The following is a 55,509-nucleotide window of genomic DNA, read 5'->3' on the forward strand; positions in this document are numbered from 1 at the left end:
CCGGCAGCGGCTCCGGCCGTGGTCCCCGGGTCTGGGTTCCCGGTAGCCGCTGGGTCCCCGGACCCGGCGACGGCGGACGCACCGACCTCGGCGACACCCTCCCCCTCGAAGCCATCGACCGCATCGCCTGCGACGCCGCGATCAACCGCATCATCCTCGGACCCGACGACGTCCCCATCGCCGTCGGACGCCGCACCCGCCTCGTCCCACCCACCATGCGCCGCGGCCTGGTCGTAAGGGACCAGGGCTGCCGATTCCACTACTGCACCCGCCCACCCCACTGGACCCAAGCCCACCACATCATCCCCTGGACCCACGGCGGACCAACCGACATGAACAACCTCATCCTCCTATGCGGTTTCCATCACCACCGCGTCCACGACGAAGGCTGGACCCTCCAACTCGACGGACAAGAACTCACCATCCGCCGACCCGACGGCACCATCCTCGACCCACCCGACTAGCAACCCCAACAGCCAAAACAGCCGGGCGCCACCCGGCACGCAGGCATGCCGGGACGCCGGCATGCCCACGAGCCTCCGGCGCGCCGAGCCCTCGCCGACCCACACTGGGGCCCCTCGAACCGGCCGAGCCACACTGGGGCCCCTCGAACCGGCCGAGCCACGCTGGGCAAGTCGGCGTGCCCGCTGCGCGTATTCAGAGGTCGTCGAGGATGGCCTCCACCCACACGGAGTCGAGATCGCGATCGTCCAGCGTGGGGTCGAGCGACGTCATTCTGGCGAGGAACGTCGCGCACGATCGTTCCACTTCGGCGTGGTGCTGTTCGTGGGCCTCGAACGGCTCCGTGTAATCGGGTGCGGGATTCGCCCTGAGCAGTTCGACGGCCGCGTACCAGCGCCAGGCGACCTCTACGAACGCCGCCACCGACGCGTTGAAATAGCAGACCGCCGGGCGGTAGAGATCCGGATGGTGAGGGCGCAGCTGTTCGTGGACGTCATCGGTGGTCAACGGGCGCGCGCGGATCCCCATGACCCGTCCGGTGCCGGCGATCGCCCCGACTCGAATCGTGAGGTCCGGATTGAAGTCGGCGCCGTAGACGCCCAACAAGTACAGCTGTGCGTCTGCCGAGATCAGCCGGCGTTCTGGCTCACCGGCAACAGTGGGTTTCAGCGTAGGACGCGAGGCGGGTTGGAGCGTGGGGCGCAGTAGTGGCCCGTCGGGCAGTCCCCACTGCCGCAGCGCCGAACGGTCCGGTTCGGGCAGGTGCCAGTGCTCGACGACCGCATCGAACTGAACCTGCGCCTGCGGCACGATCACCGAAGACAGCGGCGCGCCGAGGAGGGCCAGCATCTCGTCGTAGAGCCTTCGCACTCTCGCCTCCGGGAGCGACGACCGCCGTGGACCGTTCCGGCGTCACCGCCCGACCGGCAGCGACGGCACCGCGCTGGAGTATGCCCACCCGCTGAACGTGATCCCGATCGGACCTCACTCGGTAGCTGCGGCGGCCCTGCTCCGCGCTGCGGCAGCGCCGATCAGATGCACCGCTGGCGTCGTCGGCCAGCCAGGCTCCCTAAATCCGACCCGAAGCGTGAATGAAACGTCGACCCGAAGCGCGTCGTCGGCTGCTCGTTAGAACGGCTGAAACTGTTCGAAGGGCGGCTCGAACGACGGATCGGGCAGTCTCATGGCCCGGCAGCGGGGCACGGTCTCACCAGCCGGGTCGTCACCGATGAACCGGTGGGTGCCGCTGTCGAAGGCGCCGGGGACCTCCGCCCAGCCGAGATTCCGCTCGTAGTAGCGCACCGCGGCCCGCACCGACGGCGTCCAATCATCGTCCAGAACGATCAGGCCACCCGGCCGGACGATCTTCCGGAGGAAGTAGAGGTCGACGACCACCTCGTGGAATCGGTGACTGCCGTCGACGAACGCGGCGTCGGCCAGAACGCCGTCGGTGAGTAGTTGCGGCAGGGCGACCGAGGAAGGGACCGTCAGCAGGCTGGTGATCGAGTCTGCTCCGGCCGAGCGCAGCAGGTTCCATCCGACGTCGGAGAACGCCTGTTGTTGGAACGGATCGATGACGATGTGCCGGGGCTGCGGGGACGCGACGACCAGGAGGGCTTCGGCAATCGCGAGAGCGGAACTGCCGTAGGCGAGCCCAACCTCAACGACCGTCTGTGCCCGGTCGGCGATCAGAAGGTCGCGGAGCAGGTCACAGTCTCGCTCAGGCAGCGTGACGATCTCAAAATCTCGTTCCGGGCCCCGCGTCCACGCCGGACCCTCACGCACGAGCCGGCCACGCGCCTCCCGGACTCGTCCCAGTCGATCGTCGATTCTCACCCACCCCCGTCGGCCATCGGGCCGTTGGCCCTTCAGCGACCGGTCACTTGGTCTCCTCGGCCAGCGCGACGAGGATGCCTGCGGGGCCGCGGAGGTAGCAGAGCCGGTAGCTGTTCTCGTACTGCACCAGCTCGCCGAGGAGTTCGGCGCCGTGTGGCCGCAAGCGATCGACGATGTCGTCGATGTCTTTGACGGCGAACATGACGCGATGGTTGCCCAGCGTGTTCGCCGGAGCGAGCGGGTCAGCGACTCGGCTCGTCGGCGAGTGGTACTTGGTCAGCTCGAGCCGCCCGTGGCCGTCCGGGGTGCGCATCATCGCGATGTCCGATCGGACTCCCTCGAGACCGACCAGGCGATCTACCGCGGCGCCCTCGACCGTCGCCTCGCCTTCCAGCTCCAGCCCGAGTTCGACGAAGAAGGCTTTCGCGGCCGCGAGGTCGTCGACGACGATCGCGATGTTGTCCAACCGCTGGATCGTCCCGCGCCTCGGGTGGGCGTTCGGCTGGCCGGTGTCATCCATGACGATCTCCATTCGGATCTCGTGACCGAGGTTCCGGGGCCGGATGCTCGGTGCCCGCCCACGACGCACCAGGCTATGCGGTCATAGATCCGGCTGGATTGCCCGGGGCGCTGGACCCCACGTCGGGTCAGGCGTAGCGGCTGGAGGGCTCCGGGAGGCCGAGGTTCTCGCGGTGGGTGGCGCCCCGGTACTCACCGGTGTAGACGCCACGTTTCCGCAGCTCCGGTACGACCAGCTCGACGAACTGCTCGACGCCGACCGGGATCGACGAGAACGCGAGCATGAACCCGTCGGCGGCACCGCCGGTGAACCGCTCGGTCATCCAGTCGGCGATCCGGTCCGGGGTGCCCGCGAGGAACCGCCGCCGCAGCATCGCCCGGTTGACCTCGCGCAGCGTGAACGTGCCCTCCCCCACGACCCGCCGGATCTGCTCGTACACCGACTTGACCTGGTTGGTCGGCACCGAGAGGTCCGGCTGGAACTTCTCGTCCATCGGATGGCTGCTCACGTCGAAGTGCAGGTAGTGCGAGAGCCAGTCCAGCGACAACCGGTCCGGGGTCAGCGACTCGATGAGATCGAGGTACTCGTCCGCCTCGCGTTGCGTCTCACCGACGATCGGGGAGAGCGCGGGCAGGACCTTGAGGTGATCGGGGTTGCGGCCGTTGGCCGCGGCCCGGCGTTTGTAGTCGTCGTAGAGCGCCTGCGCGCCGCGGATCCCGCCGCCGTCGAGCGTGAAGACCGCCTCCGCGGTCGCTCCCGCCAACGCCCGACCCGCCTCGGACGCCCCGGCCTGGAACAACACCGGACGCCCCTGCGGTGGGCGGGCGATGTTCAGCGGACCGCGGACGGTGAAGAACTCGCCGCGGTGGTCGAGGCGGTGCAGCTTGCTGGCGTCGGCGAAGTAGCCCGACTCTTTGTCGTAGCGGAACGCGTCGTCGTCCCAGCTGTCCCACAGCCCGTTGACGACGTCGATGAACTCCGCCGCCCGCCGGTACCGGACCGCGTGGTCGAGGTTCGCGTCCCGGCCGAAGTTCCAGGCTTCCTCGTCGCTCGCGCTGGTGACGACGTTCCAGCCCGCGCGACCGCTGCTCAGGAAGTCCAGCGACGCGAGCTTGCGGGCGACGTGGTAGGGCTCGTTGTACGTGGTCGAGACCGTGGCCGCGAGGCCGATCTGCTCGGAGACCTGGGACAACGCGCCGAGGAGCGTGAACGGCTCGGTGCGGATGTTGACGACGTGGTCGATGCCGGAGGCAAACCGGTCCCAGACGTACAGCTCGTCGGCGATGAACAGCGTCGCGAAGCCGCCGCGCTCGGCGGTCCGGGCGAAGTCCCGGTAGTAGCCGACGTCGAGGTACCGCTCGGGCTGCGCGCCGGGTAACCGCCAGCTGGCGAGGTGCTCGCCGCCCGGATAGAAGATCATCGCGCCAAGGATCATCGACGGCTCGCTCATGACGTACCCGACACTCCCCGATCGTCTGGTATTCCCAGTTCTTCACTCGGAAAGATAGCCCTTGCCGGGCGGAATATCTGTCGTCGGCTGGCCTTGTACGAAATTAGAGGTTCCGTACGACGAGAAGGAGAAAGTGGCATGGCCGAGAGACTGGTACTCAAGCCCGGCCCCGATCACCCGATCACGGTCACCCCGAGCACCGACCGGGTCGTCGTCACGGTGGCCGGAAAGGTCGTCGCGGACAGCCGGAACGCGCTGGCGCTGCAGGAGGCGTCCTACCCGCCGGTGCTCTACGTCCCGCTGGCCGACGTCGACCAGTCCCTGCTCGAGCGCAGCGCGACCGAGAGCTACTGCCCGTACAAGGGCGACGCGTCGTACTACTCGATCCCGGCCGGCGGTGACAAGGCCGTCGACGCGATCTGGGAGTACCGCGCGCCGCACCAGCCGGTCGCCGAGATCAAGGACCACGTCGCGTTCTATCCCGACCGGGTCGACTCGATCTCGGTCGACGCCTAGAAGCCGGCCCCTAGAACAGGGCCCCTAGAACAGGGCCCCCTAGAACAGGGTCAGCGGTTCGACCGGGGCGGGGTCCGGGAGCGGGTCCAGCGCAGGCACGCGAGCCCGGACCTCGTCGTGGAAGCGGCGGGCGAGCGCCGGGGCGTCCGCGTTGTCGGGCGTGTGGACGAAGACCGTCGGCGAGCGGCCCTCGCGGAGCCACTCGACGACGGTCTCGACCCACGGCTGCCAGCCCTCGACGGTCCGCGCGACCTCGTCGCGTCCGAGGTACCGGACGATCGGCCGGTCGGTGAGCGCGACCGCGCGCCGGGCCACCCGCGGCTTCTTCGTCCACGCGTCGCGCTCGGCGTCGCTCGTCGGTGCGGACCGGAAGAACGCCGTGGTGTCGAACGGCACCCATTCGGCGCCGGCGCGCGTCAGCACGTCCTCCAGCTCCGCGGTCGCACGGGCGTCGTCGAAAAACGCCGGGTGCCGCACCTCGACCGCGTACCGGAAGGATCCGGGCAGCCGCCGGAGGAAGTTCGCGAGCAGCGGCACGTCGGCGGGGCCGAACGACCCCGGCAACTGCACCCACAGCGCGTCGGCGCGCGGGCCGAGCGGCTCGACCGCGTCGAGGAACGCCCGAACCTCCTGCTCGACGCCGGTGAAACGACGCTCGTGCGTCACGGCCTTCGGGAACTTCACGACGAACCGGAAGTCGGGGCCGGTCTGCGCGGCCCAGGTGGCCACCGTCTCACGGGTCGGCGTCGCGTAGAACGTCGTGTTGCCCTCGACCGCGTCGCACCACCCCGCGTAGGCCCGCAGACGCTCCCCGGCCGGCAGCGGATGCGGCAGGAACCGTCCCTGCCAGGCCTTGTGCGTCCACATCGCGCAGCCCACGGCAAGACGCACGTCCCCGACCTACTCCCTCTCGACGATCGACCGCTCCAGCCTAGGTCGCCAGGAGCGCCGACGGCGTCGCGCGGCCGGGCTCGGGTTCCTCGTCGCCGCGCCGCGGCTCCGGAGCACCGGATTCGGTGCCGGGCTCGTCGTCGGTGACCGGGTCGTCGGTCAGGCGGCTGCCGCGGACGTCGCGCAGCAGCTCGTAGCCGGCGATCACCAGCGCGACGAGCATCAGCGCGGACAGCACCTTCCGGTCGACGTACGTCCCCGGCGGCCCACCCCGCAGCATGAACGGCAAATACGACAAGAACGACGCCACTTGGACGAGAAGCGGCAGGTACCAGCGGCGCGGCACGTAGAACGCGAGGATCAGCGTCAGCACGTCGGCGAGGTAGAAGTAACGCTCGTGCATCCGGGGCTGGAGGAACGGCACCAGGATCCCGAAACAGGCAGCCGCGGTGACGATCCGCGTCCGGTCCAGTTCGGTGCGCGTCGCGGTGAGCACCCAGCAGATGCCGAGCACCGCCGCGGCGGCGAGCAGCGTCCCGATCGCGGCCATCTCCACGGCGCCGACCCGCACGTCGAAGAACTGGTAGATCGTGGGTCCGCCGCGGACCAGGCGCTTCGGGTCGTCGAGCTGGTGGAAGTAGAGCGTCAGCACCTCGATCGGGTCCCGCCCGATCAGCATGATCGGGACGTCGACCGCCACGTAGACGACCGGCGCGATGAGCAACGTCCGCCAGCGCACCAGGCCGCCCAGCAGCAGCAGCGCCAGCACCGGGAAGATGAAGATGCCCAGCGGCTTGAACGCGTAGGCCAGCGCGCAGAACGAGACCGCGAGCCACGGCCGGTCACGCAAGAAGAAGTAGAGCGCGCCGACGCAGAACGAGGCCCAGATCGAGTCGCACTGGCCGTACATCGACGCGTTCACGACCACGGTCGGCAGGAACACCGTGATCAGCGCGGCCGCCGCCGGGATCCGCCAGCCGGTGTACTTGAGCGCCACGATCCGGTAGACGAACCAGGCGAGCACCACGTCGAACACGACGAAGATCGCCTTGAGGTTGAACAGCAGCTCACCGGGCAGCCAACCGGCCAGCATGAGCAGGTAGAGGAACGGCGCGTTGTAGTTGCCGACCGCCGAGTCCCAGCCGTGTTCTTGTAAGTGGGCGTACCAGTCGAAGAAGACCTGCATGTCGGCGGTGACGTAGTTCCGCCCGACGAATCGGGCCGCTACCGCGAGGACCACCAGCGCGGCGAGCACCGCCCACTCCGCGGGGGGCACCGAACGCAGGCGTTGAAGTGTCATGCGAGGAGAACTCCGTCGACCGGTGGGCGTGAGTGACGATCGTAAACGCCGCGTCACCCGCCGAGTACTTGCCGGTGCCAACCTCTGGACCGGAGGTTAAGGGTGAATCAATTCGGCGGGTGCGGATGAACCGGATGGAGTCGCCCTACTAGTCTGAGAGTTCTCTCAGGAACCACCTGCGTCCGCCTGGTCGGCAGGCGTCACCGATCGCTTGGAGTCCCCATCCGATGACCGCTGCCGTCGGTACTCGCGCGTCCGTACGCCCTCGCGAGCTGTACCTGGACGCGCTGAGAACCGCGGCGATCGTGCGAGTGGTCGTGTACCACTCGTTCGGCGGGGCGTGGCTGAGCTGGGCTTTCCCCGCGATGGGCGTCATGTTCGCGCTCGCCGGCGGGCTGATGGTGAAGTCGCTGGACCGGCAGCCGGCCGCGACCGTGATCCGGAACCGGGTGCGCCGATTACTGCCCGCACTCTGGCTGTTCGGTGCCGTGATGATCCCGGTGATGATCTGGCAGGGCGGGGCGCTGAGCACCTGGTCCGATTCGGACACCGGTGACCCGATCCCCCTCTGGCACCTGGTGTTCTGGCTGGTGCCGATCTTCGACCCGCCCGGCAACGAGTGGGGCGAGAACGTCACGGTCGTGCTCTGGTACCTGCGGACCTACCTCTGGCTGGTGGCGCTCAGCCCGCTGCTGCTCCGGGCGTTCCGCCGGTGGCCGATCCCGACGCTCCTGCTCCCGCTCAGCATTCTGTTCATGCAGGCGCTCGACGTCGTCCCGAACGCGGACGACGGCATGGTCTGGGCGCTCCTGTCCGACCTGGGGATCTTCGCGCCGTGCTGGATGCTGGGATTCGCGCACCGCACCGGAGGCCTCGCCAAGGTGCCGATCCCGGCGCTGGCGACGTTCGTCGTGGGCGCGGCTGCAGGTGGCATCGTCTGGGCGCTGTCGCACCCGCTGGAGACCGACGACGGCAACTCCTACGACCTCAACGGGATCCCGGTCGCGCAGGCGCTCTGGTCGCTCGCGGTGATCGTCCCGCTGCTGCGGTTCGCCCCGGACGCGAGCTGGATCGGCCGGACGCCGGTCCTCGGGCGGTTCGTGGCGTTGGTCAACGCGCGGGCGGTGACGATCTACCTCTGGCACAACGTGCTGATCGACGTGTCGTACGTGCTCAGCGAGAAGCTGGAGGAAGTCGGCGGGGTCTGGGAGTCCGGCATCACGTACCACCCGGCCTGGATCTTCGGTTCGACCTGGATCCTGATCGTGGGCGCGGTCGTCCTGTTCGGATGGGTGGAGGATCTGGCCGCCCGGCGGCGTCCACGGCTGTTCCCGGTGGGGCCGTCCGCGGCTGCGCAACGCGCGGCCCGCGACGCCGAGGCGACCGGGCCGCCCGACGGGGAACCGGCCGGTCCGCCGGTATTCAGCGCCGCCGAGCCGCCAGGCCGATACGGGGCTGAACCGCCTGGCCGGTATGGGGCTGAGCCAGCGGCCGTGTACGGCGCAGAGACGCCGGGCGTGTACGGGGCTGAGTCGCCGGGCGTCTACGGGGCCGAGCAACCGGGGCACGCTCGGGCCGGAGCACGCGCACCCGGCCAGTACGGCGAGCGGGACCGGGGCTACCCCGCGCAGGGTCCGCCGGTGCACCAGGGCGTGGGGGTACCGGTACCGGGGCATCCCGGCGCGGGAGGCCCCGGGTACCCCGACGCGGCGGCGCCGGGGTACCGCGGGCACGTCCCGGCGACGGGCGGGGCGGCTGCGCCCGCGCGCCACCCGGACGGCCGTCGCGGTCCACTACCGCCTCGCGGCGCCGACCCGATGCGCGGCGCCCAGCCGCCCCGCGGCGGGCAAGCGCCCCACGACGGGCAGCGCCTCTACGGTGGGTCGTCCGACGGTCAGGCCCCGTACGACGGCCGGCCTTCGTACGATGGCCAGCCCCCGCGCGGCGGTCAGCCCTCGCGCGACGGTCAGCCCTCGCACGGCGGGCGCTCCACGTACGGCGGTGAGCCTCCCTACGCCGCCAGACCCACGTACGGCGGTGAGCCTCCCCACGGCGGTGGCCCTTCGTACGGTGGTGAGCGCACGTACGGTGAGCCCTCGATCGGGGAGCCCTCGATCGGGGAGCCCTCGTACCGTGACCCCTCGTTCGGTGAAGCCCCCTACGGGGAGCCCCCGTACGGTGGTGAACCCCAGTACGGCGGCCGGGCCCCCAACGGTGGTGCGGCTTCGTACGGTGGCGACGCGCACGGCGGATTCGTCCCGCCCCGGGAACGGCCAGGGCCCCCGCCGCAACGGCCGGAGCCGGATCCCGGAACATCCGGACGCCACGGAGGCAGACATCGTGCCGACTGACGAGCAGCGCGACCGGCCCGCCCCGCCGACCACCTCGTGGTACGAGCTCAAGGCCAGGGAACTCGTCGTTCTCGCGGCCTCGATGACGCTGCTGTGGCTGGTCGTCAGCCGCGACGGCGTGGCGCCCGAGCGCCCGGCCGACCAGCCCGCGCAGTCGGAGCGGGCCGTGGTGCAGCGGGTCGAGTGGAAGGCGTCCGACGGTCAGTGGGTGGTCTGGGACCGCAGCGTCGCCACCGAACTGCAGCGCGCCAGGGTGGCCCAGACCCACAAACGCCACTGCCTGCGGCGGTCACCCACGCACCGCTGCCGCGTGGTCGTCGAGGCGGTTTTCGACACCGTCTCGGCCGCCCACGCCTACCGGCGTTCCCGGTGCCAGACCCACGACGAGGACGAGAGCACCTGCTAACGGCTCGCGGGCTGGAACAGCTCGACGAGGTTGCCCGCCGGGTCGCCGACCAGGATCTGGCGGCCGCCCGGCCCGGACACCGGTTCGCTGCGGAACGGCACACCGGCCCCCTTCAGCCGGTCGATCTCGGCGTCCAGATCGTCGACGATCAGGTGGATCCGGTTCCGGCCGGGCTCCGCGGCCTCGGGCGGGGTGGCCCGCGCGCCGGAACTGGCCGGTCCGGACAGCAACAACCGCAGCGGGCCGCGGACGACGTCGGCGAACGCGGCGGGCGCGGGGCTGGTGTGCAGCGTGAACCCGAGGTGCCGGGTGTAGAACTCGACGGCCGCCGGGACGTCGTCCACGACGTACCGAACGCTGGCGTACTGGGTCATGACACAGCCCTCCTTCAGGCCTATCCAGTAGGGACGGGACGGGCGAGGACGGGAAGCAGGTACCTCACCCGGGTATCGATGTCGGCCGCGGTCCGGGCGAACACCGCGTCGTCGCCGCCGGACGGATCGGCGACGCTCCAGTGCACCCGGCGTGACTCCCCGCCGAACTCCGGGCAGATTTCCCGGACCCGGTCGCACAGGGTGACGACGTAGTCGAAGCGTTGGCCGGCCAGCGTGTCCAGGTGCCGCGGACGTTGCTCGGCGACGTCGACGCCGTAGCGGTCCCGCAGCACCCGCACCGCGGCGGGGTGCAGCGCCGGACGCGGCGCGCTCCCGGCGCTGGTGACCACCGCCCGGCCGGCCGCGTGGACGCCGAGCAGCGCCTCCGCGATCGGTGAGCGCGCGCTGTTCCCCGTGCACACGAACAGCACCGAGGAGCGCCGGTCCCCCGACGGCGGCGTCAGCCCCAGCGCCGGGTGCAGCGACGCACCGGCGCTGCTCAGTCCGTCCGCGCAGCGCGAGAGGTCGAGGTGGTAGTAGCTGTCGCGGCCGTCGAAGCTGCTGCGCACCGCGGTGACCAGGCCCCCCTCGCGCAACAGCCGCAGGTGGTAGGAGACCAGGTTCTGTGGCTGGCCGACCAGCGCGACGAGCTCGCGCACCCGCAGGTCGCTGCGGGCCAGCTCGGTCAGCAGCTGCCAGCGCAGCTCATGCCCGGCGAGGCGGACGAACGCCGGGACGGCTCGGCTCGGTGGCGAGACCATGCCCCGAGAATACATCAAACTCGTTTGATAGGTTCGCGGCTGGCGCCAGGTGGGCACTCTCCCGTTGTCCGACCAGGAAAGACGGGGAGACCGACATGCCGCTGCCGATCGAGAACTACGCCGTCATCGGGGACACCCACACCGCCGCGCTGGTCGGCAACGACGGGTCGATCGACTGGCTGTGCGTCCCCCGCTTCGACTCCGGCGCGATCTTCGCCGCGCTGCACGGCACCGAACAGCACGGGCGCTGGCTGATCGCCCCGGCCGGTGAGGTGCGGGCGGTGCGGCGGCGCTACCGCGGCGACACGCTGGTGCTGGAGACCGAGTTCGACACCGACGACGGCACGGTGCGCGTCATCGATTTCATGCCGCCCCGCGGTGAGGCGCCGGACGTCGTCCGCATCGTGGAAGGCGTACGCGGACGCGTACCGATGCAGATGCACCTTCGGCTGCGCTTCGACTACGGCCGGGTCGTTCCCTGGGTGTACCGGGAGGAGGGGGACCTGGTCGCGGTCGCCGGACCGGACGCGGTCTGGCTCCGCACGCCGATCGAGACGTACGGCGAGGACCTCGCCACCCACGCCGACTTCTCGGTCGGGCCCGGTGACCGCGCACCGTTCGTGCTGACCTGGCGCGCCTCGCATCTGCCGCCGCCCGAGCCGCTCGACCCGATCGTGGAACTCGGCGCGACCGAGGGCTATTGGCAGGGCTGGATGTCGGCGTGCACCTACGAGGGCGAGTGGCGGGAGGCCGTCGTCCGATCGTTGTTGACGTTGAAGGCGCTGACCTACGCGCCGACCGGCGGGATCGTCGCGGCAGCGACGACCTCCCTGCCGGAAGCGCTCGGCGGGGTCCGGAACTGGGACTACCGGTTCTGCTGGCTGCGGGACGCGACGATCACGCTGCAGTCGCTGCTCTACTCCGGATTCCAGGCCGAGGCGCAGGCGTGGCGGAAGTGGCTGCTGCGGGCGATCGCCGGTGATCCCGCGGAGATGCAGATCATGTACGGCGTCGCGGGTGAGCGCCGGCTGACCGAGTACGTCGCGGACTGGCTTCCCGGCTACGACGGGCTCCCGGTGCGGATCGGCAACGCCGCCGCCGAACAGTTCCAGCTCGACGTCTACGGCGAAGTGATGGATGCGCTGCACCAGGGGCGTCGCTCGGCGTTGAAGGTGCACGATCCGGCCTGGGGCCTGCAGGCCCAGCTGATGGCGTTCGTCGAGGACCACTGGCGGGATCCGGACGAAGGGATCTGGGAGGTGCGGGGAGGCTCGCTGCAGTTCACGCACTCGAAGCTGATGGCGTGGGTCGCGGCCGACCGCGCGGTCAAGGGCGTCGAGGAGTTCGGCCTGCCCGGCCCCGTGGAGCGGTGGCGCGCGCTGCGGGACGACATCCGCTCGGACATCCTGACGCACGGGTACGACGAGAAGCGCAAGACGTTCACCCAGTCCTACGGATCGGTCGAACTCGACGCGGCGCTGCTGATGGTGCCGCTGGTCGGGTTCCTGCCCGCTGACGATCCGCGGGTGCGCGGCACGGTGGCCGCGATCGAGAAGGAACTGCTCGTCGACGGTTTTGTCCAGCGGTACTCCCAGCCCCCGGAGCCGGGGGTGGACGGGCTGCCCGGTGGCGAAGGCGCGTTCCTGGCCTGCTCGTTCTGGCTGGCCGACAACTACGCGCTGGCCGGCCGCCCGGACGAGGCGCGGGAGCTGTTCGAACGCCTGCTCGCGCTGCGCAACGACGTCGGGCTGCTCTCCGAGGAGTACGACCCGAAGGCCGGGCGCCTGGTCGGTAACTTCCCGCAGGCGTTCAGCCACGTGCCGCTGATCGACACCGCTCGAAACCTGTCCACCGCTCGCGGGCCGTCCGAAGCGCGGCACGAGGAGCACTCGCGGTAAAACTGTTGTTCACCTGATGCCCATGAGAACGTGGTGACGACGCCCCCTTGACGCCCGAAGGTCTCGGTCGTGAGGGAGCCCCAGGTCAGTGTCGTCATACCCACCCGCAGGCGGCCGGAGCTCGTGCTGCGAGCGGTCCGCACTGCGCTGGCGCAGACACTGCACGAGATCGAGGTCATCGTCGTCATCGACGGTCCGGACCCGTCGACCCGGGAGGCTCTGGCGACGAACGCGGATCCGCGGCTGCGGGTGGTGGAGCTGGCGGAGTCGGGCGGCGCGCCTGCGGCGCGCAACGTCGGGGTCGCGCACGCGACGGCCCGCTGGACCGCGTTTTTAGATGACGACGACGAGTGGCTCCCCGAGAAGCTCGCGACCCAGCTCGCGCTCGCCGAGCAGTCGCCGTACGCGTCACCGGTAGTGGCCAGCAGGCTGTTCATGCGCACGCCGCGGGCCGACACCGTGCTCCCGCGTCGCCTGCCGGAGGCCGACGAACAGCTGAGCGAGTACCTCACGGTCCGGCGCGGGCTGTTCCACGGCGAGGGGTTCATCCAGACCTCGACGATCCTGGCGCCGACCGAGTTACTGGTCCGGGTGCCGTTCACCGTGGGCGTGCGGCGGGCGCAGGAACTCGACTGGTGCTTACGGTGCCTGGAGCACTCCGATGTCGGGCTGGAGTACGCCGACGAGCCGCTGGTGATCTGGCACGCGGACGAGAACCGTCAGCGGGTGAGTTCGGACGCTCCGTGGCGCGAGTCGATCGAGTGGCTGAAGGAGACCCGGCCTCGGGTCACGCCGCGCGCGTATGCGGCGCTCGCGATGAGCGTCGTCGCGTCGATGGCCGCGACCAGCAAGAGCCCGCGCGTGTTCGGCAGCCTGCTCGGTGAAGCGGTTCGGCACGGACGCCCCGGCGTCATCGACTACGTGACGTACGTCCAGGTGTGGTTGGTCCCGGCCGGGTTACGACGGGTCGTCCGGGACCGTGCGCGCGGTCGCCGCCAGGCGGCCGCGTGAGGGCCGTTGCCGTCCTCGTGGTGGCGGTGGCTGCCGCCGTCGTCGAGTTTCTCCGCACGGACCACCTCGGAGAGGCGGGAGAGGCAGCGGTTGCCGCGGCGATCGCGGTCGGCGTGGCGTGGCTCGCCCTGACGCTGCCGGGCACCACGCGAGCCGGCGCGCTGATCGGCGGGTCGTTCGTGGTGGCCGGGATCCTGACCTGGACCTCCACTGACCGGCCGATCCTGATCTGGGCGGTGCTGGGGATCGCGGGGATCGGGTTCGCGATCTGGAGCAGGCCGTGGATCGCCAACCTTCGCGCGCTGCCGCGGGCGGGCGCCGCCTGGACGGGTCTGGCCTACTGGCCGCTGGGCGTCGTCGGTGCGCTGCTCGTGGGACATTGGACGGTCGGTGCGCAGAGGGCCGCCTACGCGGGTGTGTTCACGCTGGCCGCGCTCGCGCTGATCGCGGTCGTCGCGGTGACGAGTCGTGACCCCAGCATCGGGGTGGCCACGGCGGTGCTGCTCGGGATCGCGGCGCTGCTGCTGGCCGGCTCCGGAAGCGTGTTCGACGCCGTGCGCGAGGTACCCGACGGGAGCGCCTCGGCGGCGGCGATGCGGGATCGGTTCTGGGGCGGACACGGGCTGTTCTACCAACCGAACGCGCTGGCGGGCGTGGCCGTGATCGCGGCGATCCGGATCGCACCCGACCGCGCGTTCGCCCTGTGGCAGCGGTTGGCGGTCACCGGTCTGGCCGGGATGCTGCTGGTGCTGAGCAACTCCCGGACCGGGCTCGTCCTCGCCGCCGGCGCCGCGCTCGTGCACGCGGTGCTGGTGCTCTGGCGGCGCTGGCCCGGCCTTCCCGACTACCGGCGCCGGTGGGTGGCGATCGGGGCCCCGTTCCTGGTGCTGGCGCTCGTCGTCGTGCTCTCCGGGGGTGCCGACTACCTGACGCGGAATCGGTTCAGCGGCGCCGCCAACCCGCCGAGCGGCACGGCGGCCGCGACGACCAGCGGACGGACCGACACCTGGCGTCAGGTCGGCATCGACTGGCAGAACGCGGGGATCGCGGAGAAGCTGTTCGGCGACGCCACGACCTCTCGTGCGGTGGTGACGCGCCTCAACGACGGCGCGCCACCGGAGGGCCCGCGGCGCCAGCTGAACACCGACAACGCGGCCGTCGGCGCGTTCCGGCGTGCGGGTGTGTTCGGTGCGCTGGCGTTCCTGGTCGGGATCGTGCTGCTGGTGGCGCACGCGCTGCGGCGGCGGGCGGCCTGGTTCACGATCGCCGTTTTCGCGTTGCTGCCCACGATCGCCACCGAGGACTGGCTGCTGGGCGGCACGAACGGGGTGATCTGGATCCTGCTCCTGGCCGGTGAGGTCTACCTGCTGCGCCGCATGCCGACGCCGCCGGCCGTCACAACCGAGCCGGCCGTCACAGCCCAGCCGGCAGTCGCAGCCCAGCCGGTGGAGGATGCGGAAGCGGTCGCGCTCCCTCCGGCCGGAGACCGTCGAGGATAAAGCGGCGAGGCGCCGGCGATCGCCCCACCGGCAGTTCGTCGCACAAATATGGCGGGGAGAGTGACTCTCCCCGCCATATTCAACATATAGCGCACCCGGGGGCTTGCGGCAAGCCCCCGGTCATGCCGCACAATTCACCGCCGCAGCGCCTTCTCCGAATGAGCCTTCTCAGAAAAGGGCGATTCATGTTCGACGTTATTGTTGTCGGAGGCGGTCCGACCGGCATGATGCTGGCCAGTGAATTGCGGCTGCACGGTGTGCCCGTGCTCGTCGTCGAAAAGGAGGCGGAGCCGACCAAGCAGGTCCGCTCGCTCGGTCTACACGTCCGCAGTATCGAAGTAATGGATCAGCGCGGGCTGCTGGAACGATTTCTCGAACACGGTAAGAAATTCCGGTACGGCGGCTACTTCGCCGGCATCGACAAGCCGTGGCCCGATCGGTTGGACACCGCGCATTCCTACATCCTCGGCATCCCGCAGCCGATCACCGATCGCCTGCTGACTGAGCGCGCTGTCGAACTCGGTGCGGAGATCCGGCGTGGAGTCGAGCTGGTCGGGCTGAGCCAGGACGAGGACGGCGTGACCGCCGAGCTGGCCGACGGCACGCAGGTGCACTCCCGGTACCTCGTCGGGTGCGACGGCGGCCGCAGCACGGTGCGCAAGCTGCTCGGCGTCGGCTTTCCCGGCGACGCCGCCACGGTCGAGACGCTGCTCGGCGAGATGGAGGTCGGCGTGCCCGCGGAGACCGTGACCGCGGTCGTGACCGAGATCCGCAAGACCCACAAGGGATTCGGGCTGGGGCCCTCCGGAGAGGGGCTGTGGCGCGTCGTCGTGCCCGCGGCGCAGGTAGCCGAGGACCGATCGGTCCCGCCGACCCTCGACGAGTTCAAGCAGCAGCTGCGGGTATACGCCGACACTGACTTCGGCGTGCACTCCCCGCGCTGGACGTCCCGCTTCACCGACGCGAAACGGCTGGCCGACCGCTACCGGGTCGGCCGCGTCCTGCTGGCGGGCGACGCCGCGCACATCCATCCGCCGCTCGGTGGGCGGGGCCTCAACCTGGGCATCCAGGACGCGTTCAACCTCGGCTGGAAACTGGCAGGCACCGTCGCCGGCTGGGCGCCGGACACCCTTCTCGACAGCTTCGAGACCGAGCGGCGCCCGGTGGCCGCCGATGTCCTGGACAGCATCCGGGCGCAGGCAGAGCTGCTGAAACTCGAGCCGGGTCCCCAGGCGGCACGCCGGCTGCTGTCCAGGCTGATGGACTTCGAAGAGGTGAACCGGTACCTGATCGGAACGGTCACCGGGATCGAGGACCACTACGACTTCGGAGCGGGGCACGCGCTGCTCGGCCGGCGGCTGCGGGACATCGGGCTGAAGCGGGGGCGCCTCTACGGGCTGATGCACGACGGCCGCGGGCTGCTGCTCGACCAGACCGGCCAGCTCTCGGTCGCCGGATGGGACGACCGGGTCGACCACGTGGTCGACGTCAGCGAGGAACTGGACGTGCCGGCCGTGCTGCTGCGGCCGGACGGTCACGTGGCATGGGCCGGCGGCGAGGGTCTCTCCGTCGCCCTCGAGCGCTGGTTCGGCGCCGCCACCGGCTGAGCGATAGCGTGCGCGCCATGTCGCTCCTCGTCGAGATCCATGTGCCGCTGATCGAACCGGAGGACCCGCCGGACGGACCCGCCTTTCCCTGGATCGACGTGGTCGACGAGTTTCTGTGGGAGCTGGAGGAGTCCGGCGAACTGGAGGTGTACGACGACGGCGAGCAGGACGGCGACGTCTACGTCTTCTTCGTCGCCGGTGCCGGGGAGGACGCTCTGCTCGCCGCGGCGTCCCGGGTCGTCGCCTTGGACGGCGTACCCGCGGGAGCCGTCGCGTTCGTCACCGACGACCGGGCCGAAGAATTCGGCCTCGGACGTCGCGTCGAACTGCCGGTGCCCTAGTCCGGCGGTGCGGCCGGCGACGTCTGACGCAGGGTGTAGATGTACGCGGCCACGGGGCGGCCGTCGTCGCGTCGGGTGGCGGCGAGCACGCGGCGGTATCCGTCACCCTCGAACGCGTCGAGACGGTCCCAGTGCTCGCTGAGCACCGGCGACGAGAAGAGCATCCCCGGCACGTCGGGGCCGGAGTCGTCCAGGAGGATGCCGGGGTAGCCGAGATCGGCTCCCCAACCCTCCTCCCGGAGATGCCCCCGGACCGTCGCGGGCTCCCACATGCCGGGGACGTCCGCCAGAACGTGCTGGTTGGGCCGGCCCGGAGCCAGACTCCCGTAGACAAAAAGCCGGTCAGTCATCCCGAGAGCTCCACGGCCGCCATGTTAGGACGGCGTGATGTTCAGGCGCGGCCAGGTGCTCAGGTCAGTCAGCAACTGACGGTCGTGGGTGGCAACAACAACCGCGGCGGACGTCGTCCGGAGCGCCGCCGTGAGCTCGTCGACCAGCGTCGCCGACAGGTGGTTCGTCGGCTCGTCAAAGAGCAACAGGTCGGGCCGCCCCGCTAGGTGCACGGCCAGGTCCAGGCGCCGTTGCTGGCCCTGCGACATCCGCTCCACCGGCGTCCGCAGAGCCTCGCGGTCGAGCAGGCCGGTGGCGCTCAGCGGCACTAGGTCTGCCTCCCCGATTCGACCCTCGGCGAGCAGACGGCCGACGTGCTGCTCGTAGACCTGCCGTGCGGTGGTGCCGTTCGGCCAGTGCGGCACCTCCTGGGTCACCAGCGCGATGCGGGCGGCCGGGGCACGGTGGACCGTGCCGCTGGAGGGCCGCACGGTCCCGGCGAGCACCGACAGCAGCGTGGACTTGCCCGCCCCGTTCGGGCCGGTGATCAGGAGCCGGTCCCCGCCCTGAAGGCTCAACGTCAACGGTAGGGTCAGACGATCTGCGACCCGCACGTCTTCAGCCCGCACCACCGCAGTGCCCTTGCGCGTGGCCAGGTCGGGCCACCGTAGCGACAGCGGCGGCTCCGGAACCGTGATCCGGTGCGCCTCCAGCGCGTCCCGTTCGCGGTTCAGTGCCTGCACCACACCCGGTGCCCGGGACTGGCGCTGGTGCTTACCGGTGCCCTTGTCCGGACGCCAGCCGGTGCTGAGCCGGTCGCGGGCCTCCGCCACCGCCGTGGTGAGACGGCGGTGCTCAGCCTGCTGGGCCTCGAAGTCCTGAATCCACCGCTGGCGGTCGCGGCGACGTCCGTCCTGCCAGGCGTCGTAACCGCCGGCGTACAGGTGCGCCGCGCCGTCCTCGCTGGGATCCAGGTCGAGGAACGCGGTCGCGACGTCGCGCAGCAGCGCCCGGTCGTGGCTGACCAGCGCGAGCCCGCCCGGATGCGCACGGAGCCGCTCGGTGAGGAACGCCAGGCCGTCGGCGTCCAGGTGGTTGGTCGGCTCGTCCAGCAGCAGGACGTCGTGCGGCGCGCCGAGCAGGCACGCCAGGCGCACCCGGTAGCGCTGCCCGACCGAGAGCGTGCTCAGCTCCCGCGAGCGGTCCGTGCAGGCGTTCAACGCCTCCAACGCGACGTCGACGCGGCGGTCGGCGTCCCAGGCGTCCAGCCGGGTCGCGGCCTCCAGCGCCGCGGCGTAGCGCTCGTCCGCGCCGTCCGCCCCTTCGGCGAGGCCGGCGGTCGCACGGTCGAACGCGTCCAGCGCGGCGCGCACGCTGAGCAGCGCCTGGTCGGTGAGCGTGCCCACGGTCAGGCCCGCACCGGCGGGCAGGGCTTGCTCGGCCAGGCCGACCGTGCCGACCCGGTGCACCGAACCGGCGTCTGCGGCCACGAGACCGGCCAGGACGTGCAGCAACGTCGTTTTACCGCGCCCGTTCTCCCCGACGATCGCCAGGCGGGACCGCGGGGAGACCGTGACGGAGACGCGGTCGAGGACCTGTCGGGCGCCGCGGACGACGCTGACGCCCTCGGCGCGCAGGTGCGCGTGTTCGCCGGCGGGGAGTTCGAAACGGGCAGGCAGAGGAAGAACAGACACAGAGGTGCTCCGCAGCTCAGGGTTGAGCCGGGCAGCAGCAGAAAGCCGCCCGGCAGGACGCCGAGACGGCGGGCAGAAGGGGAAAGACCGCTCGTTGCGCCGCCGTCAGCGGCGGGTGCGGAGCCTCATCGACGCCATGCCTCTGTACATGGCCACGACGGTACCTCAGCCGCACCGGCAGCGACCACTGGTTTACAGGCGCGCGCGGCTCTGTCACCATGACCGACCGATGGCTACTTCCTTCGCACCGGGAACGGAGGTTGCTCCGCTGGTCCGCGCATGAGCGCACCCAGCGCGGAGCACTCCGCGACCCTCTCCCCGGAACACGCCCACGCGCTGGCGATCGGCCTGCGGTACGGCGTCCCGGAGTCCCTCGTCACTGCCGTACGGTCCGCCCGCGACGGGCGCGGCGCGTGCCGCGCCGCGGCGGTCGACGTCCGGTTCGACCTTCGAACGGTTCGACACGCATTCGGGCGCGAGATCCGCGACCACCTGTGCGACGACCTGCATCATCTCGCTCCGGACGCGCTGCGTCGTCACCTCCCCCGCCAGGTCCACGGGGCCGGGTGTCTGCGGGCCGGGCTCGTCGTCGCGCTCGCCGACTACGGTCCGACGACGCTCGTCGCGCTCACACCGCCGGAAGCGCTGGCGGCCGGCGAACGCATCCAGCTGGCGCTGCGCCCGCACGCCGATCCGCGCTACCGCCTGGACCGGCACCGACACCACTGGGACACCCGGGGTGCGGCACCTGCCGCGCGGCACGACCCGGACGACATCACTCGCCTCCAGGACGCCGGTGACGTACGGGCCGCGTGGACCGCGGCCGGCATCGCGATCGACGGACCGGAGGCGGCGCTCGACCGGCTCGCCGCCGTGCCGGTGAACCTGCCGGCCCTCCGCTCCGAGGCCCGGCGCTGCCACCCCGGCGCCGACACGGTCGTGTTCCTGCCCGGCCGCCGCCTCGCGGTTGTGCTGTCCGGCCTGGACGGCCCGACGGTCACCGCGATCGTCCTGCCCACGGGGCGCGCGGCTGGGCTGCCGGTGTTGCCGGAGGCGGCGTGGGCGCGGCCGGTCGCGGACGAGTTGGTGCGGCTCGGGTACCTGCGGCGCGACGCCGAAACGGCCGTCCCGACGCGACTCCGCGTGTCCTGCGGTGGCCGCGCTCATAGCGTCCGCCTGGAAAACGGTCAGTGGCAGGCGGCGGATCACACGCCGGAGCAGATCGCGCGCGAACGCGCGCTGGCCCGGCTCGGCGGGCCGCTCGGCGGCTGCCTCCGGGTGATCGAGGAGCGTGCCGCCGACGTCGAGACGGCCCGCGACGTCGACCGCTACCTGCAGCACGGCCGGGTCACCGACGCGCAGGCGGTGGTCACCGCGCGGCTGGGTGCGGCGGTGACCGTCGAGTCGCTCGCGCCGGAGCCGTTCGCCCGGCTGCGTGAGGCGACCCTCCGCTACCGGCTGCACCTGGCGGGCCTGCCACCGCTCGTTCCCGCACCACCGCACACCATCCGCCCGCCTCGAAAGGGGGCCCGACACCACCAGGTGATCCGATGACATTGCAGCTCGCCGACCGCCTCCTCGACCTCACCCGCGCCCGGACGACGGTCCCGGACCGGGATCCCGCGCTCGAAGCGCTCGCCCTCGCCGTCGCCGCGAACCTCCCGGTGTTGCTGTGGGGGCAGCCGGGGATCGGTAAGTCCAGCACGATCGAACAGTTGGCCGGCGACTTCGGCGTCGGGCTGGAGACCGTGATCGCCAGCGTGCACGAGCCGTCGGACTTCTCCGGGCTCCCGATCGTCGGGCCCGACCCGGCCCGCAACGGCGTCCCGATGGCACCGCCGGACTGGGCCGTCCGCCTGCACCGCACCGGCAGCGGCCTGCTCTTCCTCGACGAGTTGTCCTCGGCGCCGCCCGCGGTCCAGGCCGCGTTGCTGCGTGTGGTGCTGGAGCGGCGGGTGGGCAGCCTGGCGCTGCCGCCCGGGGTGCGGATCGTCGCGGCCGCGAACCCACCGGACACCGCGGCGGGCGGGTGGCAGCTGGCCGCGCCGCTGGCCAACCGGTTCGTCCACCTGAGCTGGCAGCACGACCCGCGGATCGTCGTGCGCGGGCTCGGCGGCGAATGGCCACGCCTGCGGCCACCGACGCTGCGGGCGGACGCTTTCGAGGCGGCTGTCCGGCGCGCGAGGGCCGTGGTCTGCGGGTTCCTCACCGCGCGGCCCGACTACGCCCACCGGTTGCCGACCCGCACCGAGGCGCGGGGTGGCGCGTGGCCGTCGCCCCGGACCTGGGACATGGCGCTGCGCCTGATGGCGTTCACGTTCGCCGCCGACGGCGGTCCGCTCGACGACACGCTCGCGCTCCTGCTGCGGGGGACGCTGGGCGACGGCGCCGGGCTGGAGCTGATGGCCTACCTGGACCGCGCCGACCTGCCCGACCCGGAGGACCTGCTCCGCGATCCGTCCGGATTCGCACCACCGCACCGGGGCGACCTCGTCAACGCCACGCTCACCGCAACGGTCGAGGCCGTCCGGGGCCGCTGCACGCGGGAACGGTGGGACGCCGGGTGGGCGGTGCTCGCGCACGTCGCCACGGTCGCACCGGCCGACGCGCTGGTGGTGCCGGCGACCGAGCTGGCCGCGCTCCGCGACCCGGACTGGCCGCTGCCCGAGACGCTCGACCGGTTGCAGCCGGTCCTCGACGTCCTGGCGCGGGCGTGAGCGCGATGGACGAGACGAAGCTGCTCGCCGCCCGCCACCGGGCCGCGACCGCACGCCCGTACCTGGCGTCGGCGCTGTACGCGATGGCTGTGGTGGCCGATCCGTCGGTGCACACGATGGCCGTGGACCGGTGGTGGCGCTGTTACGCCGCGCCCGCGTTCGTCGCCGCGACGCCGATCGAGGAACTGGCGGGGGTGTGGCTCCACGAGGTGTCCCACCTGCTCCGCGACCACCACGGCCGGGCCGACCGGCTGGCCGCGAACCCGACGGCCGGGGTCCCGACGGCCGGGGTCCCGACGGCCGGGGTCCCGACGGCTGGGAACCCGACCGCTCGGGACCGGCGCGCGGCGGAGGCGCTGCGGCTGAACCTCGCGATGGACTGCGAGATCAACGACGACCTGATCACCGACGACGACTCGGTCGCCGACGACGGCATCCGGCTGCCGGACGGGGCGGTGACTCCGCAGCGACTCCGGCTACCGCAGGGGCTGCTGTTCGAGGAGTACGCCGCGCGGCTGCCGCGCACCCTGCTGCACGGTCGCCTGGTGTGGACCGAGTGCGGCTCGGGCGCGCACGGCGTCCCGGCGCCGTGGGAGCTCGGGCCGGACGGTGCGGACCCGCTGTCCGGGGCGGCCGCGGCCGCGGTGCGGCACCGGGTCGCCGAGCAGATCCGCCGCGGCCGGGGCTCGGTGCCGCTGGGCTGGCGGCGGTGGGCGACCGGCGGCGGACCGGCCCGGGTGGACTGGCGCCGGGTGCTGCGGACCGCGATCGGGGGTGGGCTCCGCCACGTGGGCGGGCAGGCGGACTACAGCTTCCGACGTCCGGGACGGCGGGGTGCCGCGCTGGCCGGAACCGTGGTGCTGCCCGGGCTGGTCGCGCCCGCACCGGCGGTCGCGATCGTCGTCGACACGTCCGGGTCGGTGAGCGACGAGGAGCTGGGGCTGGCGCTGGCCGAGACGACCGGGATCATCAAGGCCGCCGGGGCGAGCGGTGGCCGGATCCGGGTCTACAGCTGCGACGCGACGACCCAGACGGCCCAGAACGTGTGCGCCGCCGAGCAGGTCACGCTGCGCGGTGGTGGCGGCACCGACATGCGGTCCGGGATCCGTCGCGCGCTCGCGGACGCTCCGCGGCCGGACGTCGTCGTCGTGCTGACCGACGGGCACACGCCGTGGCCGGCGGCTCCTCCGCCGTGCCGGGTCGTCGCCGGGCTGTTCGGGCCGGCGCCGGAGGAACGGACCCGCAACCGCCCTCCGGAATGGATCGAGACCGTGTCGATCACCGACGGTTGACAGCGGCGGGGAGAGCTAGCAGTTGTTGCTCTTCGCCCTGGTCGTGTACTCGCGGTCGTCGGTCGTGATGCCGGACGGGACGCCGTCGAACCAGGTCTCGACCTTCTCCCAGCCCCGGCGCTGCTCGTAGTGCAGGTGCGGCGCACCGGAGTTGCCGGTGCTCCCCACCTTCCCGATCTGCTGCCCCTGCTCGACCCGGTCACCCTCGCGGACCAGCGGTGGTTCGAGCAGGTGCAGGTACTGGGTCTCCCACTTGCCGCCGTGGTCGATCGTCACCCAGTAGCCGCCGCCGCGTCCGCGCGGCCCGTCCGGGTTCTCCGGTGTCCGGCCGCCGAGCGTCCCGTTGATCCCGGCGGTGCTGACCGTGCCCGCGGCGGACGCGAGGACCGGCCGTCCCCAGGCCTTGCCCTTGGTCGGGAACAGGTCGACGTCGTAGTCGTCGTGGCCGGGGTAGGTGCCGAGTTGCCAGGTCTCCCCGCAGGCCACCGGCAGCTGGAACGCCGGACGGGGGCCGGGCGGCCGGACGATCGGGACGACGATCACGGCCGCCGCGATCAGCACGGCGAGTACTCCGAGCCCGACGACGACGCCGACGACACCAACGCGAATTCTGGCGGGCCGAGCGGTCGTCACGGCCCGAGCATCGCAGGCGTCGGCAACGTACCCGGTGTGCCCCCCGGGCGGCGAGGCCGAGCAGCGGCTCCGTTGGCGACGCTCTGTTACCGGCCGGACGCCGTGTCCGTCGGCGCGGCAAGCGTCCAGATGTTTGCCGCGGGCGACCCTGACGTCAACAATTTCCCACGTCAGGAGGTTTCGATGTCGTTCACGCCGTTCCTCATACCGGTGCTGCTCGGCCTCATCGTCGGTGCGGTACTGCACTTCTCGATCCGGTCCGGCCAGGAGCGGCGCGCCTGGGGCGACCGCCGGTCGGTCCTGTCCGCCGCGGATCGCCGGGAGATCCGGCAGTCGCTCCGGCACGGACGCCCGGTGAGCGACCGTGCGCTCGCGGTGCCCGCGATCCGGTTCGGCGAGGAGGTCGCGGCGTCGAACGGCCGGGCCCGGTTCTGGATCTCTCCCCCGCGGTGGATCTGGATCGCCGGCCGGATCTTCTTTCCGACGCTCGGCGCCCTCGCGCTGGTGATCGGCCTCGTCGACGGCGACCGGGGCACGGTGGCCAGCGGCGTCGTCCTGCTGGCGCTGACTGTGCTGTACCTGCCGGTCACCGTCCGCTGGACGGTGGCGCGCCGGGAAGCGAACGAGCGTCAGCTGCGCACCTCGATCGAGGCCAACCGGCTGCTCGCCGCCTCCTGACGCCCCGGCCTCAGCCGGGCGGGGTCGCCAGGCCCAGCACCCCGTCGATCCGCTCGAGCAGCGCGGCCCTGGTCACCGGCTTCTCGATGAACACGACGCCCTCCGCGACCCCGTCGGCGGTCGCGAGGGCGCGGGCGTAGCCGGACATGTAGACGACCTGGATCGCGGGACGAACCGCGCGGACCGCCTCGGCGGTCTCCGGCCCGGACATACCCGGCATCGAGACGTCGGTGAGCAGCACGTCGACGTCGGTGCCGCGTGCCTGCTCCACGGCGTCCTCGCCGGACGTCGCGATCACGACCTGGTAGCCGCCGCGCCGCAGCAGCAGCCCGGCGAGTTCGCGCAGGTCCGGCTCGTCGTCGACGACCAGGACGCGGTAGCCGGTCCGGCGGCCCGCCCGGTCCACCGGCCGGGCGACGGGGTGGGCGGGCGCGGCCGGGCGAGCCTTCAGCGCGGGCAGCAGGACCCGGACGGTCGTCCCGACCCCCATCTCGGACGCCAGCCGGACCGTGCCGCCCGCCTGCTGCACGGTGCCGTGCACGGTCGCGAGGCCGAGCCCGGTGCCCTGCCCTTCGGGCTTGGTCGTGAAGAACGGCTCGAACGCCCGCTCGACGACCTCCGGCGGGATGCCGGTGCCGGTGTCCCGCACCTCCAGACACAGGTAGACGCCGGGCGACACGCCGGCCGACCGCGCCTCCTCGTCGATCAACCGCACGACCCTCGTGGTGACCGTGATCGTGCCGCCGTCGGGCAGCGCGTCCCTGGCGTTGATGGTCAGGTTGAACAGGACCTGTTCGAGCGTGCCGCGGTCGGCCAGCACCCGGGCGCCGGGCGCCGCGAAGTCGGTCCGGAGCGTCACCCGCCCGCCGAGGCTGTGGCTGAGCATGCGGGTGGCCTCGGCAACGACCTCGTCGAGTTCCACGGGTTCGGCGTGCACGACCTGCCGCTGCCCGAACGCCAGCAGGCCCTGGGTGAGCTGGGCGGCGCGTTGCCCGGCTTCCCGGATCCGGGCCAGGCCCGCGCTCAGCGCCACCCGCGCGTCGGGGTCGTCGAGCGACGGCAGCGCCTCGACGTCGTCCTCCAGGACCTCGACCTGGCCGAGCATGATCCCGAGCGTGTTGTTGAAGTCGTGGGCGATGCCCGCGGCGAGCTGCCCGATGCTCTCCAGGCGGCGCGCCCGGTCCAGCTCGGCCTGCATGCGCTCGCGTTCCCGTTCGGCGGCGACCCGGGCGGTGATGTCGTGGACCGTGGCCGCGATCAGGATCCCGCCGCCGGTCTCCAGCGCGGCCAGCGAGATCTCGGCCGGGAACTCCGAGCCGTCGCTGCGCCGGGCGCTCAGCCGGAGGCCGTGGCCCATCGGCCGGGTCCGCGGGTCGTGCAGGTACCGGTCCCGGTAGGCGACGTGGGCGTGCTGGACGGATTCCGGGACGAGCAGCTCGATCGGGCGGCCGATCAGGGCGTCCGGCGCGTACCCGAACAGGTGATCGGCTTGCCGGTTGGTCATGACGATCGAGCCGGTGCCGTCGACCCCGACGATCGCCATCGTCGTCGCGTCCAACAGCCAGCGGAACCGTTCCGCGCTGACCAAACCTGGATCACCGGGCATGGACCCCTCCCACCGGGTTCCGGGCGGCCGCGTGAGCGGCCGGGAGCGTGAACGCGAACGTGGAGCCGGGGCCGTCGCGGTTGTCCCGGACCGTGAGCGTTCCCCCGTGCCGCTCCACGATCCGTTTGCAGATCCCCAGGCCCAAGCCCGTGCCGCTGTACGGCGCGGAGCGGTGGGCCCGGTGGAAGTTGTCGAAGATGCTGTCGTGGTGACCCGCCGGGATCCCGATCCCGTTGTCGGTGATCTCGACGCAGACCGCGCCGTCGCCGAGCAGCGTGGACGCGATCCGGATCTCCGGTGTCACGCCGGGCGCCGTGTACTTGATCGCGTTGCTGATCAAGTTGTCGAGCAGCTGACGCAGCAGCACCCGGTCGCCGCGCACCGGGTCCAGCGCCCCGAGGTCGAACCGCGGTGCGGGGCGGTTACCGCTGTAGGCCTGATCGATCCGGGCGACGACGATGTCCGACACCACCTCTCGCAGGTCGACGTCGGTGGCCGCCAGCGCGGAGTCCCGGGCGAGCGTGTACGCCAGCAGGTCGTCGATGAGCGCGCGCATCCGGGTGGCCGCGCGCCGGATCCGGGTCACTCCGTCGCTGGTCGCGGCGACCGCCGGGTGCTCGGGTGCGTCCGCGAGCAGTTCGACGACGGTCTCCGACCAGCCCTGCACGGTGGTGAGCGGGTTGAGCAGGTCGTGGGCGACGATCCCGGCGAACGACGCCAGCTCGTCGCGGTGACGCCGCTCGTCGGTCACGTCGTGGAAGATGCTCACCACGTACCGGTGGCCGTCGAGGTCACCCGGGATCGGAGTGGCGCTCACGTGCAGCACCCGCCCGTCGACGCCCGCGTCGGTGCGCACGACGACGTCGGTCGTCTGCCGCTGGCCGGTCGCCAGCGCCCGCCGGTACGGCAGCTGGTCGGGTTCCAGCGGCGTGCCGTCCGGGTGGAACAGGCCCGCGGGCGGACCGTGCGGGACCGTACCGAGCAGCCGGCCGGCCGCGGGGTTGCGCAGCAGGAACCGTCCGTCGGGGTCGGTGACCGTCAGCCCCTCGGACATGCAGTCGACGATCGCGGTCAGTAGCCGAGCCTGTTCGGTCGCGGCCCGTTCGGAACTGCACAGGTCGGCCAGCAGCCGCACCCGCTCGTCGCGGCTGAGCGCCAGCACCAGGCCGACGATCGCCACCATCCCGACGAACGCCTGCGCCACCAGCACCTGCACGGTGTGCGACGCGATCGTGGCGAACGGCCCGTCGCCGTGCAGCGTGAACAGGACGGTCAGCGACCCGAACGCCAGCCCATGGACCGCGACGAACAGCGTCGGCAGCCGCAGCCCGGCCCAGACCGTGACGACGAGCAGCGGAAACGCGAGCGGCAGCCCGTGCGTGATCCCGAACGCGACGACGTACGCGGCCACCGAGACGATGACCACCGCGGCGTACTCGGCCCGCCGGGACCAGGCGCGCCCCGCCCAGGTCCGCGACCGGCCGCGGCGGTCGAGGAGCGGAAGCACCCGGAACGCGACGCTGCTGATCACCAGCACGCTGACGACGTTGCGGGTCACCCAGACGGCGGTGACCGGCCAGGAGTACTCGCCCTCGACGATCCAGACGCCGGTCGGGCCGATCAGCGTGCCGCAGGCCGTGCTGAGAACGGCCGCCGCCACGAGGGTCCAGAGATCGCCGAGACGGGTCAGCGGTGGTTCGCTCCCGGGCGCCCAGCGGTCGGGCAGCCGACGCCGGAGCAGGGCCGCGAACACGACCGCCTGCACCAGGTTGGCGACGACGAGGAACACCGCGAGCAGGGGCGAGCTGCCGGTGGCGAGGTTGACGACGAGCACGGCCAGGGCCAGCGTGGTCCCGTCCACCCACCGGTGCGTCGGGCCGCGGAGGACGAACCAGACCGCGGCCACGCCGGTGGCGGGCGACACCAGGCTCAGGTCGGCGTCGTCCATCACCGCCAGCCGGCCGAGGTAGGCCGCGGCCAGGTACGCCGCGGCGAACCCGAACGTGCGCCCAACCGCACGAGGCAGTGTCACGACCGTCCTTCGCCTACGGAGCTACTGGCGTGTCCTGTTTCATCGACCACGCGGGCGGCGTTGTGAGGATTCCCGGCCCGGCCGAGCCGGTCGACGGTCAGCGAGCCGGTTTTGCTTCCAGCACGCTCAGGCCGTCGGCCGCGCCGGTCGCGACGACACGTCGCAGGTGCCAGCCGGCGCGGGCCAGCAGCAGCTCGAACTCGGCGGCGGTCCGTTCCCGCGCGCCGAGCAGCATCAGCATGTGCAGGTCCATCCGGATCGCGGCGGGCTGCTCCCGCGCGAACCGCGGAAGAACGATGTCGACGACGAGCAGCCGGCCGTCGTCCGGAACCGACCGGCGGCACGTGGTGAGGATCCGGACGGCGTGCTCGTCGTCCCAGTCGTGCAGGACGCGGGAGAGCAGGTACGTGTCCGCACCGGACGGCACCGCCGTGAAGAAGTCCCCGCCCTCGAACCGGCACCGCTCGGCCAGGCCGGTGGCGGTCAGCCGCTCCCGCGCCTGCTCGGCCACCGCGGGCCGGTCGAACAGCACCGCGGTGACGTGCGGCGCGGCGCCGAGGACGGCGGCCAGCACGATGCCGCGTCCGCCGCCGACGTCGACCAGCCGGCGCACGCCCGCGAAGTCGTACGCGGCGACGACGTGGTCGGCCTCGCGCACCGCGCGCCCGGCCATCGAGTCCTGGAACGCCGACCCGTCGGCGGGGTGACGGTCCAGGTGGTCGAAGAAGCGTGCGCCGTAGGCGTGCTCGAACGCGGTCCCTCCGGATCGGACGGCGTCCAGCAGGCCCGCGACGGCCCGGAAGTACAGCCCGCCCCGGACGACGGCCGGGCCCCGCAGCGAACCCGGGCCCTCGCGCAGCAGGGCCCCGAGGTCGGTGAGCGCGAAACCGCCCTCGCCGTCCTCGGTGACCACTCCCTCGACCGCGAGCCCACGCAGCACCCTGGCCAGCGCCCCCGGGTTCGCGCCCACCTGTCCCGCGAGGTCGTCAGCGGTGCGGGGCCCGTCGGCGAGCGCGTCCGCGAGGCCCAGCTCGGCCGCCACGAACAGCAGCTGCGTCGTCAGGTACCCGTCCATCAGACGGGCCAGCTGCAACTCCGCGGCGCTGCGGTCCATGGCGGCCATTGTCCGCCTGCGCGGGCCCGCGCAGGCGGAATCCGGGCCGCAGATCCACCGCCCGGCAGACCCGCAGCCCGGCAGACCCGACCCGGCAGACCCGCCGCCCGGCAGACCCGACCCGGCAGACCCGCAGCCCGGCAGACCCGCCGCCCGGCAGACCCGGCCCGGCGGACCCGCGGTCGGTACGGTCAGCGCGCGGCCAGGCCCCGCTCGATCGCCTCGATGATCCGCGGCCGCAGCTCGGCCGCGCTGATGATCGCGTCCACCGAGCCGACATCCACGGCCCGCTGGATGCTGTGCACCCGGTCGAACTCGGCCGCGACCTCACCGAGCTTCTCCGCCCGCACGCCGGCCTGCACCTCGGCGAGCCGCGCGTTGAGCGCCGCCCGCTCGGCCCCGACCGCCGCCGAGATCTGCGCCTGCAGCTCGGCCACCCGCGGGTCGGTCGCGGTGCGGTTGTTCACCTCGCCGGAGAACACCACGGCCGCGGCCGGGGCGCCGCCGAGCACCGAGGCGAACGAGCCCTCCAGCGCCAGCACGGTCATGTTCGGGTTCAAGGCCTTGGAGAACACCACGAACGCGCCGCCGTGGTAACGCGAGATCACGCAGAACACGATCGGCCCGTCGAAGTTGACGATCGCCCGCCCGATCTCCGCGCCGTACTCCAGCTGGAGCTTGCGCATCGACTCCGGCGACCCGTCGAACCCGGACAGGTTCGCGAGCACGACCACCGGCCGGTTGCCGGACGCGGCGTTGATCGCCCGCGCGGTCTTCTTCGACGACCGCGGGAACAGCGTGCCCGCGGTGTAGGTGTCCGGGCCGTCGGTGGGCGGGAAGCCCCGCCGCGGGACCGACCGGGACTCGATGCCGATCAGGCAGACCGGATGGCCGCCGATGTGCGCGTCCTGCACCGCTGACGTCTCCGCGTCGGCCATCCCGGCCCACCGCTCCAGCACCGGGTGGTCCTGGTCGGAGACCGCGCGCATCACCGTGCGGATGTCGAACGGCTTCTTCCGGTCCGGGTTGTGCGCGGCCGAGAAGATCTCGCCGACCGTCGTGAAGTCGCTGCCGACGATCGCGTGCGGGAAGTCGGAGACGTCGCGGTCGGCCGGGTCGACGGTGCTCGCCTGCCGCGGCCCCTTCTCCCCCGGGACGACGTACGTGTGGTCGTAGTGCTTCATCAGGACGTCCCGGGCGGCGGGCAGGTTCGGAGCCCAGTACTGCGCCTGGCCGTTCGGGCCCATCACCCGGTCGTAGCCGCCGATGCCGAAGTTGTCCTCGGCGGAGACGCCCCCGGAGAAGTCCAGCGACTGCTTGCCGGTGAGCACCATCGCCGAGTCCGGCGTCATCACGAGGATGCCCTTGGTGTGCATGAGCATCGTCGCCTCGGCGTTCCAATACGGCTGGGCGCCGACCGTGATCCCGGCGACGACGATGTTGATCTCGCCGCCGTCCTGGGTGAATTCGACGATCCGCTTGAGCGCGGCCGCGACCCAGTCCATGTTCTCGGTGCCCGAGGTCATCGAGATCCGCGCACCGGCGGACAGCGCGAACCACTCCAGCGGCACCCGCAGGCGCTCGGCGAGGTCGAGCGCGGCGATCACCCGGGCGCACTCCGGCTCCGACAGCGCGCCGAGCGCCTTCGTCGGGTCGCCGAGCAGGACCACCCGGGTGACGCCCTCGGGGTGCCGCTCGGTCGGCGTCGTGACGACACCGGCGACGATCGCCGCGGTGTTCTTGCCCTTCGGGCGGTCGACCGGAACGAGCAGGCCGTCCTCGTTCAGGTCGTGCTCGACGAAGTGACCGAGCAGGCTGGTCAGCTCGTACGGATAGACGGTTCCGCGCCGGGCGGCGCGCAGCACCTTCTGCCGGTAGTCGTCCAGCGGCCGCAGCGGCTCGGTGGGCGGCTCGCCGATCTCCAGGCGGACGCCGCCGCCCGGGTGCAGGCCGATCCGTACCGAGACCTCGGCCAAGTCGCCGGCGGAGGTGCGTTCCCGGCCGACGAACTGCACCTCTTCGAGGCCCGCGCCGGTCGTCGTCGGCAGGACGCGCTGGACCAGCGCCTCCAGCTCGTCGGTGGACAGCTCGGTCGGCGGCCAGACGTAGAGCATGATGCGGTTGGTGTCGAAGCGCTTGTTCTCACGCCGCTGCGCCTGCACCGTGCGGATCGCGTCCAGGCCTGCGGTGACCGCGTCCTCGACGGCGGGCAGCGCGACCAGCCGGCCGTCCGCCTCGCGCAGCGGCGTCAGGTCGCGGACCTGGCCCATCGCGATCAGCCGCTCGTCCGCCGGGTTGCTGCGAGCGACGGCCTTGAACAGGTAGATCTCCTCGTCCGCCGAGGGCAGACGGGTCAGGTCGAACTCCCGGAGCCGGTGCAGCTGCAGGCGCTGGGCGACCTGCGGGTGCAGCCCGCGGATCAGCCGGTCCTCGGCGAAGCCGACCTCGCCGGGGCGGAACGTGAAGTGGTGGTGCATGCGGGTGCCGGCCACCGTGATCGTGATCCGGCGGACGCCGACCGGCAGCGGCTGCTCGGCGAGGAACCGTCCGAGCCGCTCCGCCATCTCGTCCACGTCCGGCTGCTCGTCGTCCCACGTCAGATACGCGTCGGCGACCAGCCCGTACGGGGGCACGTCGGCGGCGAGCGTCCGGACCGCGCCGATCGCGGCCGAGAGGTGGGCGACGTCGACCGCGGTGGCGACCACGCGGGTGACGCCGTTCGGGTCGGTGCGCGCGGCGGTCACGAACCGGCAGCCGTCGGCGTCGAGCGCGGTGATGCCGTTCAGCCCACGGTTGCCGTAGTACCGGCGGGTCAGCACCTCCAGCAGCGGCGCGTGGTCCCGCCCCGGCCTGCCGATGCGCTGGCCGATCAGCCGGACCAGCGGCTCGGCGCAGGCCACCATCGCCTGGATCCGCTCGGCGCGGTCCGGGGCGTCCGGGTGGTGGTCGAGGTACCGCAGGTCGTCGCGCACCGCCGCGTAGGCCTCGGCGCGGTTGCGGCGCAGCATCGGCTGCGCGAACCAGCGGAAGACCACACCGCGGGCCAGGTCGGACACCGCCGGGTACCGCACCTGCGTCGCCTCGATCAGGTGCTCGAGGACGAGCCCGGCGCGCTCGCGCAGTGCCTCGACCGGCGGCGGTCCGGCCAGCCACCGGCGCAGCAGCTCGGTGACGATCGCGACGTCGCTGCTGGTCCGCTGCTGGGCCAGGAAGATCCGGAAGACCGCGGACTCCAGTTCGGGCGTCCGGTCGAGGTCGGTGATGCCGTAGTGGGCGAGCGCCTTGGTCAGCTTGGCCTGGAAGCTCTCGGTGACGCCGGCGCGCTCGAGGTCCAGGCTCTGCAGGTAGCTGTGGAAGAACTCGCGCGGGCTGTGCACCGGGCTACCGGGCTCGACGTCCAGCTCGCCGCGCGGCTTGTTGCGGCTGAGCTCGGAGAGGTCGGCGAACACCGTGAGCAGGTCCAGTTCGCCCGGGAGCGGCCGGTCGTCGTCCTCGGCGCGAGCGGACAGGTACTCCGACAGCGTCCGCTTGGGGTCGTTGGGGTCGACGTCGAAGCCGAGCAGCAGGCCGCGCAGGTCGTGCAGGCCGCGCGCGACGCGGTCGGCCGGCGCGAGCGCCGCGGCGCTCGCGGGCAGGTCGAGCTCGACCGTCCCGGTCTCCGCCTCGGCCTCCGCGACGTCGCCGTCGGCCAGCGGCTCCAGCCGCAGCAGCGGCGATCCGGTCCCGACCTGGCTGCCGACCGAGACCGGGCACTCCCGGACGCGGGCGCGGAACGGCGCGCGCAGCACGGTCTCCATCTTCATGCTCTCCAGGACGAGGATCGGCGCGCCGGACGCGACCTCGTCACCGACGGACACCGGCGTGGCCACGACCAGCGCGGGAGCCGGGGATCGGACCACGCCGCCCTCGTCGCGGCTGATCCGGTGCGTGACGCCGTCGACCTCGACCAGGTGGATCGGCCCGTGCGTGGCCGAGACCAGCCGGAACCGGCGGCCGTTGACGAGGATCTGACCGCTGTGGGCGTCGAACCGCTCCACTTCGACGTCGACCGCGGCGTCACCGCCGTCGAACGCGACCCGGAAGCGGGCCTCGCCGAGCCGGGCCACGGTCACCCGGTAGCCGACGCCGCGCAGCTTGAGATCCAGCGGGCGGCCCGCGTCGTGCTGCACCTGGGGCCGTCCGCCGTGGGCGGTGGCCAGCAGCTGCTGGCGGCTGACCGCCTCCTGCTCCCGGTAGGCCTCGATTGCTGCCGCGGCCAGCGCGAGCGCAGAGTGCCGGTGGCTGACCAGGCGTCCTTCCGCGCGGACCCGGTCGATCCAGCCGGTGTCGGCGGTCGCGTCGATCACCTCGGGCTGGTCGAGCAGGTCGAGCACGAAGCTCTTGTTCGTCGCGCCGCCCTCGATGATCACGGTCGTGTCGGCCATCGCGCGGCGCAGCCGGCCCAGCGCCTGCTCGCGGTCGCGTCCGTACGCGATGATCTTGGCGATCATCGAGTCGAAGTCGGCCGGGATCGTGTCGCCCTCGCTGACGCCGGTGTCCACCCGGATGCCGGGGCCGGTGGGGAGCACCAGGCGCGCGATCCGCCCCGGCGCGGGTGCGAAGTCCCGGTCGGGGTCCTCGGCGTTGAGCCGCGCCTCGACCGCGTGGCCGACCTCGGCGGGCCGGACGTCGTCCAGCGAACCACCGCCCGCCACGTGCAGCTGCAGCCGGACCAGGTCCGTGCCGGTCGTGATCTCGGTGATCGGGTGCTCGACCTGCAGCCGGGTGTTGACCTCGAGGAACGCGAACAGCTTCTCGCCGGGGTGGTAGAGGAACTCCACCGTGCAGGCGCCGCAGTAGCCGACCGCGACCGCGAGCCGCTCGGCCGACGCCTTGAGCTCGGCGGTCTGCTCGGGGTCCAGCACTGGCGACGCAGACTCCTCGATGATCTTCTGGTTGCGCCGCTGCACCGAGCAGTCCCGGACGCCGAGCGCGAGCGCGGTGCCCTGCCCGTCGGCGATGACCTGCACCTCGACGTGCCGGGCGCCGGTGACCAGGCGCTCCAGGAACACCACGCCGGAGCCGAACGCGCGGAGCGCCTCCTGGCTGGTGCGCTCGTAGGCGTCGGCCAGTTCGTCGCCGGAGGCGACCTTGCGGATGCCGCGACCGCCGCCGCCCGCGGTCGCCTTGAGCATCAGCGGGTAGCCGATCTCGTCGCCGGCGCGCAGCGCCTCCTCCAGCGTCGCGACCTCACCGCGGCTCCACGGCGCGACCGGGACGCCGACCTTCTCGGCGAGCAGCTTGGCACCGATCTTGTCACCGAGCGTGCGCATCGCCTCGGCGCTGGGCCCGACGAACGTGACGCCGATCCGCTCGCACAGCTGTGCGAACGCCGGGTCCTCCGCGACGAAGCCCCAGCCCACCCAGGCCGCGTCGGCACCGGTCTCGACCAGCGCCTTCTCCAGGACCGCGTGGTCGAGGTACGGGCGCGCCGACGCGGGGCCCAGCGGGTAGGCCAGGTCCGCCTCGCGCACGAACGTCGCGGTGCGGTCGGCGTCGGTGTAGAGCGCGACCGTCTCGATCCGCACCCCGGTCTCGGCCGACAGGTCCCGGACGGCGTGGATCAGCCGCATCGCGGCCTCTCCACGGTTGACGATCGCGACACGACTGAACACCGGCTGCGCCTCCCATTGGCCATACGCGTCGCGCGACGTCCGAGCTCGGGCGTCGCGCGTATCTGACCTCTACCTTGCTCGATTCGGACCGGAGCACCAAGGTTCTGGACTACGCATGCCGACCGGGTTGTGTTGTAGGAATCCTCCAAAAGTTCACGGCCGACCAGGCTCAGCACCGACTCGGCGGATAGGCAGCCGCCAACCACCCATAAGGGATATATTGGCTAGTATTGGATGATTGCGCTCGTGGGCGATCCCGGCATTGGAGCGTTCCGTGGCGGTAGACGAGGTCACCGGGAGTGAACTGGCCAGACGGATCTCGGCGGTCACCTGGGCACGCCGCTTGTCGCCGGTACTCCCCATGCCGATCGACGCCCTGCTGCGACTCGCCGCCGTGCTGATGGACGCGCCGATGGCGATGATGACGCTGGCGACCGAGCGCGACGAGGAATACGTCCTGCTGACCCACGGCCTGCCCGCGGCCGTCTCTCCGGACACCACCGCGTTCCGGGGAACCACGATGACCGGGGTGGTCCTCGCCGCCGACCACCCGATCCGGTGTCCGGACCTCCGGGCCGACACCGCCCTCTGCGACCACCCGCTCCTCACCGCCAGCGGAGCGCGCGCGCTACTGGCGGTGCCGCTGCGCGACGCCACCGACACCCCCGTCGGTGCGCTGTGCGTGCTGGACGTCGCGGCCCGGGAGTGGTCGGACGGTCAGCTCTCGACACTCATCGAGATCGCCCACCTGCTCGGGCCGCTCCCGCTGGACGAGGTCGGTGCGGCGACGACCGCGCTGGCGGCGCTGGAGAGCGCGTCCGTACTCGACGGCATCCTCGAGGCGTTCGTGGCGTGCACCGGCTCGGGGTTCGTCGTCGGATGGAACCACGCGGCCGAGGAGATGTTCGGCTGGACCGCGGAGGAGACGCACGGCCGCCACGTGGACGACCTCGGGCCACCGCTGTACGAGGGACGGACCGCGACCGAGATGCTGCCGGTGATCCTGAGCGATCCCGACGCCTGGCGCGCGCCCCGGCTGGTCAGCGTCCGGCACCGCTCCGGCCGGCGGTTCCCGGTGCGGCTGCGCTTGATGGTCGTCCAGAGCCCCGCCGGTGCCCTGGTCTGTACGTTCGCCACCGACGCCACCGCGCAGGTCGACGCCGAGCGGCACGCCGCGAGGGAGGGCCGGTTCAGCGCCGCGCTGGTCGAGAGCATGCAGGCCGGGGTGGCCGCCTGCGACCAGGACGGCCGGTTGCTGCTCGTCAACCGCGCGCTCCGGGAGATCCACGGCGTCCCGCCGGACAAGGAACCCATCGACCTCCGGACCGCCAAGGGAACGGAGATCGAGAACCTGTTCCACCCCGACGGGCGCCGGATGCAGATACCGGACACGCCGCTGCTCCGCGCCCTGGAGGGCGAGACCGTGACCGGCGCGCAGGTCATGGTGCGGCTTCCGGAGGGCCAGCCGCGTTACCTCGAGGCCAACGCCCGGCCGGTCGAGGCCGAGGACGGCCTGCGGCTCGGCGCGGTGGTGGTGCTCCAGGACGTCACCGACCGACGCCGCGCGGAACGGTTCCGCGAGTGCGAGCTACGGGTGGCCCAGGCGCTGGCGGTGGCCACCTCGGCGCAGGACGTCGGGCCGGCCCTGACCGCCGCCGTCGCCGGTGCGCTGGGCTGGCCGCACGTCCAGCTCTGGCTGGTCGACGAGGTGGCCGACATCCTGCGTTCGGCCGGGCGCTGGACCCGCCCGGGGCTGGACATGGACGAATTCCTTCCGCAGGAGATCGCGCGCGGCTGGGGGTTCACCGGCCTGGTCTGGGAAACCGGGCGGCCGCTGTGGATCCCGGACCTCCTCAACCCGCCGGTGCCCGTCACCCCGGACGTCAGGGCGCGGTTGCGCAGCGCCGCCGCCGCGGGGCTGCGCGCGGCGCTCGTGATACCGGTCAACAGCGGGCGGACCACGATCGGCGTCCTGACGTGCAACGCCAACCACCGGGAGGAGGACGCGGAGTCGCTGATCGACCTGCTCACCGGCATCGCCGCCCAGGTCGGGCACTTCATCGAGCGCCGCCGCGCCGACGACCTGGCGCTGGAGCTGGCCCGCACCAAGGACGACTTCCTCGCGCTGGTCGGCCACGAGATGCGAACGCCGCTCACGTCGATCGCCAGTTACGCCGAGCTCCTCGCGGGCGGCGCCGACGCGTGGCCGGAGTCCGACCGTCAACTGCTGGACGTGATCACCCGCAACACCGGGGTTCTCCGCGCGATCATTGACGACCTGCTGGACCTGACCGCGCTGGAGTCCGGGTCGCTCACGATCCACCCGGAGCCGCTGGATCTAGTCACGGTGATCACCGACTCGCTGACCGCCGTCTCACCGGCCGCCGCGAACAACGCGGTGACGCTCCGCACGGACCTGCCGGACCACCTGCCGCTCACCGGCGACCCGCACCGGCTCCGGCAGATCGCCGACAACCTGCTGACCAACGCCGTCAAGTACAGCCCGGACGGCGGCAACGTCTACGTAGGTCTGGCCGGCGACGCGGGGGCCGCCGAGTTCACGGTCCGCGACGAGGGGATCGGCATTCCCAGCGAGGAGCTGCACCAGCTCTTCCGCCGGTTCTACCGGGCCAGCACCGCCCGTCACCGCGGGATCCCCGGCACCGGCCTGGGCTTGAGCATCACCAGGGCGCTGACCGAGGCCCACGGCGGCACGATCACCGTCACCGCACCACCGTCCGGCGGCACCACGGTGTCCGTCCGTCTCCCGCTCAAGTCAATGCAATCCTAGACGTCATATCTTTGCCTCCGATATATTGCGAGACATGCCGCCGCTTCGCGAACCCACGTTCCTGATCCTGACCGCGCTCGCCCTCCGGCCGCTGCACGGCTACGGGCTGATCACCGAGGTCTCCGAGTTGTCCGACGGCCGGGTCACGCTCCGGCCCGGCACCCTGTACGGCGCGCTCGACCGGCTCGTCGACGACCGCCTGGTCGAGGCCGACCACGAGGAGGTCGTGGACGGACGGCTGCGCCGCTACTACCGGCTGACGACGCCGGGCGTCGAGGCGCTCGCGGCGGAGACCGAACGGCTGCAGCGCAACGTCGAGGCGGCGTCGACCCGGCTGCGCACCCGCGGCTGGTCCCCCGCCGCGCGTCCGGCCACCGGCGGTGCGGTGTGAGCACCGTCCTGGAACGCCGCTACCGGCGCCTGCTGCGGGCCTACCCCGCCGCGTACCGGGGCCTCCCCTGGCGCTGCTCGCGGCCGACGATGTGCGGAGCCTCGTGGTCAACCTGCAGAGTCCGCCCGGTTCCCGCTGGGTCGAGCCGTCGCTGGTGGCCGGGCTGTCGGTCGTGTTGGCGGTCAGCGTCCTGGTGCTCGCGGTGATGCTCTCCGGGCGCCGCGCCCGGCGTCCTCAGGGGTGATCACCGGGGTCAGCCACCGAAGGTGGATGCTCGGGCCATGGGTTCTGCGATGGCCGCACTCGGAGTGGCGGCGACGTTCGTCTGGTTCGGCATGGTTCTGGCAATTTCGTTTCTCGAGGCGCCGCTGAAGTTCCGGGCACCGGGTGTGACGGTCCCGATCGGCCTGGGCATCGGCCGCCTGGTGTTCCGCGCGCTGAACGTCGCCGAGGTCGTGCTCGGCGCGGCGGTCGTCGTCGCGGTGGCGACGGCGGCGGAGTACGGGGCCTCCGCCACCGTCGCGTCGGTGGTCGCACTGGCCGCGCTGGCCGTGCAGCTGATCGTGGTGCGGCCGTGGCTGTCGAAGCGCACCGCGCGGGTCCTCGCCGGGGACACCGAGGGCCCGCGCTCCCGCGCGCACCTCGGGTACGTCGCCTTGGAGGTGGTGAAGGCGGTCGCGCTGCTGGTCGCCGGCGTGGCCCTGGTCACCGGCTAACTGGCTACTCCGAAGCCGCCGCCGACCACGAGCGTCGCGCCGGTGACGAACGTGGCGTCCGGCGACCCGAGGAACGCCACCGCACCGGCGATCTCCTCGGGCGTCGCGAACCGCCCGAGCGGCACCTGCGCGACGATGTCGTCCTTCAACGCCTGCAACTGGCCGGCGGGCAGCCCGAGCTTCTCCAGCGCCGGGGTGTCGACCGGACCGGGAGCCACCACGTTGACCCGGATGCCGCGGGGCGCGAGCTCCACGGCCAGCGCCCGGGCGAGCGCGATCTGCGCACCCTTCGTTCCGCTGTAGACCGACATCGTCGGCATCGCCTTGTCGGCGATGATCGAGCTGGTGAAGACCACCGCGCTGCCGCGCGCGAGCGACGGCAGCAGCTCGCGGACGAGAAAGAAGTGCCCTTTGACGTTGGTCGCGAAGTGCGCGTCGAAGCTCACCTCGCCGACCTCCTCGAACAGCGCCGCCTGTTCGAGGGCGGCGTTGAGCAGTACCAGCCGGAGCGTGCCGACATGGTCCCGGACGTGGGCCGCGACCCGCGCGGCGTCGGTCAGCGACGCGGCGTCGGCCGAGAACACGGTGACGCCGTCCGGCAGCGCGCGGCGGGCGGCCTCCAGCGTCCGCGGATTCCGGCCGGTCACCACGACCCGGTAGCCCCGGGTGTGCAGGAGCCGCGCGGTCGCCATCCCGATGCCCGAGGTGCCACCGGTGATCAACGCCGCCGGGGACGAGTTCGAACCCATCTCGCTGTGCTCCTTCCGGTTGACGATGAACGGCGGCGTCACGCGACACGCATCCCGCCGTCGACGGCGATCTCGGCGCCGGTGACGAACGACGCCGCCGGTGAGGCGAGGAACGCGACGACCTGCGCGACCTCGTCCGCGGCACCGACCCGCCCGAGCGGCACGTACCGCTGGGTCTCGGCCCGCCACCCGGCCAACGCGTCGTCGGTCAGGCCGAGCTTCGTCATCGCCGGGGTCTCGATCGGCCCCGGCGAGACCGCGTTGACGCGAATTCCGCGGCCGGCCAGCTCGACCGAGAGCGCGCGCATGATCGACAGCAGCGCGCCCTTCGTGGCGCTGTATACCGACCAGTTCGGCACCGGCCGGAACGCGCCGAGCGCGGCGTTGAACACGACCGAACTCCCGGCGCCCAGCAGCGGCAGGAGCTTCTGCAGCAGGAAGTACTGCCCCTTGACGTTGACCGCGAAATGTTCGTCGTAGAGGGCCTCGTCCACCGCGTCGATCGGCCGCATCACACCAATCCCGGCGTTGAGGAACACCACGTCGACGCGGCCGAGCTGACGGGTCACGACGTTCACGACGCTGTCGGCGTCCGCGAGGGACCCGGCATCGGCGCTCAGCACGATCGCGTCGTCGGGTAGGGCACGGATCGCAGCGGCCAGCGAGCGCGGGTTCCGGCCGGTCACCACCACCGTGTGGCTCTTGGCCAGCAGGGACGCGGTGGCCAGGCCGATACCGGACGTCCCTCCGGTGATCAGCGCGACCGGCCGGGACGTCGGTGCGGTCATTCCGCGTCCCCTCGGCCGGCGGACGACGTGGACACGGCGCGCCAGGCGCCGCGCTCGGCGGCAGCCCGCGCGAACGCGGCGAACGACGTCGGCTGCCGTCCGGTCACCGACGTGACCTCGCCGGTCAGCACCGTCAGGCCGCCGGTCGCCTGGTGGTGCGCGTAGTCCTCGGGCGCACCGGCGGCGCGGAGCAACGACCGGACGCCGTCGGGGTCGGCCTCGGCGTGGTGGACCGGCCGGCCGACGGCCCGGCTGATCACCTGCGCGATCTCAGGCGGCGTCAACGCCTCGGGTCCGGTGAGCGAATAGCCCTTCCCGGCGTGGCCGTCCTCGGTGAGCGCGGCGGCCGCCACCGTGGCGACGTCGTCGGCCGACACGTACCCGACCCGGGCGGAGCCGCCGGGCAGGACGAACTCGTCGCGTTCGGCGATGGCCAGGCGTGCCCCGTCCCAGTGCGGCTCGGAGAAGTTCTCCATGAGCGGGGCCGGGCGGAGGATCGTGTTCGGGATGCTGCTCTCCTCGACCATCCACTCGACGCGCCGCATCGGGGCGGTGGCGTCTCCACGGTCGACGCCGAGCGCGGTGAGCAGCACGATCCGCCGCACCCCGGCCGCTGCGGCCACCCGCAGCAGCGTGCCGACGTAGCCGGTGGGATCCACGACGAACGGCGGCAGCACCAGGTAGAGGCCACGGATGCCGGCCAGTGCGGGTCGGTAGGTGTGGACGTTGCGCCACTCGAAGCGCACCGGTTCGGCGCCGTCCGGAGCGCTGCCGCCCCGGACGCCCGCCCGGACCGGAACGCCTCGGGCGACGAGCTGCGCCACCACGCGCCGACCGGTCTTCCCGGTAGCGCCGGTGACGAGCACGGGTGAGGTCATGCGAGTCTCCACTCTGGTCTCGGCGTTTCTCCTTTGCGAACGTAGGTGGCTGATTCGAGACGAGCTATGACAGAAAAGTGCGATTACATATCCGTTCGACTCAGAACAGGCTCTTGAGCGCGGAGTCGATGCCGGCCGGCAACTCGATCAGCAGCTCGTCGGCGAGCACCGCACGCAGCTCGTCGACGGTCTCCAGCCGACGCCGCTCGGTCCGGCCGTCCGGGTGGTGCACGGCGAAGTCCCGGCCACCCAGCGCCAGGCGGCGCCCGTCGGGCGTCGGGCGGGCGGCGGTCAGGCCGGTGACGAAGTGCGAAGCCGGGAACGTGGAGAGATACCAGTTCGGGGCCTCGTCGTCGACCGGGTAGGTCGGGGTCAGGTCGAACCGGTACGTGGTCCGCCACTCGTCCTTGATCCGGGACTGCTGCCGCCACCCACCCACGCCGTCGGCGACGAGCCGGAACGTCCCGTGCGGGGTCTCCTGCTCCTCGTCCGCGGCGAGCCGGATCGGCGCGGTGAGCGTCTGACCGCCGAACCCGACGTCGACGAGGTAGGTCACCCCGTCCAGGTCGACGCGCAGCAGCTTGTGGCCGCGCGAGGTCACCGCGTCGTCGGGCTGCCCCCACAGGACGCGCGCCTGCAGGCTCCCGGTGACGAACCCGATCTCGTCCAGTGCCGACTGCAGGAGCCGGTTGTGCTCGAAGCAGTAGCCGCCCCGGCCATCGGTGATCAGCTTCGCGCGCACCGCGTCGGGGTCGAGCCGAACCGGCACGCCGGAGAACGGGTCGAGGTTCTCGAACGGGATCGTGGTGGCGTGGGCGAGCGTCAGCGCCCGCAGCGTGGGCAGGTCAGGGGCGACCGGGCCGGTGTGGCCGATCCGGGACAGGTACGCGGCGAGATCGTTCATGCGGCACAGCGTCACATCTCAACTGAGGTTGAGGTCAACTGGGGCGGGTAGGTGGCGCTCGGGTCGGGTACCAGGCCGACACGGCCGACCCGATCGCGTCCCCCGGAAGGTGCACGATGAGCGACCCCGAGACCCGGAACGACGCCGACCGCCGCGCGGCCCGCGAGACCCGCGACGACCCCGGAGACCGCGACCGCCGCGGTCCGGACGACCCGAACGACCGAACCGCCGCCGAGGCGCCGGCCGCCGGTGCCCGGCCCGCCAAGCCCGACCGGGCCGCCTCCGACGACCGAGCCGCCGATTCCGACCGGGCCGCCGATTCCGACCGGGCCGCCGATTCCGACCGGGCCGCCGACTCCGACCGGGCCGCCGCGGCCCGGGCTGGCGCCGACGACCGGGCTGCCTCCCGCGACCGGGCTGCCGCCGACGACCGGGCTGCCGATCACGACCGGGCCGACGACGACAAGCGAGCCGCCGAGGCGCGGGCTGCCGACGACGACCGGACTGCCAAGGGCAAGCGGAACGGCGCGGACGAGCGGAACGGCGCGGCGCCGGAGAAGCCGGCGCAGCTCACGATCGGCGCGCGCCTGGCCGCGATCGGGCGTGCCGTGCGGGAGTTCAACGACGACGGCCTGACCGACTGGGCGGCCGCCCTCACCTACTACGGCGTGCTGTCGATCTTCCCCGGCCTGATCCTGCTCGCCGCCGCACTCGGCCTGGTCGGCGAATCGGTCCGGGAGCCGCTGCTCGACAACCTGGAGGGGATCGCGCCCGGCCCGGCCCAGGAGATCCTCACGGGCAGCGTCCGCGACCTCACCGAATCTTCCACGATCGCCGGCCCGCTCGCGATCCTCGGTCTGGCCGGTGCGCTGTGGTCGGCGTCCGGGTACGTCGGTGCGTTCATGCGCGCGTCGAACGTCATCTACGACGTGCCGGAGGGCCGCCCGGTCTGGAAGACGCTGCCGATCCGGGTCGTGGTCACGATCGTCGTCGGGGTGATGCTCGTGATCAGCGCGCTGATCGTGGTCTTCACCGGCGGCCTCGCCGAACGCCTCGGGGAACTCCTCAAGGTCGGCGACACCGCGGTCATGATCTGGTCGATCGTCAAGTGGCCGGTGCTGGTCCTGCTGGTCAGCCTGATGTTCTCGCTGCTGTACTGGGCCTCGCCGAACGCCAAGCAGGCCGGCTTCCGGTGGATCACGCCGGGCGGCCTGCTCGCGGTCGTGCTGTGGATCGCGGCGTCGGTCGGCTTCGCGATCTACGTCGCGAACTTCAGTTCGTACAACGCGACGTACGGCGCGCTCGGCGGCGTCGTCGTGTTCCTGATCTGGCTCTGGATCTCGAACATCGCGATCCTGCTCGGAGCGGAACTCGACGCCGAGCTGCACCGGGCTCGCGCGATCGCGTCCGGGCACCCCCGGGACGAGGAGCCCTATGTGGAGCTCCGCGACAGCCGCAAGGTCCCGGATCACTGAGCCGATTTTCCCGCCCGCGCGGCGCAGCCGTGGTTAGGGTGCACGAATGACCCGAGCCCTGGTCGGTGCACTGGCGCTGCTGCACGGCGCTGCGGCAGCAGTCAACACCGCGAACGCCCTCCGGCCGGTAGCCCGGCGCGGCCCGCTGGCGATCCCGTCGTTCGCCGCCGGAGCCCTGACCACCGAGCTGCCCCGCGCCGCCGCCCGTGGTGAAGCAGACGTTCGCGGAGGCGCCGGAGATCTTCCGTGAGGCGTCGCCGCAGTCCGCGATCCGCCCGGACGCGCCGCCGATGTTCCTGCTGCACGGCACGAACGACTCGCTGGTGCCGGTGGAGTCCGCGCGGCGGTTCGCCGAGGACCTGCGGGCGACGTCGACGTCGACGGTCGCGTACGCGGAGTTCCCCGGTGCCCAGCACGCGTTCGAACTGTTCAGCTCCGTGCGCGCGCACGCCTGCGCGGAGGCCGTCGAGCGGTTCCTCGGCGTCGTCTACGGCCGGCACCGGGCCGCGCTGGAAACCTCCCGCCCGGCCTGACGGCCACCCCGGCCGCCGCGTCACCGGGCCGCCCCGCCGGGCCCCGGCCGCGTCGTCCGGCACCGCCGCCGAGCCCCGGCCGCGCCGCCCGGGCCGCGGTTCGTCGGCGCTACCGCTGGTATGCCGCCTTCGGCAGCCGGTACGCCAGGTCGATCGCGGTCTCGTGTGCCTCGTCCTCACCCAACCGGTGTTCGGCGACGAGACGCGCGAGGTACCCCGCGTCGATCCGCCGTGCCAGGTCGTGCCGCGCCGGGATCGACGCGAACGCCCGGGTGTCGTCCACAAATCCGGACGTGTTCGCGAACCCGGCGGTCTCGGTCGCGGCCTCGCGGAAGCGGCGCATGCCGTCCGGGGAGTCGAGGAACCACCACGGCGCCCCCAGCCGGATCGACGGGTACGCCCCGGCCAGCGGCGCCAGCTCCCGCGCGTACACGGTCTCGTCGACGGTGAACAGCACCATCCGGAACCCCGGCTCGTGCCCGAACGCCTGCAGCAGCGGCCGGAGCGCCCGGGTGAACTCGGCCGCGACCGGGATGTCGAAGCCGCGGTCCGGCCCGTACGCCGCGGCGATCCCGTCGTGGTGGTTCCGCAGCACGCCGGGGTGCAACTGCAGGACCAGGCCGTCCTCGCAGGACATCCGGGCCATCTGGAACAGCAGGTGCGCGGCGAACGCCTGCGCCTGCGCCGGTGTGGCCGAGCCGGTGCGCCCCGCCGCGTAGATCCGCTCGGCCTCGTCGTCCGGGAGCGGGGTGGTGTCGGCGGTGTCGTGGCCGTGGTCGGTCGCGAGCGCCCCGGCGTCGGCGAACGCACGGCGGCGCCGACGCACGGCGTCCAGATAGCCGTGGTAGTTCGAGACGTCGACCCCGGCCAGGCGGCCGAGCAGGTCGACATCGGCCCGCCACCCGGGGCGGTCGGGGTACACGACCGCGTCGGGCCGGAACGTCGGGATGATCCGGCCGCGGTAGCCGGCCGCGGCCAGCTTCTCGTGCGCGGTCAGGTCGCACGTGGCCGGGTCGGTGGTGGCCAGCACCTCGATGCCGAACCGGTCGAGCAGCGCGAGCCGCCGGAACTCCGGCCGCGCGAGCACCTCGGCGATCCGGTCGTAGAGGCGGTCCGCGTTGTCCGCGCCGGGACGCTCGTCGATCCCGAACAGCTCGACCAACTCGTGCTCGAGCCAGTACCGGGACGGCGTCCCCCGGAACAGCGGCCAGGACGCGCAGAACAGCCGCCAGATCTCCCGCGGGTCGAGGCCCGGGGCGACCAGCTGGTCCGGGCGGACGCCCTGGGAGACGAGCATCCGCGTGACGTAGTGGTCGGGCACCACGAGGAGCTGGGCCGGGTCGGTGAACGGCACGTCGGCGGCCAGCTCGGCGGCGTCGACATGGCCGTGCAAGCAGACCAGCGGAAGCCCGGCGGTCGCCGCGTAGAGGCGACGGGCGATCGCGCGGACGCCGGGCTCGGCAGGCAGCGCGCGGTCGGGGTGGAGAGCGAGCGGGGCCATCGGTGTCCTCCGTGGATCGACGCCGTGGGAACGATTGCACGATCTCTGCTGCCGGGCAACCGGTAGGCGTTGACGGCTGCGTGCAATCGCTTGCACGATGGTGCCGGACCGAAGGAGAACTTCATGGCGGTGACGCTCGCCGACGTGGCGCGGGCAGCGGACGTGTCGACCTCGACCGTGTCCCGGGCGATGACGCAGCCCGAGCGGGTCGACGAGCAGACCCGTACCCGGATCCTCGCGGAGGTGCGGCGGCTGGGGTATCGGCCGAACCGTGCGGCGCGCAGCCTGATCACCGGCCGCACCGGTTACCTCGGCGTGATCGTCCCCGACCTGACCAACCCGTTCTTCCCCGAGCTCGTGGCCGGCATCCAGGGCCGGGCGCACGAGCGGTCGCTGACCACGCTGCTCGCCGACACCCGCGACGACCCCGACGCCGAGCGTGACCTGCTCACCACGCTCGCGCCGCAGGTCGACGGCCTGGTGCTGTGCGGTTCCCGGCTGCCCGACGCCGACCTGGTGGCAGCCGCCGATCCGGTGCCGGCCGCCGATCTTGTGCCGGCCGCCGATCTTGTGCCGGCCGCCGATCTTGTGCCGGCCCCTGATCTGGGGGCCGTCGCCGCGGGCCGGGTGCCGCTGGTCGTGGTCAACCGGACCGTGCCGGGCGTGCCGTCGGTCGCGGTCGACAACGCCGGTGGGGCGGCGCGGGCGATCGAGCACCTCCGGTCGCTGGGCCACACCCGGATCGCCTACGTCGGACCCGCCGAGGGGTACTCCCACCGGCAGCGCCTGACCGGCGCCCAGGAGGCCGCGGTGACGCTCGGTGTGCAGCTGATCGAGGTCGAGGGCGCGTCCTCCACGTTCGACGGTGGTCAGCGGGCCGCCGACGGGGTGCTGTTCGGTGGGGTCTCCGCGGTCCTCGCCTACAACGACGCGATGGCGATCGGGCTGATGCACCGCCTGCACGGCTACGGCGTCCGGATCCCCGAGGACCTCAGCATCGTCGGCTTCGACGACATCGCGATCGCGCAGATGGCCTACCCGCCGCTCACCACCGTGCGGTTCCCCCGGCAGGAGGCCGGGCAGCAGGCCGTCGACCAGCTACTGCGCAACGCCGAGGGGGCAACGCTCGGCACCGAGCTGGTCGTGCGGCGGTCGACCGCGCTGTATCGCCCCGAGGAGGGCTCCCGATGACTGCACGCGTACTGCGCCTGGCCCGCACGGACGACGTCGCGGTCGTCCTCGATCCGCTGGCGGCCGGGGAGGTGGCCGACGGTCTGGTCGCCCGCGAGCCGGTGCCCGCCGGACACAAGATCGCGCTGCGCGACCTGGCCCCCGGCGCGCCGATCCACAAGTACGGCCACGTGATCGGCGTCGCGACCGCCGCGATCACCGCCGGCGACCACGTCCACGTGCACAACGTCGGCATGCCGGGCGGAGGTTCTCGCGCCACCGGCGGCGCATCGCAGGCGATCTCGGCCGTCCCGGACGACCTGCCGCGCACGTTCCAGGGCATCGTCCGGCCGGACGGGCGGATCGCCACCCGTAACTACGTCGCGGTGCTCACCACGGTCAACTGTTCGGCCACGGTCGCGAAGCTCGTCGCCCGCCGCACCGAGGACCACGTCGGCGCGCTGCACGCCGACGGGGTCGACGGTGTCGTCGCGCTGACCCACGGTTCCGGCTGCGGGATGGCCGACAGCGGCCCGGGCTGGGACGTGCTCCGCCGCACGCTCACCGGCTACGCGCGCCACCCGAACGTCGGCGGCGTGGTCGTCGTCGGGCTGGGCTGCGAGGTGAACGCGCTGTCGAGCCTGGTCGAGGAGATCGACGTGCCGGTGGCCTCGTACACGATCCAGGACGCCGGGGGCACCGCCGCGGCGGTCACCGAGGGCGTCGAGCAGGTGCACCGGATGGCCGAGCGGCTGCGCGGCACCACCCGCACGACGGTCGGCGTCGAGAACCTCGTGCTGGGCATGCAGTGCGGTGGTTCCGACGCCTGGTCCGCGCTGACCGCGAACCCCGCGCTCGGCGTCGCCAGCGACTACCTGGTCGCGCTCGGCGGCACCAGCCTGCTCGGCGAAACCCCGGAGATCTACGGCGCCGAGCAGATGCTCGCCGACCGGGCGGTCGACGACGGCGTCCGCGACGCGCTGCTCGACCGGATCACCTGGTGGGAGCGGTACACCACGAGCCAGGGCACCACGCTCGACGGCAACCCGTCGCCGGGCAACAAGGCCGGGGGCATCACGACGATCCTGGAGAAGTCGCTCGGCGCCATCGCCAAGGGCGGCCACAGCCCGCTCGCGGAGGTCGTCGACTACGCCGAAGCGCCGAGTCGCCGTGGTCTGATCTTCATGGACACTCCCGGCTACGACCCGGTCTCGGCCACCGGCATGGTCGCCGGTGGCGCCCACCTGATCGCGTTCACCACCGGCCGCGGGTCGGCGTTCGGATCGCGGCCGGTGCCGACCGTGAAGCTCGCCAGCAACGCCGCGCTCGCCCGGCAGATGAGCGGGGACATCGACGTGGACTGCTCCGGCGTCGTGGAGACCGGCCGGCCGCTGGCCGAGGTCGGCGCGGAGGTCTATCGCCGCCTGATCGCGGTCGCGTCCGGGGAGCGGTCGGTGAGCGAGGAACTCGGCGTCGGCGGCGAAGAGATCGTGCCGTGGCAGCTCGGAGCCGTGCTGTGAGGCGGCTGCGCCGCCAGGGTCCGGCGCCCGCGGTCGGGGTGGTGCACCTCGGGTTGGGCGCGTTCGCGCGTGCGCACCTGGCCGTTTATACCGACGAGGTGGACGCTACGGGCTGGGGAATCTGCGGGGTCACCCAGCGCTCGGCCACCGTCCGGGACCAGCTGGCACCGCAGGGCGGCGTGTACGGGGTGCTGACGGGGGGACACGTCCGGATCGTGGGCGCCGTGGCGAGAGTGCTGGACGGGTCGACTCAGGTGGCAGCGGTGCTCGATCTTCTCGCCGATCCGCGGGTCACGGTGGCGACGCTCACCGTCACCGAGAAGGGCTACCGCCGCACCGCGAGCGGCGGACTGGACACCGCTGACCCGGACGTCCGCGCGGACCTGGCCGGGCGGCCCCCGGTCACGGTCGTCGGCCGGCTGGTCCGCGGCCTGCAACGCCGTGCGGCGGCGGACGCCGGGCCGCTCACCGTCGTCTGCTGCGACAACCTGCCCGCCAACGGTGCGGCGGTGGAACGGCTGGTCGGCGACTTCTGCGCCGCGCTACCGTCCGCCGAGGGGGACGCCGTGGGCAGCTGGATCGCCACGCACGTCACGTTCCCCTCCTCGATGGTCGACCGGATCGTCCCGGCCACCACCGACGCCGACCGCGCCGAGGCCGCCGCGCTCACCGGCGTCCGGGACGAAGGGCTGGTCGTCGCCGAGCCGTTCTCGCAGTGGGTGCTCGAGGACCGCTTCGCGGCGCCGCGCCCGCCGTGGGAGCGCACTGGTGTGCAGCTCACCGACGACGTCACACCGTACGAGGTGATGAAGCTGCGGCTGCTCAACGGCGTCCACTCGACGCTGGCCTACCTCGGGGCGCTGCGGGGGCACCGGACGATCGCCGACGCGGTCGCCGACCCGGCACTGCGGACGGTGGCCGAGGGGGTTCTCGCGGACCTCGCGCCGACCGTCCCGCCGCCGTCCGGTGTCGACCTTTCCGTGTACGGGGAGACGGTGCTCGCCCGGTTCGCCGACCCGGGTCTGCGGCACACCTGCGTCCAGGTCGCGATGGACGGCACGCAGAAGTTGCCGCAGCGCCTGGTCAGCGGGGTCGCCGACGCGCTGGCCGCCGGCCGGGTCCCCCGCTACGCCACGCTCGGCGTCGCGGCGTGGATGGCGTACGTCGCGCTGGGCCGGGACGCGGCCGGCCGGGAGCTTCCGCTGGACGACCCGCGCGCCGCCGACCTGGCGTCGGTGCGGGGCCGCACCGACGCCGCGGCCGTCGTCGACGCGCTGCTGCGGCTCGACGCGGTGTTCGGCCCGGGGTTGCGCGACGACGTCCGCTGGCGGGACGCGCTGGTCGAGGACGTAAAGTCGCTGTTGAGCGGCTCTACGACACCGTGACGAGGACCCCGTCGGTCCCCAGCGAACCGTCGAAGAGCCGGATCTTCGCGATCGCCTGGTCCTTCGGGATGTCCCAGACGACGACCATGTCGCCGCTGTCGCCGGGGTTGAGGTCGGTGAAGAACAGCATCTGGTCGTTGGCGCGGACCGTGGCCTCCACGTTGGTCTCGTACTCGTCACCGGCCGCGTTGTAGGCCTTCTGCAGCGATGCCTCGTACTGCTGCACCTCGCTGCTGACGTTCTTCACCCCGATCGTGACCAGGCAAAATTGGCCCTTGGCGGTCGAGACGAGGCCGCCACCGGCGTCGACCGTCGGCTGGCCGCACTTGACGGTCTTCACCGTGTATTCGATGGCGCCGTCGCGGGCGGGCTGGTTCAGGGCGACCGACGGGCCCTTGTCGTCCCGGTTCTCGTCGGCCGCGGTCGGCGTGTCCGACGAGCCGCTGACGCTGCTCCAGACAACGGCGCCGATCACGCCGAAGACGAGGCAGACCGCGACGAGCGCGCCGACGACGATCAGCGCGGTCTTGCGCCCGGACGACTTCCCCGGCGCCCCCGGCTGCCCATACGCCGGCTGCCCAAGTCCGGACTGCGCGCTCCCCGGCTGCCCGTAGCCGGGCTGAGCACTCCCAGGCTGCCCGTAGCCGGGCTGAGCACTCCCCGGCTGCCCGTAGCCGGGCTGAGCACTCCCCGGCTGCCCGTAGCCGGGCTGAGCACTCCCAGGCTGCCCGTAGCCGGGCTGAGCACTCCCCGGCTGCCCGTAGCCGGGCTGAGCACTCCCCGGCTGCCCGTAGTCGGCCTGGGCGCTCCCGGGCTGCCCGTAGGCCGCCTGCCCGATTCCGGGCTGCCCCTGCCCCGGCTGCCCGTAGGCGGGCTGGGCCATTCCCGGCTGCCCCTGCCCCGGCTGCCCGTAGGCGGGCTGGGCCATTCCCGGCTGCCCCTGGTCCGGCTGTCCGTAGCCGGGCTGTCCCTGGCCCGGCTGCCCCTGCGCGGGCTGTCCCTGGCCCGGCTGCCCCTGCGCGGGCTGTCCCTGGCCCGGCTGCCCGAATCCCGGCTGCCCCTGCCCCGACTGCCCCTGCGCGGGCTGTCCCTGGCCCGGCTGCCCGAATCCCGGCTGCCCCTGCCCCGACTGCCCCTGCGCGGGCTGTCCCTGGCTCGGCTGTCCGTAAACGGGCTGCTCCTGGCCGGGCCGGCCGTAGGACGGCTGCGCAGGCCCCGGCTGCGCGTGTTCGCCCGGCGCGTAGCCGGGCTGGGCGTTTCCGGGCTGGTGGGATCCGGGCGGGGAGTACGACGGTGCCGACCCCGGCGGTCCGTAAGCCGGGGCCGCCCCGGGCGGCCCGGGTGGGCCGGACGATGGGCTCGGAGCGGGATCGTGAGGGGACGTCATGAACCGGGACGCTACCGTCCGGCTCACCACACCTGACCCTCCAACCCCACGATTCACAGCTCCACCGCCGACGGCGCCCGGCGGGCAGCCCGAGAGGAGCGGGATGACCGCTCGCCATCACGTCACCGTCCACCTCGACGGCCCGGCCGCGCAGGCGATCGACGCGCTCCGGGCGGTCTGGGATCCGGTGATGCGGGGAATCGCCCCCGCACACGTCACGGTCGTCTATCCGGAAGAGACCGTCGACACACCGCTGCTGCTGGAACGGCTGCGCCGAGTGGCGGCGGTGACGGCCCCGATCCCGCTGGCGATCGGACGGATCACCGCGGCAGACGAGGGACGCGGCGGCGTGTTCGCGCTGGTCGACGACCCCACGGGTCGTCTGGCGGCGCTGCGCACCGAGCTGCTCCGGCCACCGCAGCGGCACGGCCGATATCCGTTCCACGCCACGATCGCGCATCCCCGCACGGCCGAGTCACCCGCCCGCTGCTGGGACGCGCTACGCGGCCATGATCTGGCGGTGCCGGTCACCGCACACGAAGCGCTCTGGACGGTCACGGACACGTCCACACGCACCGTGCTCGCTCGCTACCCGTTCCGTGGCTGACGCCGCCTACCGCGCTCTCCGCAGCCCCGGGGCCGGGCGGTAGCCCTTCCGACGTGCGACGGCCGCCGCGAGCGGGAGCAGCACGCGCCGCTGGAGGCCCACCGGCAGCCCGGCGGCGAACGTCACCGAGCCCGGCTGCGCGAGCACGGCGAGCAGGTGGGGCAGCGGCAGTTCCTGCTGGTCGTTGACGTTCCCGTCGCGGATCGCCCGGCCGAGCGTCCGGCTGTGGGACAGCAGCGACACCGGCCCCGGCGAGAACAGGGACCGGACGACGATCGGCTCGTCCGTGTGGTTGTACGGGTCGGTGTGCCGCACGCCGGGCGGGATCACGACGTCGTCGCCGGGGCGCAGTAGGCCCCCTCGTCCGCTCCGGCGGTAGCGGGCGGCGGTGCCGTCGAGCAGCAGCGAGCGCTGCTCGACACCCGGATGCACGTGAGCGGGCGCTCGACCGGTGCGGGGCGGCAGCAGCCGGGTGAAGCCCAGGTACTGCCGGCCGCCGGCGGAGAACCAAGGATGGAGCTCCAGCCGCGCGCCGCTGGCGCGATCGGTGTAGAACTCGAAGACCGGCAGGTCCCGGTCGAGCCGGTTCATTCGAGCCCCGACCCCGACCCGGCAACCGGCCCGGACCCGCGATCCGGCCCGAACCCGCGATCCCGCCCGAACCCGCGATCCCGCCCGAACCCGCGATCCCGCCCGAACCCGCGATCCGGCCCGAACCCGCGATCCCGCCCGAACCCGCGATCCCGCCCGAACCCGCGATCCGGCCCGAACCCGCGATCCGGCCCGAACCCGCGATCCCGCCCGAACCCGCGATCCGGCCCGAACCCGGGAACCGGCTCGGACCCGGGAACCGGCTCGGGCCGACGAACCCGCTCGGCCCCGGGAACCGGCTCCGGCCCGGGAACCGGCTCCGGCCCGGGAACCCGCTCGGGCTCGGCGTCCAGATCCGGCTCGGGAACGACCGACCGACGCGCGTGCCGCACCGTCTTGTGCGGAAACCGCTCCCGGACGTAGTCCTCGGCGTCCGAGCCGGGCCGGACGTACACGTACTCCGGCTTCTGCTGCACGGGGACGAGGAACTCACGGGCGTGCCGGTCCGGGTCGTCGAGATAGGCGCCGATCACGTCCTCCCCCGCCGGGCACACTGACACGCAGTACCCGGACCGGTACTGGGGACTGAACGACAGGCTCTGCCACCGGGAGATCGTCTCGCCGGGCGTCACCCGGCTGCGGTAGTCGGCGGCGTCCGCGCTGTCCGCGATGTCCTCGACCCAGCCGGCGAACGCGTCCAGGTCGTGGCTGTTGTTGTGCGTCGAGCAGGCGTGGACGTCGAAGTCGCCGTCCGGGCGGATCGCCCCCACGGGGCAGGCCGTCACGCACAGGCCGCAGCCGATGCAGGGGTTCCCGTCCAGCGGACGGGAGTACTCGCTGATCGGTGCGTCGATCAGGATCGTGCCGAGCACGAGGAAGTTCCCGAAGCGCGGGTGGATGACGTTGCGGTGCACGCCCATGTGGCCGAGCCCGGCGGCGACCGCGACCAGCTTGTGCGACACCACCCAGCTGCGCCCGGGGAACCGCTGGACCTCCATCGGGAACCCGGTCGACGGATACAGCGCCCGGACGCCCCGGTGCTGCAGCTCCAGGCAGATGTGCCGGGCCGCCTCGTGGACGAGTTCCTGTGTGGTGGAGACGTCCCGGTTACCGATGCTCGTCGACCGGCTGCGGAGGTTGTCTCGGCTGGTCCGGACGCAGAACCCGATCAGCGAGCGGGTGCCGGGCAGCGCCTCCAGCACGTAGTCCCGCTCGCCCTCCAGGCCGGGCGTGTCCAGAGCGACGAACCCGACGTCGTCGGCGCCGGCCGCCAGGCACAGCTCCCGCAGCCAGGCGGCGTCCAGCGTCCCGGCGTCCTCCGCGGCCCGCGCCCGCACCGCGATCGCGGTGGGGTGGGCGCGCACGCCGCCGGAGCGGTCCACCGGCACGTGGAACGCGGGCCAGTTCCGGTTCGGGGCGTTCACGTCGGCTCCGGTGCCGCGTCGATACCGTCCGGCGGCGCAATACCGCTCTCCACGTACCGGATCGGCTTGTGCGGGAACTTCTTCCGCGCGTAGGCCTCGGCGGTGGATCCCTCGGTGACGTACACGTACTCCGGTTTGTGCTGCAGCGGCCGGACGACGTCGTGCAGATGCTGCTTGCGGTCGGCGAGGAACGGGCCGATGACGTCCTCACCGGCCGGGCACACCGACACGCAGTACCCGGACCGGTACTGCCGGTGGAACTTCCCGACGGTCTCCCCCGGCGTGACGCGCTGCCGGTAGTCCTCGGCGTCGGCGCTGTCGGCGATGTCCTCGACCCAGTCGGCGAAGTTGTTCACGAACTGGCTGTACGTGTGCGTGTAGCAGGCGCTGAAGTCGAAGCTGCCGTCGTTGTGGATCGCGCCGACCGGGCAGGCGCTCACGCACAGGTTGCAGCCCAGGCACGGGTTCCAGTCCAGCGGCCGCGAGTACGGGGTGATCACCGCCTCGGTGAGCACCGCGCCGAGGCCGATGAAGCTGCCGAACTTCGGGTGGATGACGCAGCGGTGGATGCCCATGTGGCCGAGCCCCGCGGCGACCGCGACCGGCTTGTACGACACCGCCCAGCCGCGGGAGGGCAACCGGTGCGCCTCCACCGGGAACGTCACCGACGGGTACAGCGTCCGGTAGCCGCGGTCCTGCAGTGCGACGCTGATTCGGTGGCCGATCCGGTCCAGCACGGGGATCGCGGTGTCCATCTCGGTGTTGACGTTGCTGGTGGCGCGGCTGCGGAAGTTCTCCCTGGCCAGCCGCACGCACACGGCGATCAAGGAGCGGGTGCTCGGCAGCGCCTCCAGCACGTAGTCGCGCTCGTCCTCCAGGCCGGGCGTGTCCAGGGCGACGAAGCCGACGTCGTCGGCGCCTGCGGCCAGGCACAGTTCACGTAACCACGCGGCGTCCAGTGGTGCGGACGCGTCCTGATCGTCCATCAGTGACCATCCAACTTTGACTGTCGCGGATGGCCTGACTCTACGCCCGCTCCCGCTTATCGAACAAGGGTTCTACGCTTGTTCGCCCCAGAAGCGGATCCACTCGCGTTCGTGCGCCACGCCCGCCTCCAGCACCCGCCGCATCCCGGCCGGGCCCGGCGCACCCTGCGCGATCAGGTCGAGGTACTCGTCCAGCTTGGCGCGGTGCACGGCGAGCTGCGCCTCGGCGAGCGGCCCGCGCTCGGCTCCGAAGCACAGCTGGAGCAGGCCGTGGTCGCGTAACTCCATGAAGTCCGTGGTCGGATCGGCCAGCCAGGAGGCCAGCGCGTCCCGACCCCGGTCGGTCAACGCGTAGAACCGGCGACGACGACCGCCGTCCTCCTGGCGCGCACCCAGGTACCCCGCGCCCGCCAGCCGTTCGGGCTCCGCGTAGAACTGCGCGTGCTGGACCACCCAGAAGTGGTTGACCGTACGGGTGGCGTGGGTCTTCAGCTCGTACGGTGTTGACTCACCGGCGAAGTCCAGCAGCCCGAGAATGATGTACGACAGCGGCGTCAGACGTATCCGCGCAGCACCGGGTTCCACCGTGCGGAGTATAGGAGCGGCACGGCGGCGGCCGACGCAGCCTGGGCTGTGCTGGCCCGTGGGCATGCCGATGGCCCGGAGCGCGGTGGCGTTCCGGGTGGTCGGCGGGTTCAGGCGTGGTGTCAGGGTGGGTTGAGGGTGGTGCCGTCGGGTCG

Annotated in this window: 49 protein-coding genes; 24 read left to right on the forward strand and 25 right to left on the reverse strand. The window is 72.4% G+C overall.

What is annotated here, in order from left to right:
- Positions 1-464 (forward strand): HNH endonuclease (locus tag BUB75_RS42970; protein ID WP_143175795.1); only part of this gene is annotated, 464 nt, incomplete at its 5' end.
- A 193-nt stretch (positions 465-657) separates the two neighbouring features.
- On the opposite strand, the gene BUB75_RS42975 is transcribed toward BUB75_RS42970, so the two are convergent.
- The 4 genes from BUB75_RS42975 to BUB75_RS42990 form a co-directional block, all read right to left on the reverse strand.
- Positions 658-1,311, reverse strand: coding sequence for an SUKH-4 family immunity protein (locus BUB75_RS42975; protein ID WP_143175796.1), 654 nt, complete (start codon positions 1,309-1,311; stop codon positions 658-660).
- 279 nt (positions 1,312-1,590) lie between these two features.
- On the reverse strand, positions 1,591-2,247 hold the full coding sequence (locus BUB75_RS42980; protein ID WP_218618124.1) for a class I SAM-dependent methyltransferase: 657 nt from the start codon (positions 2,245-2,247) through the stop codon (positions 1,591-1,593).
- Between the two features lie 94 nt (positions 2,248-2,341).
- On the reverse strand, positions 2,342-2,818 hold the full coding sequence (locus BUB75_RS42985; RefSeq protein ID WP_073266571.1) for a VOC family protein: 477 nt from the start codon (positions 2,816-2,818) through the stop codon (positions 2,342-2,344).
- Positions 2,819-2,945: 127 nt separating this feature from the next.
- Positions 2,946-4,268 carry an LLM class flavin-dependent oxidoreductase gene (locus BUB75_RS42990; protein ID WP_073266501.1) on the reverse strand — a complete coding sequence of 441 codons (1,323 nt, stop codon included), beginning with the start codon at positions 4,266-4,268 and terminating at the stop codon, positions 2,946-2,948.
- Between the two features lie 138 nt (positions 4,269-4,406).
- On the opposite strand from BUB75_RS42990, the gene BUB75_RS42995 reads away from it, so the two are divergent.
- The gene (locus BUB75_RS42995; protein WP_073266503.1) at positions 4,407-4,784 is read left to right on the forward strand and encodes a DUF427 domain-containing protein; all 378 of its coding nucleotides are present in this window, start codon (positions 4,407-4,409) and stop codon (positions 4,782-4,784) included.
- A 39-nt stretch (positions 4,785-4,823) separates the two neighbouring features.
- Here BUB75_RS42995 and BUB75_RS43000 read toward each other — a convergent pair whose 3' ends face one another.
- Positions 4,824-5,675 carry a DUF72 domain-containing protein gene (locus tag BUB75_RS43000; protein WP_073266505.1) on the reverse strand — a complete coding sequence of 284 codons (852 nt, stop codon included), beginning with the start codon at positions 5,673-5,675 and terminating at the stop codon, positions 4,824-4,826.
- A gap of 40 nt (positions 5,676-5,715) precedes the next feature.
- On the reverse strand, positions 5,716-6,975 hold the full coding sequence (locus BUB75_RS43005) for a glycosyltransferase 87 family protein (protein WP_143175798.1): 1,260 nt from the start codon (positions 6,973-6,975) through the stop codon (positions 5,716-5,718).
- Positions 6,976-7,202: 227 nt separating this feature from the next.
- Here BUB75_RS43005 and BUB75_RS43010 point away from each other — a divergent pair, with 227 nt between their 5' ends.
- Positions 7,203-9,326 carry an acyltransferase family protein gene (locus BUB75_RS43010; protein ID WP_073266509.1) on the forward strand — a complete coding sequence of 708 codons (2,124 nt, stop codon included), beginning with the start codon at positions 7,203-7,205 and terminating at the stop codon, positions 9,324-9,326.
- Complete coding sequence (locus BUB75_RS43015) at positions 9,316-9,732, forward strand: hypothetical protein (RefSeq protein WP_073266510.1); 417 nt, start codon at positions 9,316-9,318, stop codon at positions 9,730-9,732. Before BUB75_RS43010 ends, BUB75_RS43015 begins: the two co-directional genes overlap by 11 nt.
- Here the strand turns inward: BUB75_RS43015 and BUB75_RS43020 are convergent.
- Together BUB75_RS43020 and BUB75_RS43025 are read right to left on the reverse strand one after the other, a co-directional pair.
- The gene (locus tag BUB75_RS43020) at positions 9,729-10,106 is read right to left on the reverse strand and encodes a VOC family protein (protein ID WP_073266511.1); all 378 of its coding nucleotides are present in this window, start codon (positions 10,104-10,106) and stop codon (positions 9,729-9,731) included. The two genes, BUB75_RS43015 and BUB75_RS43020, sit on opposite strands and share 4 nt — an antisense overlap.
- Before the next feature lie 20 nt (positions 10,107-10,126).
- Entirely contained in the window at positions 10,127-10,867 is a 741-nt protein-coding gene (locus tag BUB75_RS43025) for an arsenate reductase/protein-tyrosine-phosphatase family protein (protein WP_073266512.1), read from the reverse strand.
- Between the two features lie 95 nt (positions 10,868-10,962).
- Between BUB75_RS43025 and BUB75_RS43030 the strand changes: the two genes are divergently transcribed.
- From BUB75_RS43030 to BUB75_RS43050, 5 genes are all read left to right on the forward strand, one after another.
- On the forward strand, positions 10,963-12,765 hold the full coding sequence (locus tag BUB75_RS43030; RefSeq protein WP_073266513.1) for a glycoside hydrolase family 15 protein: 1,803 nt from the start codon (positions 10,963-10,965) through the stop codon (positions 12,763-12,765).
- Positions 12,766-12,834: 69 nt separating this feature from the next.
- Positions 12,835-13,776, forward strand: coding sequence for a glycosyltransferase family 2 protein (locus tag BUB75_RS43035; RefSeq protein ID WP_073266514.1), 942 nt, complete (start codon positions 12,835-12,837; stop codon positions 13,774-13,776).
- Positions 13,773-15,275 (forward strand): O-antigen ligase family protein, encoded by a 1,503-nt coding sequence (locus BUB75_RS43040; RefSeq protein WP_143175799.1) that lies wholly within the window; start codon positions 13,773-13,775, stop codon positions 15,273-15,275. The genes BUB75_RS43035 and BUB75_RS43040 overlap by 4 nt, the downstream gene beginning before the upstream one ends.
- 185 nt (positions 15,276-15,460) lie before the next feature.
- Positions 15,461-16,882 (forward strand): rifampin monooxygenase, encoded by a 1,422-nt coding sequence (gene rox, locus BUB75_RS43045; protein ID WP_073266517.1) that lies wholly within the window; start codon positions 15,461-15,463, stop codon positions 16,880-16,882.
- 17 nt (positions 16,883-16,899) lie between these two features.
- Positions 16,900-17,223 (forward strand): hypothetical protein, encoded by a 324-nt coding sequence (locus BUB75_RS43050; RefSeq protein WP_073266518.1) that lies wholly within the window; start codon positions 16,900-16,902, stop codon positions 17,221-17,223.
- On the opposite strand, the gene BUB75_RS43055 is transcribed toward BUB75_RS43050, so the two are convergent.
- Entirely contained in the window at positions 17,220-17,573 is a 354-nt protein-coding gene (locus BUB75_RS43055; protein WP_073266519.1) for a gamma-glutamylcyclotransferase family protein, read from the reverse strand. The two genes, BUB75_RS43050 and BUB75_RS43055, sit on opposite strands and share 4 nt — an antisense overlap.
- 24 nt (positions 17,574-17,597) lie before the next feature.
- Complete coding sequence (locus tag BUB75_RS43060; RefSeq protein ID WP_073266520.1) at positions 17,598-19,247, reverse strand: ABC-F family ATP-binding cassette domain-containing protein; 1,650 nt, start codon at positions 19,245-19,247, stop codon at positions 17,598-17,600.
- Positions 19,248-19,526: 279 nt separating this feature from the next.
- Here BUB75_RS43060 and BUB75_RS43065 point away from each other — a divergent pair, with 279 nt between their 5' ends.
- The 3 genes from BUB75_RS43065 to BUB75_RS43075 are packed head-to-tail and all read left to right on the forward strand — an operon-like array spanning position 19,527 to position 23,256.
- Positions 19,527-20,801, forward strand: coding sequence for a hypothetical protein (locus BUB75_RS43065; protein ID WP_073266522.1), 1,275 nt, complete (start codon positions 19,527-19,529; stop codon positions 20,799-20,801).
- Entirely contained in the window at positions 20,798-21,964 is a 1,167-nt protein-coding gene (locus BUB75_RS43070) for an AAA family ATPase (RefSeq protein ID WP_073266524.1), read from the forward strand. The genes BUB75_RS43065 and BUB75_RS43070 overlap by 4 nt, the downstream gene beginning before the upstream one ends.
- A 5-nt stretch (positions 21,965-21,969) precedes the next feature.
- Positions 21,970-23,256 (forward strand): vWA domain-containing protein, encoded by a 1,287-nt coding sequence (locus BUB75_RS43075; protein WP_073266573.1) that lies wholly within the window; start codon positions 21,970-21,972, stop codon positions 23,254-23,256.
- A 15-nt stretch (positions 23,257-23,271) separates the two neighbouring features.
- Here the strand turns inward: BUB75_RS43075 and BUB75_RS43080 are convergent, their stop codons facing one another.
- Positions 23,272-23,889, reverse strand: a complete 618-nt coding sequence (locus BUB75_RS43080) for a M23 family metallopeptidase (RefSeq protein WP_073266526.1) — start codon at positions 23,887-23,889, stop codon at positions 23,272-23,274.
- A gap of 183 nt (positions 23,890-24,072) precedes the next feature.
- Here BUB75_RS43080 and BUB75_RS43085 point away from each other — a divergent pair, with 183 nt between their 5' ends.
- Entirely contained in the window at positions 24,073-24,567 is a 495-nt protein-coding gene (locus BUB75_RS43085; protein ID WP_073266528.1) for a hypothetical protein, read from the forward strand.
- A 10-nt stretch (positions 24,568-24,577) separates the two neighbouring features.
- Here BUB75_RS43085 and BUB75_RS43090 read toward each other — a convergent pair whose 3' ends face one another.
- From BUB75_RS43090 to BUB75_RS43105, 4 genes are all read right to left on the reverse strand, one after another.
- Positions 24,578-26,173 carry an ATP-binding protein gene (locus BUB75_RS43090; RefSeq protein WP_073266530.1) on the reverse strand — a complete coding sequence of 532 codons (1,596 nt, stop codon included), beginning with the start codon at positions 26,171-26,173 and terminating at the stop codon, positions 24,578-24,580.
- Entirely contained in the window at positions 26,163-28,205 is a 2,043-nt protein-coding gene (locus BUB75_RS43095) for an ATP-binding protein (protein WP_073266532.1), read from the reverse strand. Before BUB75_RS43095 ends, BUB75_RS43090 begins: the two co-directional genes overlap by 11 nt.
- Before the next feature lie 97 nt (positions 28,206-28,302).
- A complete protein-coding gene (locus tag BUB75_RS43100; protein ID WP_073266575.1) occupies positions 28,303-29,319 on the reverse strand; it encodes a methyltransferase in 1,017 nt (338 codons plus the stop codon).
- 191 nt (positions 29,320-29,510) lie between these two features.
- Complete coding sequence (locus BUB75_RS43105; RefSeq protein WP_073266534.1) at positions 29,511-34,973, reverse strand: ATP-binding protein; 5,463 nt, start codon at positions 34,971-34,973, stop codon at positions 29,511-29,513.
- 274 nt (positions 34,974-35,247) lie between these two features.
- On the opposite strand from BUB75_RS43105, the gene BUB75_RS43115 reads away from it, so the two are divergent.
- The 4 genes from BUB75_RS43115 (at position 35,248) to BUB75_RS43125 (ending at position 38,871) form a co-directional block, all read left to right on the forward strand.
- Positions 35,248-37,764, forward strand: coding sequence for an ATP-binding protein (locus BUB75_RS43115; protein ID WP_143175800.1), 2,517 nt, complete (start codon positions 35,248-35,250; stop codon positions 37,762-37,764).
- 34 nt (positions 37,765-37,798) lie between these two features.
- A complete protein-coding gene (locus tag BUB75_RS43120) occupies positions 37,799-38,155 on the forward strand; it encodes a PadR family transcriptional regulator (RefSeq protein WP_073266536.1) in 357 nt (118 codons plus the stop codon).
- Positions 38,156-38,258: 103 nt separating this feature from the next.
- On the forward strand, positions 38,259-38,399 hold the full coding sequence (locus BUB75_RS46880; protein WP_178380132.1) for a hypothetical protein: 141 nt from the start codon (positions 38,259-38,261) through the stop codon (positions 38,397-38,399).
- Positions 38,400-38,436: 37 nt separating this feature from the next.
- Positions 38,437-38,871 carry a hypothetical protein gene (locus BUB75_RS43125; RefSeq protein WP_218618125.1) on the forward strand — a complete coding sequence of 145 codons (435 nt, stop codon included), beginning with the start codon at positions 38,437-38,439 and terminating at the stop codon, positions 38,869-38,871.
- Here the strand turns inward: BUB75_RS43125 and BUB75_RS43130 are convergent.
- The 4 genes from BUB75_RS43130 to BUB75_RS43145 form a co-directional block, all read right to left on the reverse strand.
- Positions 38,868-39,662 carry an SDR family oxidoreductase gene (locus BUB75_RS43130; RefSeq protein WP_218618126.1) on the reverse strand — a complete coding sequence of 265 codons (795 nt, stop codon included), beginning with the start codon at positions 39,660-39,662 and terminating at the stop codon, positions 38,868-38,870. The two genes, BUB75_RS43125 and BUB75_RS43130, sit on opposite strands and share 4 nt — an antisense overlap.
- Positions 39,659-40,408: an SDR family oxidoreductase gene (locus BUB75_RS43135; RefSeq protein WP_073266541.1), complete on the reverse strand. Its 750-nt coding sequence runs from the start codon at positions 40,406-40,408 to the stop codon at positions 39,659-39,661. The genes BUB75_RS43130 and BUB75_RS43135 overlap by 4 nt, the downstream gene beginning before the upstream one ends.
- Complete coding sequence (locus BUB75_RS43140; protein ID WP_073266543.1) at positions 40,405-41,286, reverse strand: NAD(P)H-binding protein; 882 nt, start codon at positions 41,284-41,286, stop codon at positions 40,405-40,407. The genes BUB75_RS43135 and BUB75_RS43140 overlap by 4 nt, the downstream gene beginning before the upstream one ends.
- Positions 41,287-41,386: 100 nt before the next feature.
- Positions 41,387-42,190 carry an arylamine N-acetyltransferase family protein gene (locus tag BUB75_RS43145; RefSeq protein ID WP_073266545.1) on the reverse strand — a complete coding sequence of 268 codons (804 nt, stop codon included), beginning with the start codon at positions 42,188-42,190 and terminating at the stop codon, positions 41,387-41,389.
- Positions 42,191-42,765: 575 nt separating this feature from the next.
- Here BUB75_RS43145 and BUB75_RS43150 point away from each other — a divergent pair.
- From BUB75_RS43150 to BUB75_RS43155, 3 genes are read left to right on the forward strand one after another with little or no spacing between them, the layout of a single operon-like run.
- Positions 42,766-43,665 (forward strand): YihY/virulence factor BrkB family protein, encoded by a 900-nt coding sequence (locus BUB75_RS43150; RefSeq protein WP_073266583.1) that lies wholly within the window; start codon positions 42,766-42,768, stop codon positions 43,663-43,665.
- Positions 43,666-43,711: 46 nt separating this feature from the next.
- Positions 43,712-43,915, forward strand: a complete 204-nt coding sequence (locus BUB75_RS45975) for a hypothetical protein (protein WP_143175801.1) — start codon at positions 43,712-43,714, stop codon at positions 43,913-43,915.
- Positions 43,875-44,198, forward strand: coding sequence for an alpha/beta hydrolase family protein (locus tag BUB75_RS43155; protein ID WP_218618127.1), 324 nt, complete (start codon positions 43,875-43,877; stop codon positions 44,196-44,198). The genes BUB75_RS45975 and BUB75_RS43155 overlap by 41 nt, the downstream gene beginning before the upstream one ends.
- A gap of 109 nt (positions 44,199-44,307) precedes the next feature.
- Here the strand turns inward: BUB75_RS43155 and uxaC are convergent, their stop codons facing one another.
- A complete protein-coding gene (gene uxaC / locus BUB75_RS43160) occupies positions 44,308-45,699 on the reverse strand; it encodes a glucuronate isomerase (protein ID WP_073266550.1) in 1,392 nt (463 codons plus the stop codon).
- Positions 45,700-45,822: 123 nt separating this feature from the next.
- On the opposite strand from uxaC, the gene BUB75_RS43165 reads away from it, so the two are divergent.
- From BUB75_RS43165 to BUB75_RS43175, 3 genes are read left to right on the forward strand one after another with little or no spacing between them, the layout of a single operon-like run.
- A complete protein-coding gene (locus tag BUB75_RS43165) occupies positions 45,823-46,890 on the forward strand; it encodes a LacI family DNA-binding transcriptional regulator (protein ID WP_073266552.1) in 1,068 nt (355 codons plus the stop codon).
- Positions 46,887-48,389 carry a UxaA family hydrolase gene (locus BUB75_RS43170; RefSeq protein ID WP_073266554.1) on the forward strand — a complete coding sequence of 501 codons (1,503 nt, stop codon included), beginning with the start codon at positions 46,887-46,889 and terminating at the stop codon, positions 48,387-48,389. The genes BUB75_RS43165 and BUB75_RS43170 overlap by 4 nt, the downstream gene beginning before the upstream one ends.
- The gene (locus BUB75_RS43175; RefSeq protein WP_073266556.1) at positions 48,386-49,774 is read left to right on the forward strand and encodes a mannitol dehydrogenase family protein; all 1,389 of its coding nucleotides are present in this window, start codon (positions 48,386-48,388) and stop codon (positions 49,772-49,774) included. Before BUB75_RS43170 ends, BUB75_RS43175 begins: the two co-directional genes overlap by 4 nt.
- Here the strand turns inward: BUB75_RS43175 and BUB75_RS44735 are convergent.
- Complete coding sequence (locus BUB75_RS44735; RefSeq protein WP_143175802.1) at positions 49,761-51,161, reverse strand: DUF4352 domain-containing protein; 1,401 nt, start codon at positions 51,159-51,161, stop codon at positions 49,761-49,763. The genes BUB75_RS43175 and BUB75_RS44735 overlap by 14 nt on opposite strands.
- A gap of 103 nt (positions 51,162-51,264) precedes the next feature.
- On the opposite strand from BUB75_RS44735, the gene BUB75_RS43185 reads away from it, so the two are divergent.
- Positions 51,265-51,768 carry a 2'-5' RNA ligase family protein gene (locus BUB75_RS43185; RefSeq protein ID WP_073266561.1) on the forward strand — a complete coding sequence of 168 codons (504 nt, stop codon included), beginning with the start codon at positions 51,265-51,267 and terminating at the stop codon, positions 51,766-51,768.
- A gap of 6 nt (positions 51,769-51,774) precedes the next feature.
- On the opposite strand, the gene BUB75_RS43190 is transcribed toward BUB75_RS43185, so the two are convergent.
- The 4 genes from BUB75_RS43190 to BUB75_RS43205 form a co-directional block, all read right to left on the reverse strand.
- Entirely contained in the window at positions 51,775-52,359 is a 585-nt protein-coding gene (locus BUB75_RS43190) for a cupin domain-containing protein (protein ID WP_073266563.1), read from the reverse strand.
- Positions 52,356-53,783: a 4Fe-4S binding protein gene (locus BUB75_RS43195; protein WP_073266565.1), complete on the reverse strand. Its 1,428-nt coding sequence runs from the start codon at positions 53,781-53,783 to the stop codon at positions 52,356-52,358. The genes BUB75_RS43190 and BUB75_RS43195 overlap by 4 nt, the downstream gene beginning before the upstream one ends.
- Positions 53,780-54,769: a 4Fe-4S binding protein gene (locus BUB75_RS43200; RefSeq protein ID WP_073266567.1), complete on the reverse strand. Its 990-nt coding sequence runs from the start codon at positions 54,767-54,769 to the stop codon at positions 53,780-53,782. Before BUB75_RS43200 ends, BUB75_RS43195 begins: the two co-directional genes overlap by 4 nt.
- Before the next feature lie 72 nt (positions 54,770-54,841).
- A complete protein-coding gene (locus BUB75_RS43205; RefSeq protein WP_178380133.1) occupies positions 54,842-55,354 on the reverse strand; it encodes a helix-turn-helix transcriptional regulator in 513 nt (170 codons plus the stop codon).
- Positions 55,355-55,509 lie beyond the last annotated feature (155 nt).

The sequence above is a fragment of the Cryptosporangium aurantiacum genome, assembly GCF_900143005.1.
Taxonomy (GTDB): Bacteria; Actinomycetota; Actinomycetes; order Mycobacteriales; family Cryptosporangiaceae; genus Cryptosporangium; species Cryptosporangium aurantiacum.

What these genes read in the sequence shown, in the direction of transcription:
- BUB75_RS43020 (WP_073266511.1), bottom strand. Translation starts at nt 10,106, where the DNA reads ATGACCCAGTACGCCAGCGTTCGGTACGTCGTGGACGACGTCCCGGCG.
- BUB75_RS45975 (WP_143175801.1), top strand. Translation starts at nt 43,712, where the DNA reads ATGACCCGAGCCCTGGTCGGTGCACTGGCGCTGCTGCACGGCGCTGCG.
- BUB75_RS43200 (WP_073266567.1), bottom strand. Translation starts at nt 54,769, where the DNA reads ATGGACGATCAGGACGCGTCCGCACCACTGGACGCCGCGTGGTTACGT.
- BUB75_RS43145 (WP_073266545.1), bottom strand. Translation starts at nt 42,190, where the DNA reads ATGAACGATCTCGCCGCGTACCTGTCCCGGATCGGCCACACCGGCCCG.
- BUB75_RS43100 (WP_073266575.1), bottom strand. Translation starts at nt 29,319, where the DNA reads ATGGACCGCAGCGCCGCGGAGTTGCAGCTGGCCCGTCTGATGGACGGG.
- BUB75_RS43090 (WP_073266530.1), bottom strand. Translation starts at nt 26,173, where the DNA reads ATGCCCGGTGATCCAGGTTTGGTCAGCGCGGAACGGTTCCGCTGGCTG.
- BUB75_RS43140 (WP_073266543.1), bottom strand. Translation starts at nt 41,286, where the DNA reads ATGACCTCACCCGTGCTCGTCACCGGCGCTACCGGGAAGACCGGTCGG.
- BUB75_RS43170 (WP_073266554.1), top strand. Translation starts at nt 46,887, where the DNA reads ATGACTGCACGCGTACTGCGCCTGGCCCGCACGGACGACGTCGCGGTC.
- BUB75_RS42990 (WP_073266501.1), bottom strand. Translation starts at nt 4,268, where the DNA reads ATGAGCGAGCCGTCGATGATCCTTGGCGCGATGATCTTCTATCCGGGC.
- BUB75_RS43030 (WP_073266513.1), top strand. Translation starts at nt 10,963, where the DNA reads ATGCCGCTGCCGATCGAGAACTACGCCGTCATCGGGGACACCCACACC.
- BUB75_RS43010 (WP_073266509.1), top strand. Translation starts at nt 7,203, where the DNA reads ATGACCGCTGCCGTCGGTACTCGCGCGTCCGTACGCCCTCGCGAGCTG.
- BUB75_RS43005 (WP_143175798.1), bottom strand. Translation starts at nt 6,975, where the DNA reads ATGACACTTCAACGCCTGCGTTCGGTGCCCCCCGCGGAGTGGGCGGTG.
- BUB75_RS43065 (WP_073266522.1), top strand. Translation starts at nt 19,527, where the DNA reads ATGAGCGCACCCAGCGCGGAGCACTCCGCGACCCTCTCCCCGGAACAC.
- BUB75_RS43185 (WP_073266561.1), top strand. Translation starts at nt 51,265, where the DNA reads ATGACCGCTCGCCATCACGTCACCGTCCACCTCGACGGCCCGGCCGCG.
- BUB75_RS42975 (WP_143175796.1), bottom strand. Translation starts at nt 1,311, where the DNA reads ATGCTGGCCCTCCTCGGCGCGCCGCTGTCTTCGGTGATCGTGCCGCAG.
- rox (WP_073266517.1), top strand. Translation starts at nt 15,461, where the DNA reads ATGTTCGACGTTATTGTTGTCGGAGGCGGTCCGACCGGCATGATGCTG.
- BUB75_RS43125 (WP_218618125.1), top strand. Translation starts at nt 38,437, where the DNA reads ATGGGTTCTGCGATGGCCGCACTCGGAGTGGCGGCGACGTTCGTCTGG.
- BUB75_RS43190 (WP_073266563.1), bottom strand. Translation starts at nt 52,359, where the DNA reads ATGAACCGGCTCGACCGGGACCTGCCGGTCTTCGAGTTCTACACCGAT.
- BUB75_RS42985 (WP_073266571.1), bottom strand. Translation starts at nt 2,818, where the DNA reads ATGGATGACACCGGCCAGCCGAACGCCCACCCGAGGCGCGGGACGATC.
- BUB75_RS43055 (WP_073266519.1), bottom strand. Translation starts at nt 17,573, where the DNA reads ATGACTGACCGGCTTTTTGTCTACGGGAGTCTGGCTCCGGGCCGGCCC.
- BUB75_RS43135 (WP_073266541.1), bottom strand. Translation starts at nt 40,408, where the DNA reads ATGACCGCACCGACGTCCCGGCCGGTCGCGCTGATCACCGGAGGGACG.
- BUB75_RS43050 (WP_073266518.1), top strand. Translation starts at nt 16,900, where the DNA reads ATGTCGCTCCTCGTCGAGATCCATGTGCCGCTGATCGAACCGGAGGAC.
- BUB75_RS43075 (WP_073266573.1), top strand. Translation starts at nt 21,970, where the DNA reads ATGGACGAGACGAAGCTGCTCGCCGCCCGCCACCGGGCCGCGACCGCA.
- BUB75_RS43070 (WP_073266524.1), top strand. Translation starts at nt 20,798, where the DNA reads ATGACATTGCAGCTCGCCGACCGCCTCCTCGACCTCACCCGCGCCCGG.
- BUB75_RS42995 (WP_073266503.1), top strand. Translation starts at nt 4,407, where the DNA reads ATGGCCGAGAGACTGGTACTCAAGCCCGGCCCCGATCACCCGATCACG.
- BUB75_RS44735 (WP_143175802.1), bottom strand. Translation starts at nt 51,161, where the DNA reads ATGACGTCCCCTCACGATCCCGCTCCGAGCCCATCGTCCGGCCCACCC.
- BUB75_RS43085 (WP_073266528.1), top strand. Translation starts at nt 24,073, where the DNA reads ATGTCGTTCACGCCGTTCCTCATACCGGTGCTGCTCGGCCTCATCGTC.
- uxaC (WP_073266550.1), bottom strand. Translation starts at nt 45,699, where the DNA reads ATGGCCCCGCTCGCTCTCCACCCCGACCGCGCGCTGCCTGCCGAGCCC.
- BUB75_RS43165 (WP_073266552.1), top strand. Translation starts at nt 45,823, where the DNA reads ATGGCGGTGACGCTCGCCGACGTGGCGCGGGCAGCGGACGTGTCGACC.
- BUB75_RS43120 (WP_073266536.1), top strand. Translation starts at nt 37,799, where the DNA reads ATGCCGCCGCTTCGCGAACCCACGTTCCTGATCCTGACCGCGCTCGCC.
- BUB75_RS43025 (WP_073266512.1), bottom strand. Translation starts at nt 10,867, where the DNA reads ATGGTCTCGCCACCGAGCCGAGCCGTCCCGGCGTTCGTCCGCCTCGCC.